Origin of the sequence: Maribacter antarcticus DSM 21422 (genome assembly GCF_000621125.1) — a bacterium.
GTDB classification, from domain to species: domain Bacteria; phylum Bacteroidota; class Bacteroidia; order Flavobacteriales; family Flavobacteriaceae; genus Maribacter; species Maribacter antarcticus.
On sequence record NZ_JHZC01000005.1, the window covers coordinates 288,358 to 346,028 of the forward strand.

Genomic DNA, 57,671 nt, shown 5'->3' on the forward strand with positions numbered 1-57,671 from the left:
TTCTAATTGTCTAAAATTCATAATGAGAAAAATGTGGTATTTAAATTTAGTACAAATTTAACTATTTAGAACAATTCTAAATAGTTAAATTTGTATAACTATGAAAACAAATTCAGATTACTATGGTATCGACTCCTATTTTACGGATGAGCAATTATCAGTACGTGCGTCTACTCGAAAATGGGTCAATAAATATATAAAACCAACTATTGAATATTATAACCAATCTGCCAGTGCTTCAAAAGACTGGTCAAAACAATTGGCAGATATTGGTGCATACGGCTTAATCATCCCCGTAGAATATGGTGGTTTGGGTATGGATTATTTATCATACGGTTTAATGATGCAAGAATTGGAAAAAGGAGACACAGCAGTACGCGTTATGAGTTCTATCCAAACATCTTTAGTCATGTATGCCATTTGGCAGTTTGGTTCTTTACCACAAAAACAAAAGTATTTGCCGCTACTTGCATCAGGCGAGATGTTGGGCTCCTTTGGTTTAACTGAACCTAGTTTTGGTTCTAATGCCTCTGGTATGCATTGTAATTTCAAGGTCGTAGAGGACAAGATAATTATCAATGGTAGTAAGTTGTGGATAGGAAATGCATCTCACGCAGATATTGCCATCGTTTGGGCTAAAAATGAGGATAATAAAGTACAAGGAATTATTGTTGAAACAGCTAACATTACTAATTTTTCTACGTCAAAAATTGACAATAAGTGGTCATTCCGATCGTCTAATACAGGGGAGTTAATTTTCGATAATTCTGAGTTAAATAAAGTGCAATTACTTGAGAAAACCACATCAATTAAAGATGCTTATTCCTGTTTAAACATTGGCAGATATGCAGTGGCTTGGGGAAGTTTAGGCATCGCATTAGATTGTTATGAAACCGCGCTAAAATATGCTAATGAGCGTGTTCAATTTGGAAAACCCATCGCTAGCTTTCAATTAGTTCAAAAAAAACTTGCTGAAATGATTACCGAAATCACTAAAGCGCAATTACTCTGCTATCAACTAGGTGTGTTGATGAATAAACAAGAGGCCACATTTGAACAAATATCAATGGCAAAGCGCAATAATGTTGTTATGGCACAAAAAGTAGCTCAAGAGGCAAGGCAAATTCTTGGCGGTATGGGAATTACGGGTGATTATCCAATTATGCGACATATTATGAACTTAGAAACGCTCGTTACCTATCAAGGTACGCACGAGATTCATCTTCTAATTACAGGAAGAGATATTACAGGAATTAATGCCATTTAAATAAACTTTAAACACTAAATATGATCAGACTACTACTACTTACAGCAATGATACTTATCACATCTTTGTCTTTAAATGCTCAAGACAAAAATGAATTTTTAGATCGTGAATTTTGGAAATCAGACCCTAGTGTTTCCCTAATAAAAAAAACGATTGAAGATGGTCATGACCCCACACAAAAAGGGCCATCTTCATTCGATGGCGTTTCATATGCTATTCTAGATGATGCATCCTTAGCAAGTATAAAATATATGCTCACATTAGAAGGTAATCCTGTGACGAAACCCACCCACGGAGGTCTTAAATATTTGCACTGGGCGGCTTACAAAGGAAATATAGCCGTAATGAAGCATTTATTAGCATTAGGAGCAGATCCACACGCACGTACAGCACAAGGAACAAATATGTTACTGATAGCTGCCACTGGTGGTGTTCAAAAGACAGCAGTTTATGATTTAATTTTAAAACAAGGAATCTCTGCAGATTATACGAATAGGTCTGGAGCAAATGCTTTATTGCTGCTCTCCGGAACAAGTAGTAAAGACACAGCTATTTTAAACTATTTTATCGATAAAAAAATAGCGTTAAATACAAAAGACAATGAGGGGAATAATCTTTTTTTCTATGCTGCTAGAGGCGGTAACATAAATACGATGAAGTTTTGGAAGCAAAACGGAGTAGCGCATAATTATATCAATAAAAATGGAGAGAATGCTATATTATTTGCAAGCCAGGGTATGAAAAGGAAGGCATTACGATTAGACGTCTTTACATACTTATCAGAAGAATTATCCTTAGAAGTGGATCAAGTGAGTTGGGAAGGAAAAACACCTTTGCATTTTTCTGCTAAACGAGCTACCCCAGAACTTTTTGACTTTTTTGTAAGCGCAGGGGTTTCTCCCAACCAAGTTGATGCAGATGGTAACACAGCACTCATAAATGCCGCATCAGGATCTAAAGAAAATTTAGAAAAAATGCTTGATTTATCAAATACAATTAATCATCAAAATAAGGAAGGGAAATCTTCAATAACAATGGCTATTGAAGGGGGTAGAAAAGATAATTTTGACTTTTTGCGAAATAAAGGAGCTGATCTACATGGTATGGATAGCCTTGGAAATGACTTAATGTACTACGCTTTTATATCTTATAATTCCAAAAAAGAAGACCTAACCAAATATATCGTTACCCAACTAGAAATAGCTGGACTCGACGGCAAAAGTATTTACCATAATAAAAATACATTAGCGCACATTGCAATTAAGAAGCAAAGTGTTTTTCTATTAAAAAAGGCTATCGAATTAGGAGTCGATTTAAATTATAAAAATGATATACATATCAGTCCGCTTCACTTAGCTGCTATGAAAGCGACTAATACAGAGCTTATCACGGTGCTATTAAAGCAAGGTGCAGATAAAAACACAGTTACAGAATTTAATGAAAGTCCTTATGACCTAGCCATACAAAATGAATTATTGATGAACGAAAAAGTTGATGTAGCATTTTTAAAAATGGATTGATAAAACAGAAATAGGTAGGATAAGGGTATGTATCGTATTGCTGGAACACTACTATACATACCCCATTCTACACACATTTTATCGTCACTCCGCTGTCTTTTAGCAAAAAATATAGATGCGACCAAAGAAGCATTTATTTTTTGGTGAGCAGCTGCGGTTGTCTTATGATGAGGCATGTAAATGCTTGGCGTGTATTCCCTTTTATATAATTGCTACCGATATAGTCCTAACGGGGTATAACTGCAAGGATGCAAAATGGCGCTATTCGCTTATTTGCTATAAATGTGCTGCGTTATGCGGCACAAAAACTAAAGATTCTCAATCTTTAGTTTTTTGAGCAAGTTGCAGCGCTGGCATTGGGTACGGCATAAAATATTAAGGGCTTGCAGCCCTTAATATTTTTGAGCGGGTCGGCGCGCTGGCGTATTTGGCACTGCACTTTCTTTAAATATTTCTTCTAAATAGTTTCTTCTACAAGGGTAATAGAACAGGTATTATAAGAGCCGACGATAGGAGGGAAGTGTAATGTGTGTGGAATGGTATTTTACTAATAGTTTGTAATGATTCTTAAAACCGAAAAGTTAGGATAAGATTTTGTTTTCCTGCAAAAAAGAATAGCCAGTGGCTTATTGCTTTTGGTGGTGGGCTGGGGCGTTGGCATTTTTTAGCTATTTCCCATTAAAAATTGAATAGCTAAAAAATGTATCTTGCATATATAACTGTTCATTATGCGACTACTACATCTATTTGCTGTCTTGCTTCTCGGAATAACCTTAAGCGCTCAATCAACTATTAAGGAAATTTTAGATGCGCCTTTTGCATCCGATTTACTCGTTGCTGAAGATGGCAAAACGATTGCTTGGGTAGATAATACAGCTGGCGAACGCAATATCTTTATCGCTAATGGAAAAGATTTTTCATCGGTAAATCAGTTTACGAACTATGTTGGTGATGAAGGAATAGCGATTGGTAATCTGGAGTTTACGCCCAATGGGAATAGTCTAATTTTCGTACGTGGCAATACAAAGAATCGAAAAGGTGAGCCCGCTAACCCGGCCTTGCTTCGGCAAAATACAGAACAAGCTATATTTATTCAACCCTTGGAGGGTGATAGCAGTAATAGAATAGCGCTAGGCACCAAGCCGAGGCTTTCTCATGATGGATCTACTCTTGCTTTTATTAAGGGTGGTCAAATATTTACAGCATCGCTTTCAGATAGTATACCGCAACCTAAACAGTTGTTTAAGACGCGCGGTGGGCAGTCTGATATCAAATGGAGCCCCGATGACAGCCATATTGCATTTATAAGTTCGCGAGGAGACCATTCCTATATCGGTGTCTACGACATCACTAAAGAAAAGTTAGCCTTTATGGACCCCTCGGTTGATCGAGATTTTTCTCCGGAATGGAGTCCTGATGGTGAGATGATTGCATTCATTAGGAGTCCGAATGCGAAAGAGGTAGCCCCTTTTACGCCTCGTAAGATAGCGCATCCATGGAGTATTAGGTTGTTAGAAATCTCAAGTGCCAAGGCGCGTGAGATATGGAAAGCAGATGAGGGCATGGGCTCTGCCTACTTTGGACAGTTTCCAAGCGCAGCCATAGAGTGGGCAACAAAAGATCAACTTATTTTCCCTTGGGAGAAAAAAGGATGGATGCATTTATATGCGCTACAAATACAATCTGGTCAGGTCACTGAGCTCACATCAGGTGAGGGTATTGTTGAAGACTATCGGCTGACCAGAGACAGGAGCGCGCTGCTTTTTACCACTAATGTTGGAGATAAGCATAGACGACATATCGGTAAGATAGATTTGGAATCAAAAAAACAAGTCATGCTTACCAGTGGTGAAGGCGTAGAATTCAGTCCGCAAGAGACCAATACGGGTATTACTTTCCTTAAGACGTCGGCACAGCATATGTCAAGACCAGCAGTGCTTAAAAATGGAAATGTACAACTGATTGGTAAGCGCAGCAAGGTTTTTGACAATCATAAAATACCAGAGTTAGTAGAAATAAAGGCGACCGACGGAAAACCATTTATGGCTACCATCTGTTATCCCGATAACTACGATGCAACTAAAAAATATCCATCTGCTGTGTTCTTACATGGCGGCAGTCGCAGACAAATGCTACAAGCGTATCACTATAGCGGGTACTATAGTAATGCCTTTGCCTTGCAACAGTATTTTGCCAGCCAGGGCTATATTGCGATGATGATCAATTATCGTAGTGGCATTGGCTATGGTGTAGAATTCAGGGAGGCCGATAATTATGGCATTACAGGAGCAAGTGAGGTCTATGATCTGATAGGTGCTGGAGAATATCTGGCAACAAGAAGCGATGTAGACCCAAAACGTATTGCATTATGGGGCGGGAGCTATGGCGGCTATCTGACAGCACACGGTCTAGCTCAGAGAAGTGATCTTTTTGCCGTAGGCGTAGATATACACGGGGTTCATAATTGGAATACAGAATTACCCACATTCGCTGGGTGGTATGATCAAAACCACTACCCAGAAATAGCAGCCTTGGCATTTCAATCTTCTCCAGAAGCTTACCTCGATGGCTGGAAAAGTCCGGTGTTATTAATTCATGGCGATGATGATCGCAATGTGCCTTTTGCAGAATCTGTTGTGCTCTCAGAACAGTTACGAGATCGGGACGTTTATTTTGAACAATTGATATTTCCTGACGAGGTGCATGGATTTTTATTGCATGAGAATTGGGTGAGATGCCAAGAAGCAACTTTTGAATTTATCAATAGGTATATCGGGCGACCAAAAAAGTGAAGGTCAGGAAGACTTTTATATTTTTTGGCGTTGACAGGCAATAGCAAATTATTCGCTGATTTTTATTGTTTTTAAAGGTGCTCATGAATGCTATAAATTTGTGTTTAAAAAACAACCGAGCGCTTGACATCGGCTATTTTATGCTTCGACTGCGCTCAGCACAGGCGCCACGACAAATAACGTTGTTGTAAGGAATATAGAATATAAACCGACTACCAAAGCCATTTGACATAATGACTAAGTATAGAATGGTTAATCTGGTCTATAATGTACCGCGTTATGTAACTTTGCTTTGGTAAAAGCGAAGTTGTTTTCTTCAATTTTCTTTTATTTTTTTCTTTCTAAAAACTTCCTGAAAAGGTAATGGAATATTCTTTACCCAAGCGACGATAGGAGTGAAGTGGTAATGTATATGGAATGAGCTTATATCTCGATATTGCTTTGTTTAACACTTAAATTTTATTTACTATACGTTGTAAAAATTCGTACTTAATTTGAAAGTGAAAAATAAAACAAAAATTAAAGCAATCGATTTCTTTTGTGGAGGTGGCGGAATGAGCTTTGGAATGCAAAAATCTGGCATTCAGGTTTTAGCAGGAATAGACTATGAAGAGAATTGTAGAGCTACTTATGAAGCCAATATTAAGAAAGCAAAATTTATTAAAGCGGATGTTTTTGAATTAAAAGAAGAAGAATTAGAAAACACTCTTAATTTAAAACGTAATGATGATGAGTTATTACTAATTGGCTGCAGTCCTTGTCAATTTTGGAGTATAATAAACACCGATAAAAATAAGTCACAAAAATCCAAAAATCTACTTGTTGAGTTTGGACGATTCGTCAAATACTTTAATCCTGGTTATGTTGTAGTTGAAAACGTACCTGGAGTACTTCGTAAGAAGGGAGAAAGCGGATTAGAAACATTTATAAATTGGTTAGAGTCAAATAAATATACTGTTCATTTTAAAGTTCATAATACATCTGATTACGGGGTTCCTCAAAACAGAAAGCGGTTTACACTTATTGCAAATAGAATTACTGATAAAGAGTTGGTGCCTATTAAGTCAAAAAGGAAATTAACCGTTAGAGATGTTATTGGTGAGAAAAATGGATTCTCCAAAATAATGGCTGGTCATAAGGATATTACCGACTTTAATCATTCAGTCCCTAACGTAAGTGAATTAACTTTAAAGCGTTTGGAAAGAGTAGAAAAGGATGGTGGTAACCGTCTTAGTTTTAAAAATAATCCTACACTTCAGTTAAATTGTTTTATTGATCGAGATACATCTTTTAAAGATACTTTTGGAAGGCTATGGTGGGACAAACCTTCGCCTACAATTACTACAAAGTTTTTTAGTGTATCAAATGGCCGTTTTGTACACCCCGTAGAAAATAGAGCTTTGTCAATTAGAGAAGGTGCAACTTTACAATCTTTTCCTAAGACTTATAAATTTATAGGAACTAGTATGGGAAGTTTAGCTAGATTAATCGGTAATGCCGTTCCTCCAGAATATGCAAAAAGAGTAGGACAAGCAATTATTAAAAATCATATGAATGCAGTTTAGAACCAAAGCAAGAGCAGTTGATTTACTTGGAAAAGGTCAGATTGCAGATTTACCTACAGCTATTACCGAATTATGGAAAAATGGCTATGATGCATATGCGGATAATTTGACTGCCGAAATCTATTTAGATACTTACAAAGACATAAATACTCCATTGTTTGTTATGACTGATGATGGAAAAGGAATGTCAAGAAATGATATTTTTGAAAAATGGTTAGTACTTGGTACTGATTCAAAAAGTAGAGCTACACTTGAAGAAAGAGAAAGTGAAGAGACACTTTGGAAAAAACCTAGAATTAAAGCTGGTGAAAAAGGAATAGGAAGATTATCTGTAGCTTTTCTTGGGAATCCAATGTTAATGCTTAGCAAGAAACAAGGGCATCCTTTACAGGCATTGTTTTTTGATTGGAGATTATTAGAAAATTATAATCTTTACTTAGATGATGTAGACATACCTGTTGAAGAAATAGAAGATATTACTGATTTTCCTTTAAAGTTTAAAAAATTAAAAGTGTCTTTTCTTAATAATTTTGAGAAACAAAATGATTTAGATGGTAATCTTATTTGGGAAGACAAACAGCTTGAATTGAAAACTGAAATTGAAAACTCTGTAAATAAATCAGAAATCCCTGATTTTTTAACGGATAAATTTCTTGAAGATTTTTTAGATATTGAAAATAGTCATGGAACAAAGTTTATCATTTTTGAACCAATTGATCAATTAATTGATATTACTAAAGAAGATGATGATGGACTTGATGATAAACAATTTATTGCATCTAGTCTTGCAGGTTTTACAAATGAATTTGTGAAAAACAATAAAATTGTTAACACAGCAATTCCAATTTTTAAAGATGTTAATTCAGAGTATGATTTCTTAACAGTATTTGGACAATTTTTTACAGCTGATGATTTTGATTATGCTGATGTTGTAATAGATGGTGTTTTTGATGGACAGGGAGCTTTTAAAGGTACTTTAAAATTATATGACGAAGTAATAGAATATTCTTACTTGAACCCTAGGAAAAAACAAAGCAGAAGTTTCTATGGGAGTTTTCCAATTAAAGTTGGGGTTTCACAAGGTAAGGAAAGTGAATCTAAACTTGAATCTAATGCTTGGAAAAGAATCAGTGATAAAGTTCGAGCAAATGGCGGGTTGTATATTTACAGAGATAATTTTAGAGTTTTACCCTATGGAAGAACTGACTTTGATTTTTTAGGTTTTGAAAAAAGAAGAGCATTAAGAGCTAGTTCATATTTTTCACATAGAAGAATGTTTGGTTACATCGAACTTTCAAGAAATAGAAATAATAAATTAAATGATAAATCTAGTCGAGAGGGATTAATAAATAATTCTGCATATAGAACATTTAAAAACGATCTTGAATCGTTTTTCATTGAATTAGCTCAAGAATATTTAGGAACGGATGCAAAAGAATCCATTTTCCTAGATAAAAAAGAATTAATCAAGCAGGAAAGTGAAGCAATAAAGGCAGATAATAAAAGAGCTACTAAAGAAAAACAAGAATTTACAAGGTCATTAAAAGGGTATCCTGATAAATTTGAAAAATATCAAAATGAATATAAATCTGTTTTGGAACAATTAGAAGAAAAAACAAACGCTTCTAATGTGTTATATTCTGAAATGGAGAATTTATTGGATAGACTCCATACACTTGATATAGAATTTAAAAATTTAATACCAAAAGTACCAAAACGGTATAAAGCAACAGATACTCAGTTAGACAGGTTAGATAAATATGAAAGTAAGTTATTAAAGTTCAATGAAACAATAAAAATCGATAGTGCACAATTAATGATTAAAGTTCAAGAAAAACTTGAAGTCAAAGAATTGAAAATGGAGTTCACAAAAAACTATCAAAAATATAATGGTACACTTGAAAAGATTATTGCTGAAAATCGAACACAATTAAAAACACAATACGATAACCTGCTCAAAGATTTTTCTTTTCGCTCTAGAAGAATTGTTGATGAGTTGAATTTTGAGAAAGATAAAATTGTTAATTCTATAGATTCTAAAGAAGGGGTATTAATTGAAACAGATAAACTTAAATCTAAATTTGAGTTTCTTAGAGAACAAATTAATAAGGAAATTTCACCTTTAGTAGAACACTTAAGTAAATTAAGCTTTGATATTGATGAAGAATTAGTACAAGGAGCTTATAAAGCTGAATATGAAACCATAAAATATAAATGGGAACAAACTAGAGAAACTGCGCAATTGGGTGTTGCGGTTGAGATTATTGACCACGAATTCAACCAATTATATGCCAAAATAAATAGTTCATTAGAAAAACTTAGTAGTGATAATCTTTTTACAGACGTAGATTAATTTCAATTTTTAACTCAAAACTTTAAACAATTAGAGGATAAATATGAACTTCTTTCTCCACTATATAGAGTTGCTGGTGCAATACCTAAAGAGATTAGTGGTAAAAAAATATACGATTATCTGTTAAAATTCTTCGACAGGAGAATAAAAGACTATGATATTAAATTAGAGGCTACTTCAAATTTCAATGAGCATGAATTAACTATTAAAGAACCAATACTTCACACAGTTTATATAAACATAATAAACAACGCAATTTATTGGATGAGAAATAAAGATGAAAGGAAAATTTTATTGGATTATAATAAAATTAGCAATGAAATCATTATTTGCAATTCTGGATTGAAAATAGAAAATCACAGATTAGAAAAAATATTTGACATGTTTTACTCTAATAGACCTAATGGCAGAGGGATTGGTCTATATCTTTCAAAACAAAGTCTAAACGAAAACAATTTAGACATATATGCAACAAACAAAAAGGAATACAATCAGTTAAATGGGGCTTGCTTCGTTATAAAATCTTTGAACTAATTATGAGTTATGAAGCTAGAGCACAATCAATTTTAAAAGATTCTATTAAATCTGCTATATATATTGATGATAAAGCAAGGTCTTTTTTTCAAAAAGCCACGGAGAAACCAGAATTTGAGGAAGAACTGACTGTTAACCTTTATAATAACTTTAAAGAGAATGGAATTTCACTAGAAATTTTTAAATATTCACAGGGCGATGAAACCAATAATGATACACTTAAATTCATTACCGAAAACAGAGATTTTGTTATTTTGGATTGGAAATTACTTGGTGAATCTGGCGAAGAAGAATCTTTAAAAATTTTGAATGAAGTTGTTTCAGCAAAGCACATACATTTTGCAACTATTTATACTTCGAAAGATGATTTAGATGAAGTCCTACTTAATATTTTATCCTACTTTTCTGAAAAGGACAGAGACTATTATACTGATATTAAAGAAAATCTTGAGTTGGAAAATTTTTCAACTCAAATAATAACTTTACTAAACCAAATAAACTTAAATAGAAGCGATAGTCAGATAGTTAAAAAACTTAGAGGAGAGATATTTGGGATAAACAGGGAAATTCCAAAACAAATAAGTGCCATAACAGGAATTGAGGACTTGACTTGTTCTATGATAAAAGCTTCAATTGCATTATCTGACAAAGTAAAATCTGATACGGAACTGCAATGCCCAACATACGTTGACAATATAAATAAAATCGTAGTTATTAATAATACGATAGTTACTATTCTAAAAAAGTCAGACAACCAAGCAAAAGAATTATTAGAAAATTTTAAAAATCATATAATAAATGATATTGATAGCTTCAATCAACTATTAGGTATTGAATTGTACAATCACTTATACAGATCAAGTGCTATTACAAATGATTTATCTATATCCTTTCCTAAAGATGCATTAATTCATCATCGTAAAAAGTTGAAAGAAGATGATATAGGTTATTTTTTTAATTCATTTATGAATGAGATTTTAATGGAAAAATTATCTATGTCAATACGGAATCGTGAGTCTCTGTTGCTTGATGATAGTTTATTAAATGAATTTGAAGCAGAACTTGATGCTAATTATTCAGACATCAGTTCTTTACACAAAATGAATGTTTTTTATAATTCGTTTTATTTTGAAAAAGAGAATCAAATATTAAACTTTGGAGATGTATTTACAGTTGAGCCCAATGAAAATCATAAAAATAGCCCTAAATATCTAATTTGTCTGACTGCGTTATGTGATTGCTTGAGACCTCAAGATAAAATTAAAAGTAATTTTTATTTTGCAGAAGGTAGTAATATTGATGTAAACAAAGCTTTAGAATTGGGTGATACTGCTTTTATTAGCTTTCTTCCCAACAATATCACAATTAAATGGACTGAGATTGCCTCAGACGACCTTAAAAAAGCATATGGACCTGTATATGTAAAGCCATTACAGTATAAAGTTTTTGAGAAAGAGAACAAAATTGATTCTCACAATCAAATCAAAGTTCATTATTTAGATAAAATAGGGCAAACTAAAAGTGAAACATTAAATTACATTGGAACTATCCGTCCTAATTATGCTCAACGAATTGCAAATCATGCTTTTTCATATCCGGTTAGGGTTGGAGTTGATTTTGTAAAAATATAAAAGATGGCAACTCGTAATCTATGGTCAAAAGAAGAATTAATTCTTGCATTTAATTTATACTTGAAACTTCCTTTTGGTAAAATGCATACTGGCACACCAGAGATTATTGAGTTAGCTAGTTTATTAGGGCGCTCAGTTAACGCAATAAGTATTCGATTGACAAATTTTGCCTCTTGTGATTCCTATCATAAAAAAAGAGGAGTAAAAGGTATGATAGGTGGCATAAAACAATGTCAGCCAATTTGGGATGAATTTTTTGATAATCAAGAAGAATTAGTTTTTCTAAGTGAAAAAATACTAGCTAAAAAAGAGAATACTTCCATAGAAAAAAAATACAAAGAATTGCTTTATGACTTAAATCATTTAAAGGGAGAAACAATACTTCGTGCAGTTAAAACTAGAGTAAATCAGTCAGTATTTAGACAAATGGTTTTGGCTAACTATGGAACAAAATGCGCTATTTCTGGAATTGATATTCCAGAATTACTATTAGCAAGTCATATTATACCTTGGTCAAAAAATAAAAGAGAAAGATTAAATCCTGAAAATGGTATTTGTTTTTCGCCACTTTATGATAAAGCATTTGATAGAGGATTAATTGGTATTAATCAGAACTATCAAGTAATATTATCAAGTAATTTAAAAAAGAAAAAAGAGACTACCTTTTATCAAAAGCATTTTTTTCCTATCGAAAATTTTGAAATTTCAAAATCCATAAATTACTTGCCTCGAAAAGATTTTTTAGAATATCACTTAGATACAATCTTTAATAAAAAAGATTAGAAAACATCTTATTATCTATGCTTACTGTTTATGGCAAAGCATTAAAAGTTAATGAAATCAGAGCTTAATAAAGCTCAAACATAAGTTTCTCAAAAGGTAAATGGGAGGAAAGGTGTAGATTTTTTAATTAGAGATAATGAATTGTATTTAGAATTATATGATTGAACTACTTAAAGTTTAGCTTTAAATTATTATGTAAAATAGAATAGCGCGTTTCTACCCAGATGGAGCGGTGGCAAAGCGACCTCAGAAAACTTTGGTGAAACAATAGGCGAAATGAGCGGCCATATTCTAGACTCCAGTTTATAATGTTGATTGAACACTATAATCTTTCAAGAAATTCAAAGTTGTCTTAAGAGTTACAATGCTTTCTAGAATATAGCGATTGAGCCGTACATTGTTTCTAAAATTATCTGTAAGCCTAGATTTTTTTGTTTCGCCGCCGCATTATCTCGCTCAAAGTATACTTTGCCGTATCAAGAAAAAAAGAAAAGACAACAATTACTGGTTAACAATGTTGAAGTCTATTTGACATAATGTTAGGAACACCTAGAGAAAAACTTCAAACAAAAGATAGTGGTAACAAGTGCTCGGAAATTTTATTTTCGAAATTTTGAGCTGTTGTGGCAAGCTGCCGAGAATGCTGTGAAAAATTTACAGATACGTTCTACCTGCATTTCCATCAGCATCAACTCGCTCAAAACTTAAAAGATGCTCAATCTTCTACGTTTATGCCGTGGCGCTGGCCAAGCGGCTGCAAATTGTGTTTAAAAATAAATGCCATTTCGCATTTACTTTTAAAAAAGCAATCGAGCGTTTGCTAGCGGCAATTTTACATACGCTAGAAAATAGATACGACCAAAGAAGCATTTTATGCTATTCGGGAATGCACTAGTATAATTGTTCTATAATGTACCGCGTTATGCGGCACAAAAACTAAAGATTGAGAATCTTTAGTTTTTTGAGCGGGTTGCAGCGCTGGCATTGGGTACGGCATAAAATATTAAGGGCTTGCAGCCCTTAATGTTTTTGTGCGGGTTGGCGCGCTGGCTAAGTTGTTACCATCTTCCCGGGTCTTTTTCTTTCTAAAAAGTTTCTTCTATAATGTTAATGGAACACTTTTTATGCGACGACGTAGGAGGGAAGCATACTTTGTGTGGAATGGCATAACAGGAAAAAAAAATAAAAATATTTGGGTAATTCCAAAATAATAGTACCTTTGTAGTCGACTGGTCTAATACAAGCGGCATGAAAACAGAAACAATTGATAACATTTTAGAAATAGGAACAGATTTAATTCTTAAAAACGGATATAACAGTGTTGGTTTAAATAAGATATTAGAAACTGCTAATATTCCAAAGGGATCATTCTATTACTATTTTAAAAGTAAGGAAGATTTTGGTATTCAAGTGATTCAATTTTATTCTGAAAATTCATTGACCTTCTTAAACGGTTATCTAACAGACGCTTCTAAAGAACCTAAAGAAAGAATTATTTCTTTTTTTGAAGACATGCAAAAAGTCTATATCGATAAGGAATTTAAAGAAGGTTGTTTATTAGGTAATAGTAGTCTGGAATTATCAGATATGTCTGAAGCATTTAGTAATTCAGTTGCAAACGAATTAAATAAATGGCAAGATTGTTTTGAAAAATGTATTGAGGAAGGGCAAGATGCCAATAGTATTAAGAAAGAAGAGTCAGCAAAAGAAATGAGCGATTTTATTCTTACAACCTGGGAAGGTTCGTTATTACGTATGAAGTCAGCTAAAAACACGGATTCTATTGCAACGTTTATTAAATTTTTAAATAAATACATATTATAAAAAAATTTAATCTGTTAATAGTAGACTGGTCTAATAATAATTAATTTAATATTTAAAACAAAAACATGAAAACATTAGAAAACAAAACGGTGGTCATTATTGGTGGAAGCCAAGGAATTGGTTTAGAAACCGCAAAAGAAGCCATCGAGAAAGGGGCGAATGTAACCATCGCAAGTCGTTCCTTAGAAAAGCTAGAGAACGCCAAAAATTATTTGAATGGTACTGTTGCTATTTACCAATTGGATGGGAGTAAGGAAGATGAAGTAAAAACATTCTTTGATAAATTCGAGAAGGTAAACCATCTCGTAGTTTCATCTTCTGGGGGCTACGGAGGCGCTATTAAAGAATTAGATATGGAAGCTGCTAAAGGGTTATTTGATTCAAAACTTTGGGTACAAATGAATGCCGTGAAACACGCTAGTCCCAAAATGGGCCAAGGCGATTCCATTACTTTATTCTCTGGAATCGTAAGTAAAAAAGCAATCGTGGGACAAATGCCGTATACAGGAATAGGAGGAGCAGTAGAATCTTTAGGTAAGATGTTAGCATTAGAGTTAGCTCCTACACGTGTAAATGTTATTGCACCAGGATTTATTCATACCACCGCTTGGGATGCATACATGCCAGAAGAAGAACAAAAAGAATTCTTTACTGGTTTTGCAGAAACAGTACCAGTAAAACAGGTTGGCGTAGCTAAAGATGTTACAAAAGGCGTGCTTTTCTTTATGGAAAGTGATTATGTTACAGGAGCAGTTCTTGATATAGATGGAGGACAAAAATTAGTTTAATTAAATAGGGCAGCAGCAATGCTTCTGCCCATTTAAAATTAAAAATAGGAGAACATAAAACACAAATCAAATAACGGCTGAAATTAATGCCACAAAGAGCCTTATTTGAAACATTAAAAGAAGAAATAAATAAAAGGATAATTATGAAAATATTTAGCAAATTCAACCTGGGCAGCATCGAACTTCAGAACCGAGTGGTAATGGCACCCTTGACAAGATCAAGAGCAGAAAACAATATTCCAAATCAATTAATGAGCGATTACTACGGCCAACGAGCTTCGGCAGGATTGATCATTACGGAAGGGACAGCTCCATCGGCCAACGGTCTCGGTTACGCGCGCATACCCGGTATTTATAATGAGGCGCAAATAAAAGGGTGGAAAAATGTAACCAACCGTATACATGAAGAAGGAGGCAAGGTTTTCCTTCAACTGATGCATACTGGAAGGGTCTCCCATGCTGATAACATGGAAGAAGACTCAGAGGTGCTTGCCCCATCTGCCATAGCTCTAAACGGTGAGATGTATACTGACCAAAATGGTTTACAGCCTTATCCAGTGCCAAGAGAAATGACTAGGGAGGATATAATTCAAGCTCAAAATGAATATGTACAGGCTGCTAAGAATGCTATAAAAGCAGGATTTGATGGAGTAGAAGTACATGCAGCCAATGGCTATCTCATTGATCAATTTATTAACACGGCCTCCAATAAAAGAAGTGATAATTATGGAGGTTCTATAGAGAATCGCTCCCGATTTGCTTTGGAAGTTACCCAAAAAGTGAGTGCTGCCATCGGCTCAGAAAGAACTGGAATCAGAGTTTCTCCAAATGGCGCATTTAATGATATGGAAGCTTTTGATGATTTGGAAGAAGCGTATAAATATTTAGCACATGAATTAAGTCACCTCAAGCTTGCTTATCTACACATAGTTGAGATGGCTGCCTTGGGTGGACCTGATGTACCTCTTTCATTAAAATTAATGATTCGAGAAGCATTCGGTGGTCCTGTTATTCGTAGCGGGGGACTTGATAAAGAAACAGCCGAAGCTGCGCTCAATAATAATGAAGCAGAATTGGTAGCTTTTGGTAGGTCTTTAATCGCTAACCCTGATTTGGTTTATCGAATGGAAAACGATCTGTCTTTACAAGATCCGGATTTCGATACTTTTTATACCCCAGGAGCGAAAGGGTATACTGATTATCCTTTTGCAGCTGTAAATGTCACTTAAGAAATAAGGTTAACAATAATATTAATAATTAAAACAATTTAAAATAATGATAGTATCAGAGAAATTAAAAATTGAAAATAAAACAATTGAAAATGCAGATCCAATTTCAAGCAAGCATCTGCAAAATGCTAAAGATTCCATGGGGATGATTCCTAATATGTATGCTGGAATGGCAAATAATCCAGCGCTATTAGATGCTTATATAAAATCTTATCAATCGTTTCGAGAAAACTCAGGATTCAGTTCGCAAGAACAAGAAGTTGTATTTTTATCGATTGCATACGAAAACAACTGCGATTATTGTATGGCGGCACATAGTTTTGTAGCAGATAAAATGAGTAAGGTACCCACAGAGGTTACAGATGCTATTAGGAATGATACAGAAGTGCCAGATTCAAAATTAAAAGCATTAAGCAATTTTAGCAAACTAATGGTTTCAAAAAGAGGCCTGCCATCGGTTGAAGATGTTGACACCTTCTTAAATGCTGGCTATACTCAGGATCATATCTTAGGTGTTATTACAGGAATCGGTGTTAAAACAATGAGTAATTATTTTAATCATGTCATTAATACAACTGTAGATAGTGCCTTTAGCAGTAGGGTTTGGGCGAAATAGAACATTAAATCTTGAAGAGAGCTTAGCCATTTCAAAAACAATGGATTAATTCTATCTGAAAATGATTAAAGAACCAGTAAATACTGGATATTGAAAATGAACAGAAACACGTATAATAAACTTGGGCAGATGCATTGCTTCTGCCCAATTATTAATGAAATCATTAGGATAATACATATAAAACAGTTTAAAAATATTTAACTAAACATAATTATGAAACGATTTTTAAAATATTTTTTGATTGCAACCCTGCTCGTAATTTCATGGACTGTAGTTAGCTTTTTTTCTACGAAGAATGGTTGGATGCATGAATCCATCACCCAGCAAAAAACCTCTAAAGGTTATATACAGGCTGTTAAAGAAAAGATTGACGAACAATTTGTCGGCAATTTCGCCTTGGCTATAATGAATAATGGAGTTATAGAAAGTGAAGTATTTGACTCTAAAGGTAAAGTTGTTGATAGAAACACTGTATTCCAAGTAGCATCACTGAGTAAATGGGTCTCGGCTTTTGGAGTAATGAAATTGGTAGAGCAAGGTAAATTAGATTTGGATGCACCGGTTGGAAAATATTTAACGCGTTGGCAATTACCGCCTAGCGAATTTAATAATGATGACGTAACTATCCGAAGGTTAATGAGCCATACCGCAGGGTTAACTGATGGGCTAGGCTATTCAGGGTTTAAACCTGGAGTACCGGCTCAATCTATAGAAGCGTCATTAACTAAAGCGTCAGATGCCGATGAAGGTATAAGTGGATCCGTTCATGTAGGTATAGAACCAGGGAGTGCGTTTAACTATTCAGGAGGGGGATATACCCTTCTCCAACTTTTGGTGGAAGAAGTAAGTGGTCAATCGTTTGCCTCTTATATGAAAGAAACAATATTTGAACCTTTAAATATGAAGCATTCATCGTATAGCTGGGCAGATTCTTCTAGTTTCAAATTGGCAGAATTTTACAACAGTGATGGCACAAAGGCCATTCATTATCGCTATACTTCTCTTGCTGCAACATCGTTATATACGTCTCTATCTGATTTGGAAGTATTCTTTCAAGTATTTCTAAAGGGGAGTACTAATGAACAAATTGGCAGAAATGTATTGAAGCCTGAAACCATTAAAATGATGAGAGCCCCTGCAGCAAAAACAATGGGCATGGATATTTGGGGATTAGGTACGATCCTGTATACAACAACTGAGAATGGCGATTATGTTATTGGGCATGATGGACGAAGCACACCTCCAATAAATACGGCTGTTCGATTGAATCCTGAAACTGGTAATGGCATAATTATTCTTGAAACAGGGAATCCCATGTTAGCCACTACGTTAGCAGCTGAATGGGTATTTTGGAAAACAGGGAAAGTAGATCTTACCTTATTTACGATGCATAAAGATGATATGGTCTCTATGATAGGAAAAGGTTGGCTTGCTATTATCGCGTTGACAATAATCGTTGGTATCGTTAGGCGCCGGAAAAAGAAAGAAAAACTATAGATTAAAATAATTATAATAAATATATAAGCTATAAACGTTGTACAACATTATATGAAAATATGTTAATCATTAAATAAACAAATAAAGAGATGAAAATTAAAAATTCAAGAGTATTAATTACCGGAGGAAGTTCGGGTATTGGTAAAGAAACAGCAAAGCAATTTATTGCAAAAGGAGCAAAGGTCGTAATTACAGGTAGAGATGAAACTAAGCTAAAACAGATAGCAACAGAAATCGGAGCGATTCCATTGGCTTTTGATATCAGTGATCTAAAATCAATTCCTCAGAAGGCTAAAGAAGCTGTTACACTTTTAGGCGGAAAGATAGATACCCTAGTTAACAATGCTGGTATTGGAGTATTCCCAATTCTAGGAGAAATCACCGAAGCTGATTTATTAAATGTCTATAACACCAATGTATTTGGTTTGGCATTATTAACTCAAGAACTATTGCCAATGTTCAAAGCACAACAATCAGGAAACATTATCAATATTGGATCTACTGCAAGTTTAAAAGGTTTTGCAAGAGGTTCTGTATATGCAGCATCAAAATTTGCTGTAAGAGGAATGACGCAATCTTGGCAAGCTGAATTACGACCAGATAACATTAGAGTCTCATTAATCAATCCAAGTGAGGTGACAACCGCGTTTGCTGCTACCTCTAGAAAAGAGCGTAATGAGGAATCTAATAAATTGGGATCCGAAGACATTGCACAAACCATTCTTTCCGTTGTTGAAATGCGTGATAAAGGCTTTGTTCCAGAAGTAACCGTTTGGGCAACAAATCCATTTTAATGAATCTATTAGAAAAGTTAAAGGAAATAGGGGTAAGCGGAAAGTGTATGAAGTGGAATTAACTCATAAATCAAGGAAGTAACTCATTAATATTTTGACGATACATTTTCCCTACAGGAATTTTATGTTCATTTATATGAATTAAATTGCCCTCAATCAAAACGATTTTATTCTTTGCAATAATAAAGAACTTATGCACTTTTATGAATTGTTTTTTTGGTAATAGCTCCTCAATTGAAGAAAGTGTTTGATGTGTTAGTATCATTTTATCATTCAAATGGATTTTTACATAATTTCCATAAGCTTCGGTATACAAAATGTCATTTAGCTTCACTTGATAATGTTTCTTGTTATCCTTTAAAAAAATACTAGAATCATCGGTATTTCCGGATTTCCTAAGTAGACCACTAACTTTATTTATTGCAGCAATAAATCGTTGAAAACTAAAAGGCTTTAATAAATAATCATCAATATTTAATTCATAACCTTCCAAAGCAAATTCCTTGTATGCGGTTGTTACAATAATTCTAGGAGGAGTACTTAATGTTTTCAAAAAGTCAAACCCAGAAAGTTTAGGCATATTAATGTCTAGGAATATTAGGTCAATAGTGTTGTTGTTCAAATATTCTATAGCTTCAAAAGCATTAAAACAACTCTCTTGATGTGATAAACTAGGGATGTTACTCGCATAATCTTTTATATTATTATGTGAAGCTGTTTCATCGTCTACGATAATATACTTTATCATCTTTTATATAATTCTAGTGTTGCTAAATAGGTATTTCCATCAGTTTTGGCAGTGAAATTATGAGCATTAGGATATAATAATTGTAGTCGCTCATTCAAGTTTTTTAAACCAATACCTGGAGTTGTTGAAAGTTCTTCCGAATCAAAATTATTTTGAATAGAGAAAACAATTCCAGTTTCATATTCCTTTAATTCAATATTGATAAAAGCGTTATCTATAAGACTTTCTACCCCATGTTTAAAGGCATTTTGCAATAGAATTATGAATAGAAGAGGAGGGACTTTAGTTGCTGGGTTCTCTATACTTTCCTGAAAATCGATCTCAATTTTCTTATGATAACGTGCCGTTTGCAGTTCAATAAAATTTCTTAAATAGCTAGCTTCTTCTTCTAAGGTAACCATTTCTTCTTTTCCCTTATAAATGGTAAAACGCATCATATCAGATAACTTGAGCACATACTCTTGTGCAGTATCTGGATCACTCTTTATTAAAGAATATAAATTATTTAAAGTATTAAAGAAAAAATGAGGATTGATCTGATTTTTTAACAATGCCAATTCAGCTTTTATCCTTTTACTTTTTATAATTTGGATAATTTTCCATTGTTCAAAAAACCAAGAAAAAACAAGATAAAAAACGAATGCCCATACTATAAATATAAGTACATCAGCAAACCATAAATTATTATTAATTACCCAAAAGCTTGCTTTACTCTCATCTACTCGATTCGCCAGATTAATACCAAAAACAAGAAGTATAATAACGATTGTATAGCTTATATTTCTATAAAATCGATTGGTATTATTTCGTTTTAATTTTCCAGTTTCTAGTAAATAAAAGAAACTCATATAAAAAATTACGCCACTCGTAAGTAAAAGTAAATAGAAGAAAAGGGGGTTGTGTTTTCAACTCTTTCTTTTACATATTTTAATAAAAAAAACATAAAACATTGATTATTTAGAATAATTCTAAATAAATTCGTGTAATTTTTCACATATTTTTTGGAGCAATCAATAAATAATACCATTAAAAAACAAAATAGATGCACAAAGATTTTTCAGAATTAATTAAAGACTTTCAAAATACACTAAAAAATGTTTTTAATGAAAGATATGATATCGATCAATTTAGTAAGGAAAGAGGTATACCAGGGGTAGCTTTAAGAGATATCATGGCAAAATCTCCTTTGTCTGTAGGTATTCCTGAAAATTATGGAGGAAGAGGAATGAAAGTGAGCGAGTGTCTTAGCATATTATCAACAGCTTCTTATGAATCTTTATCTTTATCGTTAATTTTCGGTATTAATATTGCACTATTTTTAGAACCTGTAGCTAAATATGCAAATGATAGTGTAAAAGGAGATATTTTTAAACGATTCCTAGAAAAACAAAATATGGGAGGTTTAATGATAACTGAACAAAATTTTGGTAGTGATGCCTTAGGAATGCAAACCTATAATGAAAAAGTTGGAGATCATTATAATGTTAAAGGAACCAAGCACTGGCAAGGATTAACAGGAATGGCAGATTATTGGTTGATTACTTCTCGTGAAAAAAATGCCAATGGAAATTTAAATAGGGATATTGATTTTTTTATCTGTGATGTGCAACAACCCAACCAACAAATAGTAGTAGAAGAATATTACAATAACTTAGGGCTTTATATGATTCCTTATGGAAAAAATAAAGTAGATATTCAAGTACCTGCTCAATACAAGTTAGAACCTCATAGTTCTGGTGTTAAAATGATGCTAGATATTTTACATAGAAGTAGAATGCAGTTTCCAGGAATGGCTATGGGCTTTATAAAAAGAATGTTAGATGAGTCTATTAAATACTGTAATGAACGAATTGTAGGGCAAAAAAAATTAATTGATTTAGATCAAGTTAAATATCAAATTTCTACAATTCAAAGTGCTTTCACAGTAACTTCTGCAATGTGCTTTAAAAGTAGTCTTATAAGCGGTATAGATAATGATTTAGCCAGTAGTGGACTAGAAGCGAATACAATGAAAGCATTTGTAACAGATCTTATGCAACAAGCAGCACAAACCTTAACTCAATTATCAGGTGGTAAAGGTTATAAAATGGAAAGTATTGGAGGTAGAGGTATTATGGACAGTAGAGCTTTTCAAATATTTGAAGGCTCTAATGAAATGCTTTATACGCAAATTACAGAAATGATTTTCAAGTTAATGAAACGTAAAAAAGAGTTTAATATTTATAGCTTTTTAAAAGATTTTCATCTCACAACAAGATCCCATTCATATTTTAAAGAATATGTTGATTTTACTGTCGTTAATGACTTAAAACAAAGAAAAATGATTGATTTAGGAAAGATGTTTTCTAGAATTATAAGCATCGATTTTGCTTTGGAAATGCAAGAAAAAGGCTTTAGAGATGACTTAATTACTAATTGTATGCAGCTTATAAAACTTGATGTGTCAAAATTGATGAATTCATTTCATTCAAAAAACACAATAATAGAAATTGAAGATTACAATGAAAATAGCCATTGGTATAACTTCGTATAATTTAGAAAAAAATTATACGAAGAACTGAATTGAAATTACACACTTTACAGAATTCTAAAAAGGTTAGCTTTTTTTTGGCATTCGGCTTGTGTTCACAATAAAATATGGAAGCGTTGAAATATTCTGTTTAAAAAAATTACTGCGAAGCATACTAATTTTTAAAAAGCAATCGAGCGTTTGCGGGCGGCAATTTTATACTTCGATAAACTCAGCACAGGCGCTATGACCAATTATAGCTACAAACTTGAAACTCAAAATATTTCTTATAATAACGTATTTGAAAATTAGTATTGAACAACACCAAATACGAGATTCTACGGAATTTTAATTAATACTTGTTGACGAATTGTAAAACACCCCTAAACGAATGTTTATTGATCTTTCAAAGCCTTGTGGGATATTTTATATTTCGACTACGCTCAATATAAACTCCATAGAGAATTATAGCTATCATTTGATTTTTCTATAAAAAGCTTTTAATTATGAATCATCCACAGGATAATCCCTAATTAAAAATGTACTATAATGTACTGCGTTATGTTACTTTGCTTTGGTAAAAAGCTTGGTACAATAACAATCTTCTTTTATTTTTTTTTCTCAAATCTTACTTTAAAAATTTAATGAAACCCTTTAGGGTTCACGAGCTCTTATTTCTCAAATATAAGAGAGCGAGTAAATACGCTTTTTACGAAACGACGATAGGAGCGTAGTGAAATGTGTGTGAAATGATTGGCATTCTATGGTTAGTTTCTAATTTCTGTTAATTTAGCAGTTAACTGATTCTTTATAGCACTATCAGAAGTACTTAAAGCTGGTTGATTTGGACCCAAAAGGTTTGTGGTTTCCAAAGAATCACTGTTTAAATTAAATAATGCATCATTACCATTTTCAAATAATATATATTTATGTGAGGTATTCCTAATTGCGAAATCTACGGAACCATTATCGTTTCCATCTTCAATATAAATATAGTCTCTCTGATTAGTATTGGTTGTAGAAGTTAATAAATCTTTAAAACTATTACTGTCATTGATAGTAGAAGTATTAACACCAGCTATATCAGAAATGGTAGCAAATAAATCTGTAGTATTAATCAAGGCATCTTCAGTTTGATTAACTCTGGTAACTCCTTTTCCTGAAATAATCATAGGAACATTAATTCCTCCTTGATAAATAGTTCCCTTACCTCTTGAAAATCCTTGTAATACTTGATTTGGAGTTCCATTGTCTCCAATAAATATGATAATGGTATTGTCCTTTTCTTCCTGACTCATAGCGCTTAACAAACGCCCGTATTCACTATCCAATGCTTCAAGCATTGCCATATAATAAGGCAACGGATTGGCATCAATACTAGCTTGATCTGTTGGCAAAGTACCTTGAGAATGTAAACTTATTGGTGGTAAGTGAAAAGGCGGGTGTGGCGCATTATAAGCTAACCATAAAAACCATGGTTTTGTTTGATTATCTATCCAGTCTATAGCTAGGTCTGTTACTTTTGTAGTTACATAATCCGAAGAAGATTCGGTTTGCCCGTTTACAACCAAATTCCAATTCGAGTAGGATGGAAGGCCACCACCTAATGAACCTGCATAGTAATCAATTCCCATGTCATTAGGATGACTTGCGCTAGTAGATAAATGCCATTTTCCAATAACTGCGCTGCTATAAGCAGAATTTGTATTAGTGTCAATATATTTATGCAAAGATGTTTCAGAAGTAGAAAGTGCATCTCCAACTGCTACAACACCATTTCGAATGCCATATTTTCCTGTTAATATAGAAGCTCTCGTTGGCGAGCAAGTGGGACTAGACCATACATTATTAAAACGTACACCTGTGGTAATTAAATCTTGCATATTAGTCATTTGTGGTTTTACCGTTCCAATATCATAACCGGGAGAGGCGTCTACTCCCATATCATCAGCAATCACGAATAAAATGTTAGGAAGATCATTATTCCCTAGAATTTCTGGATTTGGTTCAATTTGTTCTTCTTCTGCAAATAATTCCTCAATATCACTACTACAAGAAGTAATGAGATAGGAAAACATGAATAAGAAAATAAAACGATAAAAACTTAAATTCATAATGTGATATTTTTATGGTATCTGTTATGCAGTGTTTGACTCTTAAAATAGCCTTTAGTTTAATTAATAAAGAAAAAATATTTAATCATGATTGTCAAACCCTTTATCTGATAGGGTTTGTTTGATTTTTTTAAAATTAAAGCCCACACTGCTTAAACTAAATGCATTTTAAATAGTCTTAGAATATAAATGCACCCAAGCTTATGACAACAATTATTTCAAAATTTCCAATTTTAATTGCTCTTATATTTATTACAATTTGTTCTTGCTCAAATAGTAATGACCAGATTGAAGACATGGTTGATATTATTCAAGAGGGAGAAGAACGAGAAATTGCTTGTAATTCAGTTGAAATTTTTGCAAACGAAACTACAAATGCTGTTTGTTTCGAAACAGTTGGTAATGTTCGAAAAGTATATACCAACAATTACCCAGCACATACTATTGGTCCATGGGGAGGTCCAAATACTATTGAAGCTCAAGATTTTGAATATTCCATGTGTCAATATCCAGAATTAACAACTGTCGTTACCGAAATAAAGGGAGATCCAAATTCACAATCTTGTGGTGCCGGTATTATTTTTGGTGTTTCTGATCAAGGGATAAACTATTCTCCTTTTGCAAGATTGTATTTTGTAAATCCGAATACGCAGGAAGAAAATTTAAACTGGCATATTGAGGCAGATTTTACTTTGATTATGGATCCTAACGGTGGACATGTAAATAGTGTTAGTAGATATCATTATCATAACATACCAACAAATTACTTTGCAAACGACCTGAATATTGATGGAGAATCACATTCTCCAATATTAGGATATGCGGCCGATGGATTCCCTATTTATTATAAGTATCTATATAGCGATGCCACAGGGAGTAATACAAGTATAACAGATTTTTCAAGCGGATATTCATTAAAATCAGGAACCCGCCCTGGAGATGGTGTAACAGCTCCTAATGGTTCTTATGATGGTACATATATAGAAGATTATGAATACACAGGTTCTAATTTAGACGAATGTGGAGGACGTTTTGGAGTTACTCCAGACTATCCAAATGGCACCTATTATTATGTGTTAACAGATAGTTGGCCATATATCCCTAGATGTTTTAAAGGGAAATATGTTGATGATTCATTTCAAGTTAGTCCAGGTTGCCCAGATTCAACAGCGGCTCAAGATTGTAGCCCAATTGAGGTTATTGCCAATGCAAATGTTTTTGAAGAATTAAAAGATGTCCTAGATTTAAACCTATATAATAAATTTAACACGTTAGATTTTGGAAGTCAATACGCCAAATCTAATATTACTAAAATCAAAATATATAAAGCTGATGGTTCGCTAGCTTACAAATCAGATTCCCCTCAAATTTTACACAATATTTCTTCTTTAAATGGGGGAGTGTGTTATATTCAAATTGATTTTACAAACGGGCAAGTTATAAAAAAAGTAACCATTTAATTTTACGTATATGAAGCCTTTTGTATTTATTGTTAGTGTTCTTCTATCTATTTTATTCCATGCAGATGGTATATCAGAAAGTTATGTTTACATGGATAACAACCATGTGGCTTTAAAATTTGAAATGGACCAAAATGTATTACAGCATTATCGCATAAATATGGAGTGTCCTAATGATAAAATGTTTAATCTATGTGTTGCCGACTATATTCTTTCTAACATAGATTTAAAAATTGACGAAAACAAGGTTGTTTTTGAGTTTGAAAGTTCGACCATATATAATGGTCATACTATCCTAAATTTTACATCTAAAAATAAATTCCACGAGGTTAAAATGGTTCAAATTAAGAACAATTGTTTTTATGACATAAACCCCAAATTTAAAAATAGAGTTAGAATATATATTATGAATTTCGAAAAGTCCTTTTTATTAACAAAAGGGAAAGATTCAATTTATTTAAAATAAATTTATTTTACTTTTCAAAAGAGGCTTATTTACAAATGCTATTCAAAATTATGGAACAAATGACGGGTTAAAATAGATTAGCCCTAAGGCTGATTTGTTTTAGCAGCGAGATGATGTGTTGGCAAAGTCGCAGACACCACTTAAAAGAAGTTGATGACCCTGTTGTGAGTTTTAATCAAATTTATAAGCATGAGGGATATTTTACACTCGAGAATAAGGGATCGCCTAAAAAGGCAATTTCTTTTTTCGCGAGCTAATGCGGCTAAGGGAATTATAGCTACTTGGTTTAAACTTTGGCACAAGGTTCCCGCAAATTGGCTTTTACATAATTAGTACCGATATAGTCCTAAAGGCCGATAGCTATAATTATGTAAAATAGCCTGCAAATAGGCTATTCGCTAATATGCTATAAAATGTTCTATAATATATATTATGTAAAATAGAACATATAGAAACCCCTATTACTTACCAATTCCAACACTACCACTCGCGGACTTTAAAAATCATCAATAAGAAAATTTTTGTATACGGCGCTCGTATCTACAAGACGACCACAATTGTAAAGATTGAATACCTCTAAATATGTTGTGCGAGATGATACCCTGGCACCGCATATCTATCTATTGCTTAAAATATTACATCTCGCCCACGTTACTAATCATACACCGGAAAATTTCGAAAAGCTCTCATATATTACGTAGCGTATCTACACATTTTGAAATGTGAACAAAAAGTTCTGTTGCACCTGTTTGGAAGATAAAAGCCCCAAATGGTTTAAAAGTTTAAATGATATACAGAGAAATTAGTATATACCCCAAATATTTTTTATATTAATTTTTTAATAAAACGTTCCCCATGTTTTTGCAACAAACGTTGTTTCATACACCAGAGTCACTCTCTGTTATATCTTTCATTGCTGATGTTTGGCCTTTGATGCTAATATCATTGTCATTTTCCGCTTTCGTATTCTTTTGTTGGTATTTTGGTTTTGCGCTCCAGAAACACAAGAAAAAACAAAACTTGTGGATAACGAAAAATGAAGGAGCGATTGAACAATACAAGGATTTACAACTACATCTAAAAGATTTTGGTCAGCAAATTTCTTGCTGTAAAAATTGCAGTGGTCACGAAATGCAGCTTTGGGGTTGCCAGCAAAAGCTTTTAGTGGTTCGCTGTAGGTCTTGTAAAATGAATTACACCTTTTCAAAGGAGCACAACCAACTGATTTTACAAATTCAATTGGTTAAAGAACTGTTAAGCACACTTATTTTCTACCGCAATGATACCCTAGGTAAACTATTAGCGCATAAATTAGGCATCGATATTACTAGTATTAATTATGAAACTATACCCCTAGAAATCATACATTTTGCAACAGCTAATGCGTATACAATCACACCGAAATCTGTTATGGATATATTAATCTTTGAATATGAAGTTGTTTTTCCAGAACAATCTGAACTCCTAGCATGCTAATTATTTTTAAAACAAAAAAAGGCCCATCAGTACTGATGGGCCTTTTTTTTTAAAGTTTAATCGCCTTATGCTATAACTTTTACGTCAACTGCGTTTAATCCTTTTTTTCCTTGGGTTAGTTCGAATTCAACTTGATCGCCTTCGCGAATCTCATCTACTAATCCTGAAATGTGAACAAAATGTTCATCGTTTGAACCTTCCTCTGTAATAAATCCGAAGCCTTTAGCATCGTTGAAGAATTTTACTGTTCCTGTACTCATAATGTGATATAATTTAATATTAATAAACACGTACATCGGTTCAAATATGATGCCACAAATTTTAACAGCACAAGGTTTGGAACTACTGCTCTAAAAAGCATCGGTCTACATTTTTTCGATTTTCAACTTTGGCTAGATTTAAATAACATTGGTCCACTTCAAATACACCTAATCATCTCCGTTTTTAGTTGCTTGGTATTCGGATTACGGGAACCATTCAGCTCTACTAGCGGTATCTTTTCTAATCGTATCCCTGTTCTTAAAAAGTGTGTCACATTCAAGTTTACTGATTTCTCATTTTCAAGTACACGTAGCACGTTGAAACCCCAAACTATAATTCAGTGTATATCTGTACTCTTTAGTGATATTATACCTTACCCCAATACCCACCATATAAACCGCAATAAAACTACTTTGGAAAATTTTACAACTACTATTGGCGGTCTTTCTAGGCGATGCGGGAATTCAGCACTTTGTGAATCCCATTTTTTACAAACTTTTCGTTCTTGCTTTTTTACCAGCCAAGACCCTATTCGTTTATGCATGTGGTGCGGTAGAATTACTTTTGGGTATTGTATTGCTTTTCCCACCAATACACCAAAAAAGCGGCCACGGGCAGTAGCATTCTTTTGTTGCGCTTCCTGCCTATTCCTATTTGGGATGTTTTTCAAGAAACACCGCCATAGGAAGCAAACAGACTGCTTTGATTCGTGTGTCTGTTCAATTTCTTTTTATCGGCTGGGCGTATCTTGTCAAGCGGTTTTCCAACTAGATCATGTGGCATGTAGGTAGCTGGTTTTGAGGTGAAAGGCAACTACACGACCAATTCCCAAGCGGTTATACGATACTGATAAGGTCCAAACATCATCTTTAATAGCATCTAGGCCTGATAAAGTACCGTTGAAATACTATTTTAGATTTGCTCATTTAGTACCTTGCATGGCGCCGAACCTTAATCAAACAACATGACAAAAATAATCCAACTTTCCGAAATCAAATCCCTGCTCAAAGATATCGATGTCGTGACCGCTATGGCAGAGGGTTTTAAACAGTATAGTAATGGAAATACGGTAGTACCACCGGTTGGAGAACTCCTTTTCAATAACCCTCCTGGTGATGTGCACATCAAATACGGCTACATTAAAAACACTGATTTTTATGTCATTAAGATTGCTTCTGGATTCTATGGGAATTCCCAATGGGGAATTCCGTCGAGTCAAGGTATGATGTTACTCTTTAACCAAAAAACAGGGGAATCTGTAGCTGTTTTACTTGATGAGGGGCATCTGACAGATATTAGAACCGCTGCCGCAGGTGCTGTTGCCGCAAAATTCTTTGCGCCAAAATCGGTAACCGGTATCGGTATTCTTGGAACAGGCATCCAAGCGAAATTGCAACTACAGTATTTGAAGGAGGTTACTACCTGTAAAAACGTTTGGGTCTGGGGAAGAAACCCGAGCCATGTACAGGAGTTCAAAGCAGTTTTTGATGGGGAGTATGACGTACAGATTGCTAAAACGCCTGCGGCGCTGGCGCAACAGGTGAACCTAATCGTCACCACGACCCCTACCGAAAAACCCCTATTACAATCGGAAGACATTTTACCTGGCACCCATATTACGGCCGTAGGCTCCGATACCTCCGATAAGCAAGAGCTAGATAGCGCTATTCTAAGCAAAGCAGACCTTGTAATCGCAGATAGTATACCGCAAAGCAGAAGTCGCGGGGAAATCTATCGTGCGGTCCTTAGCGGTGCAATTGCGGAACACAAAGTTTCGGAACTGGGCACCGCAATTCAAAATGTACCCCTACAACGTTCCAACGAACAACAGATATCCGTAGTAGACCTTACCGGTGTGGCGGTACAGGATATCATGATTACCACTGCAGTTTATGAGAAATATATAACTAAAATCGAAGGATGATTCAGTATGTAAGTAATAAGGGTGGCGGTAGCCCCGTAGATTTCGAGACTGCCATTCTTGATGGTTTCGCATGTGATGGTGGCTTATATGTACCCACCCGTTTACCGACCATTACGCACACGCAATTGCGCCAGTGGAAAAACCTAGCCTATGTAGACCTCGCCTTTGAGATATTATCCCTTTTTATTGATAGGGCTTGTATGACCGAAGCAGAACTTAGAGAACTACTACAAACGGCCTATGCACCTTTTGAAAAAGAAGCTATTATTCCAATACATCAATTGAAATGCCGTAAAAACCTGTTTATCATGGAACTATTCCATGGTCCTACCCTATCTTTTAAGGACGTCGGTCTTGCTTTTTTAGTAAATTTAGTCGACTTTTTCTTAAAACGACGGAAGGAATACAGAACGCTAATTGTCGCAACAACTGGCGATACGGGTCCGGCAACCGCCTATTTTACGGCCGGAAAGTCAAATTTATCTGCTTGGGTACTCTATCCTAAAGGGATGGTAACAGAAGCGCAAGAAAGGCAGATGACCACCTTACCCCATTCGAATATTCATCCTGTTGGCGTTTCTAACTGTCCCGATGGGGGTGATGATTTAGACTTGGTTATTGCACAACTGTATGCAAACAAATCGTTTAAGGATAAAGTGCAGCTCTCTAGCGTAAATTCTATCAACTGGGGCCGCATACTAATGCAAACGGTTCATTATTTCTACGGCTATTTAAAAACGGTAGATACCATTGGTGAGCACGTAGATATGGCTGTTCCGTCTGGTGGGTTTGGTAACCTGTGTGCGGGTGGTTTCGCTCGTAAAATGGGACTGCCTGTACACACCTTCGTTATTGCGAATAATACGAATGCCAGTTTACACCGTATTTTTTCGGAGGGTGTTTTTTCTAAAAATGCTATTTTTGAGACACCCTCCTCTGCCATAGATATATTAATTCCGTATAATTTCTGGCGCTATTTATACTTCTGTGTTGCTGGGGATGCGCACAAAATAAAAGAATGGTCAGCTGCCTTTTTGTCCAAAGGGTCGGTTCGTTTTGATGCAACAACCTATCAAGAATACACTAAAGGGTTTCTATCGGCCAGTATATCTGATGCCGCTACCCTACAGCTCATACAAGAAATCTACGCTAGCGATGGCTATTTGTTAGACCCTCATGGCGCTGTTGCCTTGGCTGCTGCAGACGCCGTAAAAGAAGCGCTCGGGGACCGGAAAATGATTTGCTTAGTGACCGCGCATCCTGCAAAATTCCCAGATGTTATTACACGTGCATTGCACACAGATAGCTTGCCAGAAGAAGGAAGGCATCACTCCATTGAAAAGGCAAAGAACAAGTGTGAAAAGGTGTATTTATGCTCTCATGACCATCTTGAAGAAGCCTTACTCGATATTATGAACGCAGATTGGGATATTGCCCATACAATCAAGGATTAATATGCCAAACTACGCTGATTTAAACCCCAGTGATATTAAGGAAATAATGCAGGTCTACGGAATATATCCTGTAGACTCCTACTCCATTTTAAGCGGTGGTTCCGAAAACACCAACTACTTAATTACGGCTAGTGCGCAAAAATATGTACTCACACTATGCGAGCAAAAAACGACACAGCAGGCTCGTGAACAGGTGGCTTTACTAGATTATTTGGCTGCCCATAATTTTGAAACTTCCCAAGTACTCCACACCAGTACCGATGAACCGATTTCACATTGGCAGCGGAAACCCGTAATCGTAAAGCGGTTTCTAGACGGGAACATCATGCCCCAACTGCCGGATACCATGCTAACGGAAGTAGGAAGACAAATGGGAAAATTGCATAGGCTAGACGCGCCAAACTACCTGCCCACTTCGATATCCTACGGGCGGGAATCATTCCAACAAGTACAGGAGTATATGCCAGATTCTGCGTTTGGAAAATGGCTGGATGGCATACATACGTACATAGGAGGCTATTGCTCGGAAGATTTGCCAAAATCCCTGATTCATTCCGATATTTTTTACAGTAATGTCATCGTAAGCACTGATCTAAAAACGGCCCGTATCATGGATTTTGAGGAAGCTGCGCAGTATTACCGCGTCTTTGACTTGGGCATGGCCATTGTTGGCCTTTGTGAAAATGAAAAAAAGATAGCTTTACAAAAGGCGCATGTGCTGTTAAGGGGCTATCAAAAACACACACAACTATCCGATATAGAGAAAGACGCATTACAAGCGTTTACCATCTATGCCGCAGCCTCTATGGCCTTTTGGCGCCATAAGAACTTCAATTATGTAAACCCAGATGCCAGCATGTACAATCATTATAGGCATCTTCAGGTCTTGGCAACGCATGTACAAAGCATCCCCAAGGATGCCTTTTTAAAAATTTTAGAGGTATAATATCCTGTACCGGTACTAAAGTGCACTGATAGACATCTTTACCATGCGTACCCGCGTATCGGTTTTAGTGACATCGGTCCATGCGAAATACAACATATCATCCACTTTTTCTAGTTGCGGGAATCCAGATTGGCGAGAGCCGTTCAGGGCCACTACCGTTGCCGTATTAGAGACCACCCCTGTTCTTGAAATCTTCGCCACGTTCAAGCTGGCTACTTTTTCTTTTATATCCATCCAACTCACAACAGCCGTTTCTTCATCTACCCATACCACATCTACCCTACCGATTGTCGTTCCTTCTGCAATCACGATAGGATTTTCAAAGTTTTCCCCTCCATCTTTAGAAAAGGCTACCTGTACCCTAGCAGTGTTTTGTGCAGCCGTAAACCAAGCAGCGACCAAATTATTTCCCATAGCAGCTGCCTTGGGGCCGTTTACAGGACATCCTTTTATTTTCCATCCATCGGCATAAATAGTTTTTGGGGCTGTCCACCTTCCATCGACCTGCCGTACAATGCTAATATCCCGAATTTCGTCTTCCAAGCGGTCGCGGTAGAGCACAACAGGACCATTATCAGTAATAGCTGCCGTGGTCTGGCAACAGTCGCAGGTACTTACATCCAATTCGTTTTCATGGCTTACCTCCCCATTTGCAGCTACCTCCGCTGCTCGAAGTGTCATAGCACCTCGTTCCCCTGCTTCGTTTTCCTCGGTATTCCTGCCGTCTAGCCAGGTCACAAAAAATGCCTCTTTATAGGGCAGCACCGTTACAAAACCATGTTCGGTTGGGGTACCGTCTGTGTGCAGCGCCTTATTTGTCTCCCAGTTGGTGCTTTCCTTTGCCTTTATGGTCATTTTCACGTCATAGGAATAGGTGCCTTTGGCGGACTTCTTCAATACATGTGACCAATAATTTCCGTTGTTTTCAGCAATCATAGGATAATCAGCCCAATTAACGAACCAATCACCACCCGCTACAACAGCTTGGGGTTCTTGCCATATGCCGTTCTCCAGCTCAGAAAAGAAAAGCGTAGTCAAAGAATCCCCTTTGGTTTCTACCCATGATACTAGGGTTCCGTCGGAATTGGTTGCTAAATGAGGTAAAGAACTCGAGGCTCCGGCCGGAGATGGCACCTCTTCTACTAGGCTAACTAAAACTTCCGGTTCAGGGCTTTTAGTCGCTTGTTTACAATTTGTTATACAAAAATAAAATAGTAAAATTAAATAAGGTTGATACCGCATTAGTCTAGGATTTTTAGTTGTTCAATTAGTTCTGGAGTGTTCCAATCCATGGCACCATCAAAGCGAAACACCTGCTCCCCTATTTCATTATAAATGAAGGTGACGGGTAGGGCATTTATTTGTTGTGCGCCGTAGGTTCCGTTATAGGTGATAAATTTAAAATCAAACCCACGAGCAGCTTTAAAGGTCTTTATTTTCTCAACCGACTCATCCGAGGCCAGTAAAAAAACATAGTTTTCCTGCTCCAAAATAGCTTGTAATTTGAGTAAATCGGGCATTTCCTCGATGCATGGGCGGCACCAGGTCGCCCAATAGTTCAAAAGCACCCGCTTTCCTTTATACTCAGCAAGCTCTATTGGATTGCCTTCCAAATCGGAATAGGAAGAGGGTACTGCGGGGTGTTCCGCTTCTATAACCAGATTCTCAGCGTCGCTTTTCTTTTCTTTCGGTAGCTCTTTACAACTAAAAAGTACTAGTCCGAAAAATATAAGCAGAGGTGTCTTGAACTTCATAGGCTATCGAATATGGCTTCCAGCGTTCATATCTATGGTAGTACCAGTGGCATGGTCCATTCCTCCGCTGCATAGTAATGCAATGAGTGGGGATAAATCTTCTGGTCTGGTAAGTTCGGTCAATGCGATCTCCTTAAGGATTTTTTCTTCTCCATGGCTTTCAATAAAGGTTTCGGCCATGCGAGTTCGTGTAAATCCTGGGGCGACTATAAATGCTTTTATATTTTGTTTACCAAAGGACCGCGCCACACTGCGGGCCAAGGAAGTGATTCCTCCTTTTGAAGCAGCATACCCGAGGAATTCCTGCGTTTCTCCCCGAAAAACCGCCCTGCTTCCGATATAAATAAAACGCCCGCCACCCTGCGCTATAAAATGATCCAGTCCCAACTTGGTGAGTAGGCCTACCGAATCTAAATTAATAGCCATCGTTCGTTTCCATACCTTTAGCCACGCTGCTGTATCCAAGCTCATTGGCTGTTCCAAGAACACCCCAGCGTTTAAAACGATGACATCCACTTGTCCAAAATAGGCCACCACAGTTTCAAAGAGTCGGATTACCTCATGCTCCTCTGATAAATCGGCTTGAAAAGCCTTGGAGCCATTTTGATGTTTTGCCACCAAAGCTTCTGCGGCGCTTTTATTGCTGTTGTAATGAACAGCTACCTTCGCTCCCATTTCCATCATATAATCTGCCACTGCCTTACCAATACCATCGGAAGCGCCCGTTAAGAGTATCGTTTTTCCTTCTACATCAATCTTGGTCATACCTTTATTTATTTTGAATCCATCCTAAAATACTTCACTGCTTGTTTACAATCCAGCTTTGGTCAGCCTACACATTTCCTTACTTATACACACAGGCGGCCCTATCTGCTTTAACATAATAGGATTTGTAGTTGGTAGCGGTTTCATCCATACAGCCGCAAAGGTCTAAAAGTTCAATGGACTTAAAATCTATGGGGTGTGTCTCCGCTTGTATGGCAATATACCCCTCGTTTAATTCTTTTCCCTGTTGATAAGCGCTTTCTAGATATCCTTCTATATTACCGCCACCAATGGTTGGGTTCTTGAATTCTAGCACCACCTGCCCTTCCATGATATGTTGCACAAGAGAATCGCCAAGTACCAAGGCCTCCACATCTACCCAACGGTCTCCAGGGTAGGTATCTGAATTTGAATTGATGCAATGCGGGGTAAACAAGCTGTCTCCCATAACGACATTAGTGCCAGGCGTACAGAGATTAGCCGTATTACGGGCCTTTGTACCCTCACCTCCCAAGAGCTGTAGTTCTAAGGAAATGGGGAAATCCTGTTGTAGCCCCACTGTTTTTGGATCTTGGCAGTGAAGCATTAGTCCGTTATTCCGAAATGCCCATCCCGGACCGTTTTTCATTTGCTCCCCAACAAATCTATACTTCGCCTTTAACTTGTAATGCGAGAACTTCTTTTTATAGTAGAGATGTCCAAAATTTCCGTTAAATGAATCTGTTTCTGCATACCGAACACTTAAGAGGCTATCAGCATAGACAAACCTATTCTTATGATTCTCACCAAGTTCATAACCTGCGAATTTTGGTGTCCAGTCTGCGTAGTTGGCCCCATCGAAAAGGGCTATCCAATCCTCCTTGTCCGGATCGGCATGGGTTTCTGCGCAGGAGGAACATAGGAGCAAGATTATACTAAGTGTTATAAAATGGAAATAGGTATAGGTACTAGCACTTTTTGATACACTCATATTACACTTGCTTTTGCAACCATTTATAAAAAAATAGGAATAGGGATACGGTCTTCTTTTTATGTGAACTACTATTCCTGTCTAAAAATACAAAATTGTCTAGAAGCCTTGGGACTCTAATCGGTATCATTTCTTGCCAATACTATGTTCCATAAACCCAAAGCGATTATAGGTCGTTTATTTTGTTCCGTTACGCCCCATAAAGTTTGCGCATAAAAAAACCGCCTAATTACAGGCGGTTTTTATTATATGAAGCTGTTAGAAGAACTACTTGATTTCCATCAATTCTAGCTCAAACGTAAGGTCTTGCCCTGCCAATGGATGATTAGCATCTACTACGATGTCGTTTTCATTCACTTCAGCAATACGCAGTTGTTTCTCAGAGCCATCTTCATTTGAAGCTACAAGTGCCATATCTACTTCTGGAGTCATGTCTTTTGGTAAGTGTTCTTTCGGTACCGTCTGGAAAAGCTCTTTCTGCTTTTCGCCATACGCATCCTTCTTGTCAATAAGAATCGTCTTTTTATCGGTAGGAGCCATATCTATAAGCCCTTTCTCAAAACCGGGAATCAAACTTCCTTGCCCTAATGTTACTTCAAGAGGTTCTCTTTGCAAGGAGCTATCAAACACCTGACCATCACTTAATTTACCCGTATAATGTACTAAAACTACATCACCTTCTTTTACTTTACCCATGTTGTTGTTTTCTATATTTCACTTTATCGAACTACAAAGGTATTGATCTTCATACAGAAAACCCAAAATCAAGCAGAAACCTTCTATTTTTAAGCCTTTTTTAACGAAAAACAGCATAAATACTCAATAATTTCGAACTTTAGGCACTATAGCTTCGCCACGATTAGGATATGCGTGGGAGATAACACGAAGTAGCTTATTCTTTTTTATCACTTTCAATAGCTGCAACAGTGCCTGCATATCGAATAGTATTGCGTTGATTACTATTGACCGAAACATTGGCGGACATATTGGGAAACAATTTTATGTTTACCTGATGCCGTTCCATTTTATCGGAAATTTCAAAGGCAATGTCATATCGGTTTTTGGCTTCGTTATACGTTTGACTATATGCTTTCGGTATGCCCTTAAATTCAATCCCTGCATTAGCCGTGCGTCTACCTCCAAATTGGCGTTCGCCGTAAAATGGTAGATTACCGGAGACGCTATCTCCGTACACTTTTATGAAATTGGAAATTCCAATCAGTTGAATAGCCCCTGAAGTACTGCCTGGAGGTAAAATTCCCGAATTGGCAACTGAATTAAAAGCTTGAGTTGTCATAGGGTACGCGGTATCTGCCCTAAATTGAAATGTTTTTTGTTCAACAAAGCTGATAAATGCAGCAACGGTTTCTGCGTTCTGGGACACCTTAGTCGCACTGCTACACCCTAAAAATAATCCAAAGGCAAGTACTATTACAATTCCTTTCATCAGCAGTAGTTTATACTTTAATTCAATTCTCAAAGTCATACTTTATTAGGCTTAATTTTCTTGTTGGAACCCGTCATCCGGTCCGTTGGGTTAAGATTTGATACCCCTTGTGCTGTATTAACGCATACAGCACTACCACTAAATATGTTAGGTGAAACTCTATTCATCAATTTCAACCACAAAAACCGTATCCGTTATGCCTATTTTTTCAAAAGTACCCGCATATATGTCTTTGTATAAGTTTCGCAACAAACGCTGTTTTTTCTTATCTGAAACCTGCATCGTGTCTATATATTGGCGCTCCATTTTAAAAAGGGTACGCTTTTTATTGACGGTACTTTTAAAGTTGGGTTCAAATCTTAGTATTAAGGGGGTATCTTCCTCCGGCAGCATGTTATATATAGCATCTATTTGCTGCACTTGCGCAACAGAAGTAGCCAGAAATCCAAAGATACAATAGACACAAAACAGAAGCTTTTTCATTTTGTTATAATACTGTTATATTGCAAAGTACTATTATTTATCTAACAACGTGGTTTACCTACTTCTTTACAACTAAAAAACTAAAAAATTTTACGAATACGAACTACGTTCCGACGTATAGGTGTGTATGGCTTCATCCAGCGCTTTGGTAGTGGAAAGTTGATAACGTATCTTGGAAATTCCTTGTTTTACATTCCATATTTTATGCTTTACGCTCGCTAATACCTCTAAATGTTCAGCTATCACTACGGTTAATTGCTGCAGCAGTATAGCCTTTGTCTCGTATTGGCCGTAGGTGTTGGGTTCATAGGTATAGGAATTTAGTTTTAGCCTAAGCTGCAACAAATCACTATAGCTTCTATTCATACGATACGTAAAGCGCGTAAAATCTGTTGGCACCTGTATTTGCTTTTGCGCTTTCATCTTCCGTTTGTTTATAGGACTCTTAAATCAGCAGATAAAGTAACACCTATTATTTCTATTCAAATATGATAAATATCACGTTATCAGCAATTAATGGTGTTTTTTTTAAATTAATCCTAAAATTTACGTTAAAATAGGTATCTCATTTCAGTAGAATTTCATACCTTTTACTAAACATAACAAGGTATGAATATCAATTTTGAATATGATAATGTGAAGGCCAGTAACCGTTTAGAAATTATGGCCGCCGAAAAACTAGAGAAGTTATTGGATAAGTTCGATTTTGTTGTCCGAGCCGATGTATTTTTTAAAACTGAGAATACGTCTTCTTCAGATACAGGAATGATTTGCAACATGCGGCTAAGTGCTCCTGGGCCAAGACTTTTCGCAGAGTCCAGCACCGCAAGCTTTGAAGCGTCCATAGCAGCAACAATTAAAGAACTAGACCGTCAATTACAACGTCGAAAGGCTAAAATGAAATCGCATTAGAACTCTAATACATTGCTAACATAGCAATTGAAATTAGCTAATTTTGGCTTACTGTTACTAGCGTAGCAGTAAGCCAAAATTATATGGTGTCGTTTTTCCCATTTTTACTAACCTTCTTTAAAAATGAAATATTTATTTTTCTGCTGCCTCTTCATCACTATTTCTTGTGGACTTCATGCCCAAGGTACACGAATACAAGAAGGTACCGTAGCGTTTTCCTTCGTTGAAAAAGACGTTTCGGGTACCCTTTCGGACTTTAGTTCTTCTTCCGTTATCGATTGGGATACTTTAGAAAATTCAGTCATCATAGGCCAAGTAGCATCGGAAACGATACGAACGGGTAATTTTATTCGTGATTTTTCTCTACGGAGAGCTACATATTTTGATGTGGATAACTACCCATTTATTACTTTTAAGAGCACCAAAATAGAGACTGTTGCGGAACAAATTACCGTATACGGGACACTCACCCTCAAAGGCATCTCCAAACCGATAATCATACTATTCCAAAAAGATGGTGACACCCTCACCGGGTCCACTACCCTATTTACTAGTGATTTTAATATCACCATCCTTAAAAAAGGTAGGGAATCTAATAAAGTCACCGTTTCGTTCGTGCTGAAGTTAGCATAAGGTTTTAGGCTGTTTGAGCATGCTTTCCCTATATGTACACATCGTAATATCCTTTTTATCTTCGGATTGCTTTTACTTCCGACTTATCCATTCAAATAGTCCACAGAAATTGTTTTTTTTAAGTTCATAATCTTTGTTTTTGTAGTATCCGATTTTAAAAATGATGTTTAACTTTGCATTTTTAAAATAAGTTATTATGTGGGTTTGGATTATTTTTATAGCGTGTGTTATTGTGTTTTTAGCAGTAGACCTTGGTGTTTTTAACAAGAAGGACCATGTAATAAAGTCTAAGGAAGCAGGTATATGGACAGCTATATGGGTGACAATTGCACTAGCTTTTAGTGGTGTAATTTATTGGTTATTTTCATCAGGACTAACCGAAAATCCAACCGGACTCACCCCTAATGATGCGGTCCTAAAATACATTACAGGTTATCTCATCGAACTTTCTCTAAGTATTGACAATGTTTTTGTAATCGCTGTCATTTTTACCTCCTTTAAAATTCCAGCTATCTACCAGCATAGAGTACTGTTTTGGGGTATTTTGGGAGCTATCGTATTTAGAGCCCTAATGATTCTTTTCGGAGTTGCCTTAATTACCAAGTTTGAATGGATTATCTATGTATTCGGTGTTTTCCTACTATTTACAGCCTATAAAATGTTAAAAGGCGATGAGAATGCCTTCAACCCTCAAAACTCTTTTGTATTTAAACAACTCAAAAAAATATACCCGATAACCACGACTATTCAAGGACACGATTTTTTTATCCGAAAAAAGGGCGTATTGGCCGCTACGCCGCTATTTGTTGCCTTGGTCGTCATTGAACTTACGGATATTCTTTTTGCACTGGACAGTATCCCGGCTATTTTAGCGATTACCGCTGACCCTTTCATCGTTTTCAGTTCTAATATTTTGGCGATTCTCGGTTTACGATCTATGTACTTCCTAATTTCTAGAATGTTACAGAAGTTTAGGTATATTAATTACAGCCTTGTGGTTATTCTCGCTTTTGTGGGTGTAAAAATGTTATTGGCACATCACATTAAGTTTCCAGAGTGGGTATCCCTATCTGTGATATCTATAGCACTGTTGACCGGTGTATTAGCATCTCTCTTTATTACCGATAAAACGGCAGACGAAACAAAAGAGAAATAATGAACTCCTTTTTTAGCTAATGCTTTGGTTTAATTGCGGTGAAAACCTTTACTAAGACCAAGGGTGCCAAGCGTAATTATAGCCCTCGCCCAATTTAGGATTTAAAAAAGAAAGCAAACAGCTTCCCTACCATCCAATTTCCTAGTGGAAAATATAAGGCAAAAAAGAGTGCCATACCCAACGCAAAAGTTCGTTCTCCAAAAAAGGCATCTAACAAATTATTAGGATAGGCAAAAGAAGTTCCTAAGGCGTACCCTCCAAACTCTAAAAATCCCATAGCTATTAATCCGTAAGCGTATTGTGTATGAAAGGGCAAACCGCGTAACAATAGGGAAATAGGAATCATATATAAGAGGTAGCAGGTAATCACTTGCCACCAAAAGGTAAATCGCGCTATTTCTACCTGAGCACCAAACCAATCCATTCCAAAACCCCAAATGAAGTAGACTGCGCAATACAAGGCTATCAAGCGTTTATCTGCTCGTAAACGAGGTAGTGCCCAAGCTATAAAATTACGCATGTATCCGTTTATTTTGCAGCAAGTTTTGTAGCGATGATGTCCAAGGCATTTTTCACCGTTAGCATTTCATCCATATCCTCGTTCTCCAAACGGATGTCAAATGCATCCTCTACATCCAATACTATATCTACCAAACTAGCCGAATTAATATTTAATTCTGTAATAAAGTTACTGTTCTCATGAACAGCTGTTATATTCACATCCTCAGGAAGATATATTTTAATAATATCTTTTAATTTTTCGTAGCGTTCTTCTTTTGTCATGATAACACCTATACTTTTAATTTATAATTTTTATTTACTTTTTTTTAACGGGAATAGACTTTTTTGACTTTTGCGAAAGAATTTAATCCAACGGTCTTAAAGGCAACAGCAACTATCAGTTTAAAAACTACACGTGAATCTATATGGGTTTCGTCCAAATCCTTACTTGATTACTCAATAGCGCTTTTTCAACAGCCACTGATTACCGTATTCTTTTACTCTCGCAGTAACACAAAAAAAAATAGCCTAATCTATATACTGCTTAAAAATAACACATGCATTCACATCACCAAAACCAAAACTTGCTTTTGCAATAACTTTAGGACGATAGGAAATCGTTGTCCGCGGGATTCTGGTTTCGGATATAATAGCAGTTATTTCTGGATGTGCATCCTCACAATTGACATTTCCAAAAACCACACCCTCTTTAAACTGCAAAACCGAAGCTACACATTCAATACTTCCTGCCGCTGCCAAACAATGACCAATCATGCCTTTAAATGAATTGATATAAGGAAAGTCTACTCCTTTTCGATTTAATGCTGCACTCCAATTTGCCACTTCAAGACTGTCTTTTGCAGTAGCTGTCAAATGTCCATTTATTACATCGATGTCGGTAGCTTCGATTCCTGCATTTTGTACTGCATTACGAATACAACGCTGAACCGCTATGCTGTTGGGTGCCGTCATAGAACCTTCACCCAATTGTCCGCCGCTATTAATCTCTCCGCCTAAAACCTCAGCATATATTTTTGCTCCGCGTTTCTCTGCACTTTCTAGCGATTCTAATACTAGGGCTCCTGCCCCACTCCCCACAACAAAACCGCTTGCCGATGCGCTCATGGGTCTGCTTGCTTCCGTAGGGTTGTCATTATATCCTCTAGGTAAAATTCGCATAGCGTCAAAACCGCCCCAAACATAGGGACCACTATCGCTGCAGCTCCCCACAAGCATAACTTCTGCCTTTCCGCTAGAAATACGCTCATGCCCCATTAAAACACCTTCTGTTCCTGTGGTGCAAGCAGCTGAGTTGGTTGATACCTGATTACCACAGCCCAAATTCCCTCCCAAATAAGCACTAATACCACTTGCCATGGTCTGCAGAACACTTGTACTACCCAGTCGCCTTACGTTTTGGCCATCGATCATCAAAATAGCTTCCCGGAACTTATCCACCCCCAAAATACCAGTGCCAAACAAGATGCCGTAATCCCATGAAGGTTCTGTACTGGTATTCGGTTCAAGACCTGCATCGGCCCAGGCATCCATACCTGAAATAACCCCATAAACGATACCGGAAGCGTTCAATCCTCGCAACTGCAAAGGGGTGAAGTAATTATTTAGAATATTATCTTTAACTAATGGATTAGCAGCTATTTGACATCCAAATTTAAGTCGCTCCAATTCTGATTGAAATCGAATTCCGCTTCTGCCCTGCGTAAGGGCATTGGTGAAGTCGTTGAGTCCCACACCATTGGGTGCACATACACCCAGACCGGTAATTACCACACGTCTATTCATCAGCATTAGTTGTTAACATTCCTGCCAGTATGCCTTTACAGACCATTTCGCCTTTGGCATCGTACATACGTACGTCACACTTTAGTTTTTGAAATCTAAAATAGATTTTCTTAGAAACTACACGTACTGTTTCATTTGGCAAAACCGGTTTTAGAAACTCCATTTGAGAACTGCTCATCCCTATTTTCATCTTATTCAGGTTTTTTTCACCTTTTAAAAGATAAATACCTAAGCAGACCAAACCTATCTGCGCACAACATTCTGTAAGCAACACCCCCGGCGTAACAGGATATTCCTTAAAATGCCCGGTATAGCAATCCATGGTGGCGTAAAAAGTAAAACGTCCCTCCGCCCCTTTATCATCAACGCCTAATAGCTCATCTACAAAGAGAAAAGGTTTGGCATAGGGAAGAAATTCTAGTATTTGCTCCTTGTTCATTGTTTCATGTTCTCACCGGAGACTAGACTTTAGTCACCCTCTAATTTTATAATAGTTGTTGTGCGCTATTTTAAGTATCCTCTTGGAAATAAATAAAGTACCTCAGCCGCATCATTGCTGGGGCTTTGTTTCAATACCTCTTTTACTGCTCAGTAAGACTACCTAATGGTGCTTACCACTCCAGCAGCACCCGTTGTGCAGAAAACCCCGGACCAAAACTCAATACCAAGCCCTGTTCCCCTGCCGAAATATCTTTCTCCATGAATCGCTCTAGCACATATAGCACCGTCGCACTGCTCATGTTCCCGTAAAGCTTCAGCACCGCTCTGGTATCATCAATATTCTTTCCTAAACTACCGAATAAGGCTTCTACCGTTTGCACTATTTTTTTTCCTCCTGGATGAAATATAAGATGATCCACTTTTGAGATATCACTTCCGTAGCGCTCTAAAAAAGGATGTACGATATTTTGAAAATGGCCTGCAATTGTTTCCGGTACCGCTGGGTCTAAAATCATTTTTAGACCATGATTTGTAAGATCAAACCCCATTAAATGGGCGGTATCCTTAAAGTGATACATCTCCTCTCCAAGTATTTTAGGTCCTTCTGCTGTTTCTTCTGAGGATAGTAATACACATGCCGCTCCATCACCAAAAATCGCAGCACTGACCATGTTTGCCATGGAAAAATCATTCAGTTGAAATGTTGCGGTGGGACTCTCTACCGCAACAATGGCTATTCTTTTGTCTGGATTAGACTTCAGAAAATTATGCGCGTAAATTAGTCCCGAAACACCGGCTGCACAACCCATTTCTGTTACTGGAAGCCTGACTACATCTTGCCGTAGGCCTAATTCATTAATTAAATAAGCATCCAATGACGGAATCATAATTCCCGTGCAACTTACCGTAATAATGTAATCCAATGATTCTGGAGTCCAGTTCGCTTTCGTAAGGGCATCTTGGAGCACGGTTGTCCCTAGTTTTTTACATTCTCGCGCATAAATAGTGTTTTTAGCTTCAAAAGATGTGGCCAAAAACACTTCTTCTGGGTCCATAATGCTATACCGTTTATCTACTGCGGCACCTTCAAAAATCTTAATGACCTTGCGCTTAAAACGCTCATCCTGATCTTGCAGCCATAACTCCACAAAAGGAAGTATTTCCTTAGTTTCTCTGCAATACTTTGGCAGTGTTTTGGTAACGGCTACTATTCTTGTTGTATTCATATATTGTTTTATCGCTTTTTACGCATCACCCATACATATCTAAAGGCCCATTTCCATGAAATACTATGGCCTAGATTGGGTAGGGATTTCGCGAATGTCTGTAATTCTGATTTGGAAAAACCCTTAGTAATTGATATTAATCCGTCTATTCTTGCGGTTTTGGTATGAATAAAAAGAAGACTAAACCCCTTAAAGAGTGTATAGGCCACCCTGCTTCGTTGTAGGTCATTAATAACGATACCCATAGTAGACAAGCGCTCAAACTGGCGAATAAACTTCAATATTCCTTCATTTTTAAAATGATGCATCGTTAGGGTGGTGGTCACAATATCACATTCGAAATCCGAAAAATCTGTTGTTAAAATATCTTTTTCATAATAGCTAATTTCAGGAAAATCAATCGAAGCCTTGCGTGCTAGGACCAGCGCATCTGCACTTAGGTCTACGCCTATTAATTGCACCTTTATTTTTTGCTTTCTAGCCTCCAAAGCCATGTTTCGGAGCATATTTCCATCGGCACAGCCCATATCTAAAATCGTATACGATTTTTTAGAAACCTCTTGTATCAATTTAAATACAGCGTCTACCGTAATTTTGTTTCCGCCTAAAATACGATTTACCCTAGTAATATCATTCAGAATAATTTCTAGCTCACTAATAGGTCCTTCATAGTTATCCATGAGCTCCATCTGCTCACTTCTTCGCGTCCAATCAATCATTATAAGATAGGTTTACCATGGGTTTTCGAAATTACGTAATTTAAGATTCCTTTGGAGCGGCCAGCTAGTTTTAAACCAGCATTCATCCATTTATCATCCAAAAGTAGCCGCTGTAATTTTCTCCCGAACCATAACCGATTCCTAAAGAAGGTATTCCATCTTTTGGTGTATTCGTGTTCCAACTTGTTGCGGTCTTTCTTCGGGTCGTTTAAAAATACATGCATCGCTTCTGAAGCTAATTTGGCACTATGTATCGCCATAGCCATCCCATTGCCGCAAAGCGGATGTATGAGTCCGGCGGTATCTCCACACATGATAATATGATTTACTACGGGCGCTTTTTTATCAAAAGAAATTTGGGCAATGGCCAAAGGTTTGTCGAATATAGGTTCGGATTCCTCAAAGAAATCTCTTAGATACGGATTTTTAGAGACCACGACACGATTAAAAGCATCGATATCCGTATACTTTTTAAACGTATCATAATGTGCAAGATAGCAGAAATTTACAGCTCCATTTTCTGTTTTGGATAGTCCGCCATATCCACCTTCAAAATTATGCAGGGCTACTAGGTTTTCTGCAAAATTGGGATGTTTATAATGTGCTTTCACGGCTAGCCAATCCTGCTTTTTAAAACTAAAGGCTCGTTTCAAGGTTTTATCTAAGCTTGATCGTTTTCCATATGCACCTATTACGGCGGTAGCATGGTAAGTATTGCCCTCGCTAGCTACGGTAAAGGTGTTAGCAGCGAACTGGATGTTGCCAACTTTGGCAAATATGAACTCCACCCCTTGGGATTTCGCTTTGTTATAAAGAAGCTCGTCAAAAAGAAACCTACTTATTCCTGTCCCCCCTAGCGAAAGCGTCGTTGTTATTTTATTTCCATTTGGAGTGCTGATCTCAAAATCTGTAATAGAAACCCCCCCTGCAGCAATAAGATCTACTCCTAAGTGCTCTAGGTATGGTCGTACCTCGTTTGACACATACTCTCCGCATACTTTATGATGTGGATATGCATTGGTTTCAAACAGCAATATACGATGTCCAAATCCTGATAAAGCTATAGCCGCTGTAAGCCCTGCAAGCCCACCCCCTACGATAATTACATCCTTTTTTTCCAACAAGGGTAAGATACGTCTTTCCAAAAAAAAATCCCTGTTTATACAGGGATTTTAATTTAGGAAATACAAAGAGTTATTAGTTCCCCGTTTCCTTCATTGCTTCTTGTTTTAACTCTGGGCTTGCAACTATGGCAAGCTCTACTCTTCTATTTTGAGTCTTACCTGCTGGAGTTGTGTTATCTCCAATAGGTTGCGCTTCACCATACCACTTCGTAGTAAACCTATTGGAACCTATGCCTTTCGTATTAAGGAATGCCACAACAGATTCTGCTCGTTGTTTAGACAAACTCATGTTATAGTCTTCTGCACCACTACTGTCCGTATGGCCTTCTACCAAAATATTGGAATTTGGATACTCCATAAATATACGGGCCAATTTATTTAAGGTTGCAGCCGAAGCCCCTTTAACGTCAGCTTTATTGCTATCGAAAAATACGCCGGCGTCTTGAGTAAAGGTTACATTGATACCCTCACCTACCCTTTTTACTTCTGCACCAGGAATTTCATTCTCTATACGCTCTGCTTGTCTGTCCATTCGGTTACCTATATAACCGCCAGCGGCCCCTCCAAGTGCGGCTCCAAGGATTGCGCCAAGTACCGTATTGTTGCCGTTGCCGACATTATTTCCGATGACACCACCTATAATGGCGCCACCCGCGGCACCAATACCGGCACCTTTTTGAGTTTTATTTGCATTTTTTATCGTACTACAGCTCATAATCATTGCAAAAGCCATAATGTATGCCGAACTTCTTACTAGTCTTGTTTTCATTTGTATATATGTATAAGTAGGTAAATTATTTTTTACTGAATTCGTAAACCACCGATACCGATGCACCGTCTACCATGACGTTGGAAGAAAGGCGCATGGCTTGTTCCGTTAAGTCTTCTATGGTTAAACGATAACCAACACCACCAGAAATATCCTTTAGCTTTTCATCAATAAACTTAAACTGAAGTTGACTGCTATTATTGTCTTCGCGCTCCACTACAGACCATCGGATAAAGCGGTCCCCACCATTACAAAGTGTGGAAGGAGAAATCGTATACCTTCCGGTACTATTGTTATCGCGAAAGAACCAATCACTGCCTTCTAAACAAATGTCTTCGACGTCATTGAAAAGTACTGCCTTAAAATTTCCTGTGTTGTTGGCAAAGGATACATCATTTAATATCCATGAGCCACTTAATATGTTGCGTTTTGCTCTTGCCTCCTTGGATACGGAGCAAGAAGAAAAAGTAATTGCACAAGTACTTAATAGCAAAATCATTTTTTTCATAAACTAAGTAGATTTGTTGTTAGCCTTATATACGGATTACATGCCCTGTTGGATGTGCCGTAGTAATAATTAAATATTGTTTGTCATGTAACCTAGGGCAAAAGCAAAAGTTGGGCTTGGCTCAAATAAAAATAAGGTTAACGCGATACCTTTAATACGCAATTAAAGCCAGTAGTTCTTTTTCAAATCTAGATTTCGCTAAGTAGTTTCGCTCCAACTCTGCGTTAAAAGGGATAGGTGTTTCTAGACTGCCTACACGCTTAACAGGCGCATCAAGATTTTCGAAACAGTTTTCCATTACACTTGCAGCGATATCACTTGCAATACCTCCAAATAGACTATCCTCTTGCAGTATGATAAGTTTACCTGTTTTTTTAACCGAAGTGTAAATACTTTCAATATCCAAAGGCTGCAAGGTCCTTAAATCTAAAAGGTCTGCTTGAATATTTGAATGCAGTGATAAAACTTCCAAAGCCCAATGAACGCCAGCCCCGTAACTCACTATACTTACTTGAGCACCCTGTTTTAATAGATTAGCCTTACCAAACGGGATGGTGTAGTTATTCGTTGGAACATCTTCATAAACACTTCGGTATAAGGCCTTATGTTCAAAAAAGAGGACCGGGTTAGGGTCGTCTATTGCGGTAGCTAAAAGTCCCTTGGCATCTGATGGAAAAGCGGGATACACTACTTTTAATCCTGGTGTTTTAGTAAACCATGCTTCGTTGGTCTGGGAGTGAAAAGGTCCGGCAGCAACACCGCCTCCACAGGGCATACGAATGACCACATCGGCATTTTCGCCCCATCGGTAATAACTCTTAGCCAAATAGTTCACTATAGGGTTAAACCCACTAGAGGCAAAATCGGCAAACTGCATTTCCATTACCGCCTTCATCCCGTTAATAGATAAGCCCATAGCGGCAGATACAATGGCAGATTCACAGATGGGTGTATTGCGAACCCGTTCCTTTCCAAAAGCTGCTACAAAACCATCGGTTATTTTAAATACTCCGCCATATTCCGCAACATCTTGACCCATAATCACTAGGTTGTCGTAGTGTTCCATCGCACCGCGTAATCCATCTGAAATAGCATCTACTAAACGAATATTTTTTTTATGTATAGAAGGTTTAACTTCTTTAAAATCAAATTTTTGATATACGGAACCTAATTCTTTACTTTCATTAAATATTATTGCTTCTTCATCAAAGGCTATTTTAAGACTCCCCTCTATCTCGGCACGTATCTCTTGTTTTAGCGTTACCCGTTCTGATTCTGATAGCACCCCAATCGAAAGTAAGTGCGCTTCAAAATTATCTAATGGATCTTTGGCCGCCCAAGTATCCATGATATCCTGAGGTACATACTTTGTGCCACTAGCTTCTTCATGACCCCGCATCCGAAAGGTTTTAAACTCCAAAAGCATTGGTCTTGGATTATTTCTAATATCCTTGCATAAGGTATCGATCTTGGTATATACTTCTAAAATATTATTCCCATCTATAATATGAGATTCCATGCCGTAACCGATGCCTTTATCCGCTATATCGGTACAACTAAACTGCTCGTTAGTTGGAGTAGAGAGTCCGTACCCGTTGTTTTCAACACAAAAGAGTACAGGTAAATTCCAAACGGAGGCTACGTTCAGTGCTTCATGAAAATCACCTTCACTGGTAGCTCCTTCTCCAGTGAATACAGCAGTTACGCACTTCTCCTTCTTAAGCTTGTGCGCTAAAGCAATACCATCGGCCACGCCCAACTGCGGTCCTAGATGAGAAATCATACCAATAATCTTGTAAGCCTGTGTACCAAAGTGAAAACTTCGATCCCTACCATTAGTAAAGCCGCTTGCCTTGCCCTGCCATTGTGCGAACAATCTGTGTAAAGGAATATCTCGAGTGGTAAAAACACCTAGGTTCCTGTGCATAGGGAGAATGTACTCCTCTTGCTGCATCGCACTAGTGACCCCAACCGAGATTGCTTCTTGCCCAATACCGCTAAACCATTTAGAGATTCTGCCTTGACGCAATAGAATGAGCATTTTTTCCTCTATCATTCTTGGCCTTAACAATGCCTTATATAGCGTTAACTGCATACTTTCTGCTACCTGAAACTGCTTGTAATCCATGCGTACGGCGGTGGTTTTATATATAAAGGTATAAATGTAACAAAAAACAGGATATCCCTGAATATTATAACACCATTGTAACTAAGCAATAAGTTGTAAATTTACCTAAACACAAAAAATAGATTATGAGTTTGGTACCCAGTGTAGATTTGTCGGATTTTATTTCAGGAGATCCCAAACGGAAGGAGAAATTTATTCAAGAGCTAGGAAAAGCCTTCGAAGACATAGGCTTTGTAGCCCTCAGTGGTCATTTTTTATCGGAAGCTTTGGTAGCAAATCTTTATGACGAAATAAAAAAGTTCTTTCAAATGCCTGAACAGGTAAAGGATACGTATGAAATAGCTGGTATTGGAGGACAGCGTGGCTACACGTCATTCGGAAAAGAACATGCAAAAGGGAGAAAAGAAGGCGATTTAAAAGAATTTTGGCATTTTGGCCAGTATGTGACCGATGACGCCAGACTCGCCAAAGAATATCCGGATAATGTGATGGTTTCTGAGCTGCCTAGGTTTAATGAAGTAGGCCAAGAAACCTATGAAATGTTGGAGAAGACCGCACGATACGTGCTGCGAGCCCTAGCACTTCATTTAGAATTGGAGGAAACTTATTTTGATGACTATATCGCTAATGGGAATTCAATCTTACGTCCCATTCATTATCCACCAATAATGTCGGAACCAAAAGATGCATTGCGAGCAGCTGCCCACGGGGATATTAACTTAATCACCTTGTTGATGGGTGCTCACGGAAAGGGTTTACAGGTTAAAAACAATCGTGGAGAATGGATAGATGCCATAGCACAGCCAGACCAACTGATGATTAATGTTGGGGATATGCTGTCTAGATTATCTAACAATAAACTAAAATCTACCATTCATCAAGTGGTTAATCCTCCCAAGGAATTATGGGGAAGTTCTAGGTATTCAGTGCCATTTTTCATGCATCCTATTAGTGAAATGCCCTTAAACTGTTTACATAACTGTATAGACGAGTCGCATCCAAAGGGGTTTGAGGATATTACAGCTGGGGAATTTTTACACGAGCGCTTAATTGAATTAGGACTGATCAAAGAATAGCCATGGACCTACAAGACCAGCTAAGAAATCTCTTCCCTGAGCATACACCGGAAGACACCCCGAAAGAACATATTGAAAAAAGTATTTGGATGCAAGATGACCCTATTATTTGTAAATACGAGAAGCGAAAGGGCAAACCTATTACCATTTTAGAGGGCTATACAGGTGCCGACGCAGATTTTAAAAAATTAGCAAAGGAGCTAAAGACAAAACTGAGTGTTGGCGGTAGTTTTAAAGATAGTAAAATCATTATCCAGGGCGATTACAGGGATAGAATAATGACTATTTTACAGGAAAAGGGATTTAAAGTGAAGCGCGTAGGTGGCTGATTGCTATTTCTTTACTTTCTTATGACGCCCGCTGTGGTTCTTTTTTTGTTAATTTTTTTTATTTATTTCACATAAAGCTTACATTTAACCCCCAAGATCCTAAACCAATCGGAAATGAGTTCCTTACTACACATCACTAACGGCGACAGTTTTACCAAACGGCTTGATAAATTAAATATTAAAGGAGACGTTATTACTTGGCGCGAAATGCTGTGCGAAGGAAAAACATTGAACACCGTGGGAAGCGAGTCTTTTTGGAAGACACGCTATGAGTTTCTTCACAAAAACTACAAGGTATCTAAGTCTTGGTTTATAGAAAAAACCTTGAAAGAATACCGCTCGCTTTGTAATCATAAGCAACAGGATGAAATAGTGCTTTGGTTCGAGTACGATCTTTTTTGTCAAGTAAATATGTTGGCGGTAATTAGCTGGTTGTTGGCTAACAGAAAGTATGCTCAAATTTCATTGGTATGTAGTGGAAAGGAAGATGATTCAGATAAAATGTATACCCTCAACGAGCTTTCTGATGCGCAATTAATGGACCTTTACAAGAATAAAAAAGTGTTATCGCAAGATGACATTGAGTATGCCGACTATGTGTGGCAGTTATATTGCAGTAATAATCCCATGCGTTTAGAGAACCTAACCGACTTTAAGGATTATCAGTTTGCATATTTGGGCGATGCAGTAAAAAGTCATTTGCAACGTTTCCCAAGTATTATAAATGGACTAAACGATATGGAAAATAATATTCTGAGTTTAGCGATAGATAAAAAGCCAAGTTCCAGAAAAGACCTCTTAAATACGATACTACAAAATCAGGGGAACTTAGGTTTTGGTGATACCCAATACGATAGGGCTATAACCCGACTCAAACCACTTTTTACGGCTTTCAATCCTGTTAGGCTTACGAAGAAAGGGAAAGGGATTTTAGATGGAAAAACCAGTTATTATTCTTGCATCCAGGACAATGATGTCTATTTAGGAGGTGCTCTAAAGTATAACTTCCTTTACAACACCAATACGAGCAGAATCCTAAAGCTCTAATTTTCTATGCAATTAAGCCCCTCCGAGCTTATCTTGAATGCAGATGGAAGTATGTACCATCTCAATCTTTTACCGCAAGAGATTGCCACTACCATTATTACAGTTGGTGATCCCGATCGTGTCTCCGATGTATCACAATATTTTGATGCTATAGAACTTCAAAAAGGAAAACGAGAGTTTTTAACACATACCGGTGTGTTGAACGGGAAAAGAATAAGTGTTATTTCCACAGGTATTGGAACGGATAACATCGATATTGTTTTAAATGAGCTCGATGCTTTGGTAAATATCGATTTTAAGACCAGAACGGTAAATAAAAATCATATACGATTAAAATTAGTGCGCATTGGTACCTCAGGAGCTATTCAGCCAGAAATCCCAATAGATTCTTTTCTCATGAGCAAATATGCTATTGGATTCGACGGACTTCTACATTTTTATAAGCACAATTTGGGTACCCACAAAAATATAGAAGATGCATTTATGGCGCACACACAATGGGCACTAGAAAAAGCACGCCCTTACATCGTAGATTTTGACGAAAATTTAGGAAAAGAACTACTAGATAATCGTATACGATTAGGTTTTACAGCAACGAATACAGGGTTTTATGGGCCTCAGGGTAGAGAATTGCGCATCGCGGCTAGTCAAGCTAGAGTCATGTCAAGAATGGCTAGTTTTTCGTTTGATGGGCTGCAAATAACAAATCTTGAAATGGAAACTTCGGGGATATACGCCTTGGCAAAACTATTAGGGCATCAGGCAGTTTCCTTAAATTGTATCTTAGCGAATAGGACTACTGGGGAATTTTCAAAAAATCCAGAAAAAGCCATCCAAGAGCTTATCCAACATACCCTAACTAAATTAACTTCCACGTGAAAACCGTAAAAATTACAGGAGTCCCTGAACATTTTAACCTTCCTTGGCACTTGGCAATCGAAGAAGGAGCCTTTGCAGCACGTGGAATAGACCTGCAATGGGAAGACATTCCAGAAGGAACAGGTAAAATGTGTCAACTTTTGGAGAACAAAGAAACCGATTTGGCCATAATCCTTACAGAGGGTATCATTAAAAGTATATCCGAAGGCAACCCGTCTAAAATCATTCAACAATATATTGCTTCTCCCCTTTTATGGGGAATTCATGTGGGTGCTAAAAGCCAATTTAAGAGCATCTCGGATTTAGCGCATGCCAAGACCGCAATAAGTCGTTTTGGAAGCGGTAGTCACTTAATGGCTTATATAAACGCCGAGAACAATGGTTGGAAGCGCAACGACCTTTCCTTTGAGGTTATTAATAATTTGGGAGGTGCTGTTAATGCACTTACGAAAGGAGAAGCAGATTATTTTATGTGGGAACATTTTACTACCAAACCCTTGGTAGACCGAGGAGTTTTTAGACGTTTGGGCGATTGCCCTACCCCATGGCCTTGTTTTATGTTGGTCGGCACCGATAGTTTTATTGAGGCAAATTCTAGTATCCTAAAACACATCTTAGCGGTCTTGGAAACATACACTTCTGAATTCAAATCGATTCCGAGTATAGACAGAACCTTAGCGAACCGCTATGAACAGCAGCTATCAGACATTCAGAAATGGATGTCCTTGACCGAATGGAGTGCCACACAGCTGTCCAAAACAAGTTTGGGAAAAATCCAGGAAACCTTGATGAAATTGGGTTTAATTGAAGAAAAACTACCGGCTAAACACTTTTTATACAATACTTTAGATTAGACATCTACGGAAAGCATCACATGTTTGTTAATTATTTTTTTGAAGGTACTATCTGATAATGGTTTATGTGCGAAGTCTACGATATGGGGGTTGTTGATTGCACGGTCTTTATCAACTTGATTGTCGCTAATAGTTACCAAAACAATCATCAGTTGTTTTTTGAGTTCCTTTGAAACCTGTTCCTCATACATTCTTAGAAATTCCCACCCATCTACAATCGGCATTCTGAGATCCAACATGACCATGCAAGGCAAAGCCAAACTGTCCTGACCCTTACTCAAAATAAAGTCCAATGCTTCTTGCCCGTTAATAGCAGCATTGACCTCAATCTCCATCTCTAACTTATTTATAAAAATAGAGTGGAGAAAATTACTTGCTTCGTCATCGTCTACCAGTAAAATGGATTTCAAAGAGCTAAACTTCTTCATGTAGTCTTTTTAATTTTTTATCGTAAGAAAATACATTATCAAAATTAATCAAAATATATAGAACAGTAACTTACCAATCAATAGTTTTATTGCCTAACCCTAATAAAATATGGTTTGTTTTTGAAAAATGCCGATTTCCAAACCAATACCCTCTGTTTGCGCTTAAAGGAGAAGGATGACCTGAAGTAAGAATATGGTGTTTGGTGTTGTCTATTAGTTTTACCTTCTTCTTGGCATAACCGCCCCATAGTAAAAACACCAATCCTTCTTTCTCATCCGATAGGGTTTTGATGATGGCATCCGTAAACGTTTCCCACCCCTTTTTTTGGTGGCTACCTGCCTCGTCCGCTCTTACAGTCAGTATAGCATTCAGTAATAAAACGCCTTGTTTGGCCCAGTGTTCCAGATTACTACTTTCCGGGTAGTGCTTGTCCACATCTGATTGTAATTCTTTAAAAATATTGATGAGCGATGGCGGATGTTTTATTCCGTCTTGCACCGAAAAACAGAGTCCGTTTGCTTGGTTTGGCCCATGATATGGGTCTTGGCCTAAAATAACGACTTTCGTATTCTCATAACTGCAAAAGTCAAAAGCGGCATAAATAGCCTCCTTTTTGGGGTAACACGTATTTTGGATGTATTCCTTGTTTACAAAAGCCGTTAGCTCCTGAAAATATGGTTTTTCAAATTCACCTTTTAGCTTAGAGTTCCAACTGTAATGCATATGTGGTCGTATTTTTTACAACGGCAATCAAAATTAGTTAAAAACTAATGAATATTTTACTGGGAAGTATTCTTGATATAAAAACCAGAAAAAATTAACTTCGTAACCGATGCAGACCTGGTTTTAGAATAATTATTAGTTTTATCAAGTAAAGTACAGATGGATTATGATTATGTAATCATAGGTAGTGGTTTTGGAGGTTCTGTTAGTGCTTTGCGACTATCAGAAAAAGGATACAAGGTTTTAGTGGTTGAAAAAGGAAAATGGTTCAAGGCCAAAGATTTCCCTAAGAGCAACTGGAACTTCAAAAAATGGTTATGGGTGCCATACCTGCGCTTTTTTGGTATTATGAAACTTTCCGTTTTTAAGCACATTGCTATTATTTCTGGTACTGGGGTTGGTGGCGGTTCTTTAGTGTATGCCAATACCTTACCAACACCCAAATCTGCTTTTTTCAAATCAGGGAGTTGGAATGAATTAAACGATTGGGAAAAAGAATTAAAGCCCTACTATACGCTGGCGTTAAGAATGCTAGGTGCAGCTAAAAACCCAAAATTATTTGATGGCGATTTGGGACTTAAGAAAATGGCAGAAAATTTAAATATCCAAGGAAAATTTTCTCCAACACGCGTCGCTATTTTCTTTGGAAAACCGAATCAAAAACAAAAAGACCCTTATTTCGGTGGCAAAGGTCCAAATCGCTCTGGTTGTACGTTTTGTGGCGCGTGTATGACGGGTTGCCGGCATAATGCCAAGAATACACTCGATAAAAACTACCTTTACCTAGCGCAAGCCAATGGTGCAGAAATAATGGCCGAAAATGAAGTATATGATGTTCGTCCTATTAGAAATAGTAACGGTTCTCAAGGGTATGAGGTTTTATTAAAAAGTAGTACAAAAATTTTCAGTAGACACCAAAAAATCAAAACAAAGGGGGTGATTTTCTCTGGAGGTGTTTTAGGAACGGTTAAATTACTGCTAAAGCTGAAAAACAAGTCCTTACCAAATTTATCTGAAAAACTCGGCGAGGACATCCGCAGTAACAACGAAACTTTGGTTAGTGTTACCGGGCTAGAAAAGGAGAAAAACTATTCAAAAGGTATAGCCATAGGGAGTATCCTTGATACCGATGAAAACAGTCATCTTGAAATTTGCCGATATGGAGAGGGTTCTGATGCATGGAAGCTAGCTCACCTGCCCTATGTAACAGGTTCCAATGTAATATCACGACTTTTTAAAATACTGCTGAAATTCCTGAAACATCCAGGGGAGTATTTCAAAATTTACTTTGTAAATGGTTGGGCAAAAAATACCGTTGTTTTACTGTTTATGCAAACCCTTGATAGCACCTTAAAGTTTAAAAGAAACGCTTTGGGACAGATGACTTCAAGCATAAGTACAGGTAAAGCTCCAACCCCATTTATTCCAGAATCTATCCAATTAGTAAAAGCATACCGTAAAGCGATAAACGGGGTTAGCACCTCATTTGCTTTAGAAACATTGGCAGGAATCCCGTCTACAGCTCATATCTTAGGCGGTGCCGTTATGGGAAAGGATGCTACCACTGGCGTCATTGATAAAAACAATAAAGTTTTTGGTTATGAACAACTATATGTTATTGATGGTGCTATGATTTCTGCGAACCCAGGGGTGAATCCATCACTCACAATAACTGCTATTGCAGAGCACGCAATGGATCAAATAGTGATGAAAAATGAACTGAGCTAAGTCTATAAAATAATAATAGTCAAGCTTAAACTCTTCATAGCATACAACCAAGCCTTTTAAAATGATTTAATCCTTTACCCGAAGCTATGAGCTGTTCGTTAGTGGTAAATCTATCTATGAACACCCTTTGCTTTGGGTCGTAAGTTCTCCATCCGTTCTCAATTAAGGTGTTTAGGGTAATTTCTTGGGCGGAAACTTTGATTCTATGACGCATCATATCCAATTTGTCCATTTTGGTTTTTTTGAAAGAGAACTGAGTTTCTGTATCATAGGAGGCCAACGAGACAATAGCATCCATTCCAGTTTCTTAGCATAGTGCAGCAATCTTCTTCCAGGTTTCCTCGCTTGACTGAGTACCAAAAAGAGTCGCTTCTTCTGTACTAGGATGTAAAATTTTAACCAGTTCAATTCGATTATCTTGAGCTAATTCATTAAAAAGCCCTGTTAAAGCAGCTTCCGTTCCTTTTTCAGCAAGCCAGTGTTCTTCCATGACTATTAATTGTTCCAATCGGTTAGAATACCCATTCGCAGCTGAAGAGGTACTACTGTTTACTATTCCTATTTTTTTGATTTGATTTGAGAAATCGACAGGTAATCGTGCTGTAAAACTAACAGTTAACTGTTTCGTTGTCGTGTAACTAAAACATAACATACATGAGGTTAACATAACGGAAACTTTAAAAGGTATTTCATAATTTAAGAACAGTATCGTTAAC

The 57,671-nt window shown here is 36.8% G+C and carries 56 protein-coding genes and 1 pseudogene (1 of these 57 running past the window's edge); 30 read left to right on the top strand and 27 right to left on the bottom strand.

Annotated features, from left to right (window positions below; genetic code table 11):
- Window positions 1-21: the 5' portion of a LysR family transcriptional regulator gene (locus Q360_RS0104740; protein ID WP_027076071.1), read on the bottom strand. The gene continues 885 nt to the left of window position 1, outside the view; 21 of the gene's 906 nt are visible here — the first part of the coding sequence; the start codon lies at window positions 19-21; its stop codon lies beyond the left edge, outside the window.
- A 79-nt stretch (window positions 22-100) separates the two neighbouring features.
- On the opposite strand from Q360_RS0104740, the gene Q360_RS0104745 reads away from it, so the two are divergent.
- The 14 genes from Q360_RS0104745 to Q360_RS0104810 all read left to right on the top strand — a co-directional run bounded on the left by Q360_RS0104745 (window position 101) and on the right by Q360_RS0104810 (window position 19,193).
- Complete coding sequence (locus Q360_RS0104745; RefSeq protein ID WP_027076072.1) at window positions 101-1,267, top strand: acyl-CoA dehydrogenase family protein; 1,167 nt, start codon at window positions 101-103, stop codon at window positions 1,265-1,267.
- A 20-nt stretch (window positions 1,268-1,287) separates the two neighbouring features.
- Window positions 1,288-2,787, top strand: a complete 1,500-nt coding sequence (locus tag Q360_RS0104750) for an ankyrin repeat domain-containing protein (RefSeq protein ID WP_027076073.1) — start codon at window positions 1,288-1,290, stop codon at window positions 2,785-2,787.
- Between the two features lie 728 nt (window positions 2,788-3,515).
- On the top strand, window positions 3,516-5,579 hold the full coding sequence (locus Q360_RS0104755; protein WP_036195049.1) for a S9 family peptidase: 2,064 nt from the start codon (window positions 3,516-3,518) through the stop codon (window positions 5,577-5,579).
- A 500-nt stretch (window positions 5,580-6,079) separates the two neighbouring features.
- Window positions 6,080-7,144 carry a DNA cytosine methyltransferase gene (locus tag Q360_RS0104760; protein WP_027076075.1) on the top strand — a complete coding sequence of 355 codons (1,065 nt, stop codon included), beginning with the start codon at window positions 6,080-6,082 and terminating at the stop codon, window positions 7,142-7,144.
- The gene (locus tag Q360_RS0104765) at window positions 7,134-9,497 is read left to right on the top strand and encodes an ATP-binding protein (protein ID WP_027076076.1); all 2,364 of its coding nucleotides are present in this window, start codon (window positions 7,134-7,136) and stop codon (window positions 9,495-9,497) included. The genes Q360_RS0104760 and Q360_RS0104765 overlap by 11 nt, the downstream gene beginning before the upstream one ends.
- A gap of 216 nt (window positions 9,498-9,713) precedes the next feature.
- Complete coding sequence (locus tag Q360_RS26490; protein WP_262493203.1) at window positions 9,714-10,031, top strand: ATP-binding protein; 318 nt, start codon at window positions 9,714-9,716, stop codon at window positions 10,029-10,031.
- A gap of 2 nt (window positions 10,032-10,033) precedes the next feature.
- On the top strand, window positions 10,034-11,662 hold the full coding sequence (locus Q360_RS0104775; protein WP_027076078.1) for a response regulator receiver domain: 1,629 nt from the start codon (window positions 10,034-10,036) through the stop codon (window positions 11,660-11,662).
- A gap of 3 nt (window positions 11,663-11,665) precedes the next feature.
- Window positions 11,666-12,445, top strand: a complete 780-nt coding sequence (locus tag Q360_RS0104780; RefSeq protein ID WP_027076079.1) for an HNH endonuclease — start codon at window positions 11,666-11,668, stop codon at window positions 12,443-12,445.
- A 1,248-nt stretch (window positions 12,446-13,693) separates the two neighbouring features.
- Complete coding sequence (locus Q360_RS0104785) at window positions 13,694-14,269, top strand: TetR/AcrR family transcriptional regulator (RefSeq protein ID WP_027076080.1); 576 nt, start codon at window positions 13,694-13,696, stop codon at window positions 14,267-14,269.
- A 65-nt stretch (window positions 14,270-14,334) separates the two neighbouring features.
- Window positions 14,335-15,057, top strand: coding sequence for an SDR family oxidoreductase (locus tag Q360_RS0104790; protein ID WP_027076081.1), 723 nt, complete (start codon window positions 14,335-14,337; stop codon window positions 15,055-15,057).
- A 143-nt stretch (window positions 15,058-15,200) separates the two neighbouring features.
- Window positions 15,201-16,286, top strand: coding sequence for an alkene reductase (locus Q360_RS0104795; protein ID WP_027076082.1), 1,086 nt, complete (start codon window positions 15,201-15,203; stop codon window positions 16,284-16,286).
- A 46-nt stretch (window positions 16,287-16,332) separates the two neighbouring features.
- The gene (locus Q360_RS0104800; RefSeq protein WP_027076083.1) at window positions 16,333-16,902 is read left to right on the top strand and encodes a carboxymuconolactone decarboxylase family protein; all 570 of its coding nucleotides are present in this window, start codon (window positions 16,333-16,335) and stop codon (window positions 16,900-16,902) included.
- A gap of 213 nt (window positions 16,903-17,115) precedes the next feature.
- A complete protein-coding gene (locus Q360_RS0104805) occupies window positions 17,116-18,399 on the top strand; it encodes a serine hydrolase domain-containing protein (RefSeq protein ID WP_027076084.1) in 1,284 nt (427 codons plus the stop codon).
- Between the two features lie 89 nt (window positions 18,400-18,488).
- Window positions 18,489-19,193, top strand: a complete 705-nt coding sequence (locus Q360_RS0104810; RefSeq protein WP_027076085.1) for an SDR family oxidoreductase — start codon at window positions 18,489-18,491, stop codon at window positions 19,191-19,193.
- Window positions 19,194-19,263: 70 nt separating this feature from the next.
- Here Q360_RS0104810 and Q360_RS0104815 read toward each other — a convergent pair whose 3' ends face one another.
- Window positions 19,264-19,941, bottom strand: a complete 678-nt coding sequence (locus tag Q360_RS0104815; RefSeq protein WP_027076086.1) for a LytR/AlgR family response regulator transcription factor — start codon at window positions 19,939-19,941, stop codon at window positions 19,264-19,266.
- A complete protein-coding gene (locus Q360_RS22305) occupies window positions 19,938-20,789 on the bottom strand; it encodes a sensor histidine kinase (RefSeq protein WP_051554569.1) in 852 nt (283 codons plus the stop codon). Before Q360_RS22305 ends, Q360_RS0104815 begins: the two co-directional genes overlap by 4 nt.
- 194 nt (window positions 20,790-20,983) lie before the next feature.
- Here Q360_RS22305 and Q360_RS0104825 point away from each other — a divergent pair, with 194 nt between their 5' ends.
- Window positions 20,984-22,474 (top strand): acyl-CoA dehydrogenase family protein, encoded by a 1,491-nt coding sequence (locus Q360_RS0104825; protein ID WP_027076087.1) that lies wholly within the window; start codon window positions 20,984-20,986, stop codon window positions 22,472-22,474.
- A gap of 743 nt (window positions 22,475-23,217) precedes the next feature.
- On the opposite strand, the gene Q360_RS22310 is transcribed toward Q360_RS0104825, so the two are convergent.
- Window positions 23,218-24,564: a sulfatase-like hydrolase/transferase gene (locus Q360_RS22310; protein ID WP_036195055.1), complete on the bottom strand. Its 1,347-nt coding sequence runs from the start codon at window positions 24,562-24,564 to the stop codon at window positions 23,218-23,220.
- Window positions 24,565-24,767: 203 nt separating this feature from the next.
- On the opposite strand from Q360_RS22310, the gene Q360_RS24450 reads away from it, so the two are divergent.
- The 3 genes from Q360_RS24450 (at window position 24,768) to Q360_RS0104845 (ending at window position 27,966) form a co-directional block, all read left to right on the top strand.
- A complete protein-coding gene (locus tag Q360_RS24450) occupies window positions 24,768-26,024 on the top strand; it encodes a YHYH protein (RefSeq protein WP_051554570.1) in 1,257 nt (418 codons plus the stop codon).
- Between the two features lie 10 nt (window positions 26,025-26,034).
- Window positions 26,035-26,490: a DUF6702 family protein gene (locus Q360_RS0104840; RefSeq protein ID WP_027076088.1), complete on the top strand. Its 456-nt coding sequence runs from the start codon at window positions 26,035-26,037 to the stop codon at window positions 26,488-26,490.
- Between the two features lie 855 nt (window positions 26,491-27,345).
- The gene (locus Q360_RS0104845) at window positions 27,346-27,966 is read left to right on the top strand and encodes a hypothetical protein (protein ID WP_027076089.1); all 621 of its coding nucleotides are present in this window, start codon (window positions 27,346-27,348) and stop codon (window positions 27,964-27,966) included.
- Window positions 27,967-28,031: 65 nt separating this feature from the next.
- Here the strand turns inward: Q360_RS0104845 and Q360_RS0104850 are convergent, their stop codons facing one another.
- Together Q360_RS0104850 and Q360_RS0104855 are read right to left on the bottom strand one after the other, a co-directional pair.
- Window positions 28,032-28,226 carry a cold-shock protein gene (locus Q360_RS0104850; protein ID WP_027076090.1) on the bottom strand — a complete coding sequence of 65 codons (195 nt, stop codon included), beginning with the start codon at window positions 28,224-28,226 and terminating at the stop codon, window positions 28,032-28,034.
- Between the two features lie 374 nt (window positions 28,227-28,600).
- Window positions 28,601-28,897 carry a hypothetical protein gene (locus tag Q360_RS0104855; RefSeq protein WP_027076091.1) on the bottom strand — a complete coding sequence of 99 codons (297 nt, stop codon included), beginning with the start codon at window positions 28,895-28,897 and terminating at the stop codon, window positions 28,601-28,603.
- A gap of 294 nt (window positions 28,898-29,191) precedes the next feature.
- Here Q360_RS0104855 and Q360_RS22320 point away from each other — a divergent pair, with 294 nt between their 5' ends.
- From Q360_RS22320 to Q360_RS0104875, 3 genes are read left to right on the top strand one after another with little or no spacing between them, the layout of a single operon-like run.
- The gene (locus Q360_RS22320; protein WP_036195058.1) at window positions 29,192-30,151 is read left to right on the top strand and encodes a Rossmann-fold NAD(P)-binding domain-containing protein; all 960 of its coding nucleotides are present in this window, start codon (window positions 29,192-29,194) and stop codon (window positions 30,149-30,151) included.
- Window positions 30,148-31,605 carry a threonine synthase gene (gene thrC, locus Q360_RS0104870; RefSeq protein WP_027076092.1) on the top strand — a complete coding sequence of 486 codons (1,458 nt, stop codon included), beginning with the start codon at window positions 30,148-30,150 and terminating at the stop codon, window positions 31,603-31,605. Before Q360_RS22320 ends, thrC begins: the two co-directional genes overlap by 4 nt.
- A 1-nt stretch (window position 31,606) precedes the next feature.
- The gene (locus tag Q360_RS0104875; RefSeq protein ID WP_027076093.1) at window positions 31,607-32,551 is read left to right on the top strand and encodes a phosphotransferase; all 945 of its coding nucleotides are present in this window, start codon (window positions 31,607-31,609) and stop codon (window positions 32,549-32,551) included.
- A 15-nt stretch (window positions 32,552-32,566) separates the two neighbouring features.
- Here the strand turns inward: Q360_RS0104875 and Q360_RS22325 are convergent, their stop codons facing one another.
- From Q360_RS22325 to Q360_RS0104915, 8 genes are all read right to left on the bottom strand, one after another.
- Window positions 32,567-33,793 (bottom strand): hypothetical protein, encoded by a 1,227-nt coding sequence (locus Q360_RS22325; protein ID WP_036195061.1) that lies wholly within the window; start codon window positions 33,791-33,793, stop codon window positions 32,567-32,569.
- Window positions 33,793-34,305: a TlpA family protein disulfide reductase gene (locus Q360_RS0104885; RefSeq protein WP_027076094.1), complete on the bottom strand. Its 513-nt coding sequence runs from the start codon at window positions 34,303-34,305 to the stop codon at window positions 33,793-33,795. The genes Q360_RS22325 and Q360_RS0104885 overlap by 1 nt, the downstream gene beginning before the upstream one ends.
- A gap of 3 nt (window positions 34,306-34,308) precedes the next feature.
- Window positions 34,309-35,070, bottom strand: coding sequence for an SDR family oxidoreductase (locus tag Q360_RS0104890; RefSeq protein ID WP_036195063.1), 762 nt, complete (start codon window positions 35,068-35,070; stop codon window positions 34,309-34,311).
- Window positions 35,071-35,149: 79 nt separating this feature from the next.
- Window positions 35,150-36,040, bottom strand: a complete 891-nt coding sequence (locus tag Q360_RS0104895) for a 3-keto-disaccharide hydrolase (RefSeq protein ID WP_051554571.1) — start codon at window positions 36,038-36,040, stop codon at window positions 35,150-35,152.
- 267 nt (window positions 36,041-36,307) lie between these two features.
- Window positions 36,308-36,736 (bottom strand): FKBP-type peptidyl-prolyl cis-trans isomerase, encoded by a 429-nt coding sequence (locus tag Q360_RS0104900; RefSeq protein ID WP_027076097.1) that lies wholly within the window; start codon window positions 36,734-36,736, stop codon window positions 36,308-36,310.
- 196 nt (window positions 36,737-36,932) lie between these two features.
- Complete coding sequence (locus tag Q360_RS0104905; protein ID WP_027076098.1) at window positions 36,933-37,487, bottom strand: DUF4251 domain-containing protein; 555 nt, start codon at window positions 37,485-37,487, stop codon at window positions 36,933-36,935.
- 159 nt (window positions 37,488-37,646) lie between these two features.
- On the bottom strand, window positions 37,647-37,970 hold the full coding sequence (locus tag Q360_RS0104910; RefSeq protein ID WP_027076099.1) for a hypothetical protein: 324 nt from the start codon (window positions 37,968-37,970) through the stop codon (window positions 37,647-37,649).
- Between the two features lie 90 nt (window positions 37,971-38,060).
- The gene (locus Q360_RS0104915; protein WP_027076100.1) at window positions 38,061-38,393 is read right to left on the bottom strand and encodes a hypothetical protein; all 333 of its coding nucleotides are present in this window, start codon (window positions 38,391-38,393) and stop codon (window positions 38,061-38,063) included.
- Between the two features lie 186 nt (window positions 38,394-38,579).
- On the opposite strand from Q360_RS0104915, the gene Q360_RS0104920 reads away from it, so the two are divergent.
- The 3 genes from Q360_RS0104920 to Q360_RS0104930 all read left to right on the top strand — a co-directional run bounded on the left by Q360_RS0104920 (window position 38,580) and on the right by Q360_RS0104930 (window position 40,671).
- A complete protein-coding gene (locus tag Q360_RS0104920) occupies window positions 38,580-38,882 on the top strand; it encodes an HPF/RaiA family ribosome-associated protein (protein ID WP_027076101.1) in 303 nt (100 codons plus the stop codon).
- Between the two features lie 123 nt (window positions 38,883-39,005).
- Complete coding sequence (locus tag Q360_RS24455) at window positions 39,006-39,515, top strand: YceI family protein (protein ID WP_027076102.1); 510 nt, start codon at window positions 39,006-39,008, stop codon at window positions 39,513-39,515.
- Window positions 39,516-39,711: 196 nt separating this feature from the next.
- Entirely contained in the window at window positions 39,712-40,671 is a 960-nt protein-coding gene (locus Q360_RS0104930; protein WP_036195068.1) for a TerC family protein, read from the top strand.
- A 94-nt stretch (window positions 40,672-40,765) separates the two neighbouring features.
- Here the strand turns inward: Q360_RS0104930 and Q360_RS0104935 are convergent, their stop codons facing one another.
- From Q360_RS0104935 to Q360_RS0104980, 10 genes are all read right to left on the bottom strand, one after another.
- Window positions 40,766-41,191 (bottom strand): hypothetical protein, encoded by a 426-nt coding sequence (locus tag Q360_RS0104935; RefSeq protein ID WP_027076104.1) that lies wholly within the window; start codon window positions 41,189-41,191, stop codon window positions 40,766-40,768.
- Window positions 41,192-41,199: 8 nt separating this feature from the next.
- Window positions 41,200-41,454, bottom strand: coding sequence for an acyl carrier protein (locus Q360_RS0104940; protein WP_027076105.1), 255 nt, complete (start codon window positions 41,452-41,454; stop codon window positions 41,200-41,202).
- A 246-nt stretch (window positions 41,455-41,700) separates the two neighbouring features.
- A complete protein-coding gene (locus tag Q360_RS0104945; protein ID WP_027076106.1) occupies window positions 41,701-42,975 on the bottom strand; it encodes a beta-ketoacyl-[acyl-carrier-protein] synthase family protein in 1,275 nt (424 codons plus the stop codon).
- The gene (locus Q360_RS0104950) at window positions 42,968-43,414 is read right to left on the bottom strand and encodes a 3-hydroxyacyl-ACP dehydratase FabZ family protein (protein WP_027076107.1); all 447 of its coding nucleotides are present in this window, start codon (window positions 43,412-43,414) and stop codon (window positions 42,968-42,970) included. Before Q360_RS0104950 ends, Q360_RS0104945 begins: the two co-directional genes overlap by 8 nt.
- A gap of 172 nt (window positions 43,415-43,586) precedes the next feature.
- Window positions 43,587-44,642 carry a type III polyketide synthase gene (locus tag Q360_RS0104955; RefSeq protein WP_027076108.1) on the bottom strand — a complete coding sequence of 352 codons (1,056 nt, stop codon included), beginning with the start codon at window positions 44,640-44,642 and terminating at the stop codon, window positions 43,587-43,589.
- 8 nt (window positions 44,643-44,650) lie between these two features.
- Window positions 44,651-45,361, bottom strand: coding sequence for a methyltransferase domain-containing protein (locus Q360_RS0104960; protein WP_036195071.1), 711 nt, complete (start codon window positions 45,359-45,361; stop codon window positions 44,651-44,653).
- Window positions 45,361-46,506, bottom strand: a complete 1,146-nt coding sequence (locus tag Q360_RS0104965; protein WP_245603189.1) for an NAD(P)/FAD-dependent oxidoreductase — start codon at window positions 46,504-46,506, stop codon at window positions 45,361-45,363. Before Q360_RS0104965 ends, Q360_RS0104960 begins: the two co-directional genes overlap by 1 nt.
- 52 nt (window positions 46,507-46,558) lie before the next feature.
- Entirely contained in the window at window positions 46,559-47,254 is a 696-nt protein-coding gene (locus Q360_RS0104970) for an OmpA family protein (RefSeq protein ID WP_027076111.1), read from the bottom strand.
- 25 nt (window positions 47,255-47,279) lie between these two features.
- Entirely contained in the window at window positions 47,280-47,762 is a 483-nt protein-coding gene (locus Q360_RS0104975; protein WP_027076112.1) for a lipocalin family protein, read from the bottom strand.
- A gap of 151 nt (window positions 47,763-47,913) precedes the next feature.
- The gene (locus Q360_RS0104980) at window positions 47,914-49,890 is read right to left on the bottom strand and encodes an alpha-ketoacid dehydrogenase subunit alpha/beta (RefSeq protein WP_027076113.1); all 1,977 of its coding nucleotides are present in this window, start codon (window positions 49,888-49,890) and stop codon (window positions 47,914-47,916) included.
- A gap of 125 nt (window positions 49,891-50,015) precedes the next feature.
- Between Q360_RS0104980 and Q360_RS0104985 the strand changes: the two genes are divergently transcribed.
- The 5 genes from Q360_RS0104985 (at window position 50,016) to Q360_RS0105005 (ending at window position 54,075) form a co-directional block, all read left to right on the top strand.
- Window positions 50,016-50,966 carry an isopenicillin N synthase family dioxygenase gene (locus Q360_RS0104985; RefSeq protein WP_027076114.1) on the top strand — a complete coding sequence of 317 codons (951 nt, stop codon included), beginning with the start codon at window positions 50,016-50,018 and terminating at the stop codon, window positions 50,964-50,966.
- 2 nt (window positions 50,967-50,968) lie between these two features.
- Window positions 50,969-51,295 carry a translation initiation factor gene (locus Q360_RS0104990; RefSeq protein ID WP_027076115.1) on the top strand — a complete coding sequence of 109 codons (327 nt, stop codon included), beginning with the start codon at window positions 50,969-50,971 and terminating at the stop codon, window positions 51,293-51,295.
- 114 nt (window positions 51,296-51,409) lie between these two features.
- Window positions 51,410-52,342 (top strand): DUF1835 domain-containing protein, encoded by a 933-nt coding sequence (locus Q360_RS0104995; protein WP_027076116.1) that lies wholly within the window; start codon window positions 51,410-51,412, stop codon window positions 52,340-52,342.
- Between the two features lie 6 nt (window positions 52,343-52,348).
- Window positions 52,349-53,221 carry a nucleoside phosphorylase gene (locus Q360_RS0105000; RefSeq protein ID WP_027076117.1) on the top strand — a complete coding sequence of 291 codons (873 nt, stop codon included), beginning with the start codon at window positions 52,349-52,351 and terminating at the stop codon, window positions 53,219-53,221.
- Window positions 53,218-54,075, top strand: a complete 858-nt coding sequence (locus Q360_RS0105005; protein ID WP_027076118.1) for a substrate-binding domain-containing protein — start codon at window positions 53,218-53,220, stop codon at window positions 54,073-54,075. Before Q360_RS0105000 ends, Q360_RS0105005 begins: the two co-directional genes overlap by 4 nt.
- Here the strand turns inward: Q360_RS0105005 and Q360_RS0105010 are convergent.
- Together Q360_RS0105010 and Q360_RS0105015 are read right to left on the bottom strand one after the other, a co-directional pair.
- Complete coding sequence (locus Q360_RS0105010; protein WP_027076119.1) at window positions 54,072-54,503, bottom strand: response regulator; 432 nt, start codon at window positions 54,501-54,503, stop codon at window positions 54,072-54,074. The two genes, Q360_RS0105005 and Q360_RS0105010, sit on opposite strands and share 4 nt — an antisense overlap.
- 70 nt (window positions 54,504-54,573) lie before the next feature.
- Window positions 54,574-55,227: a uracil-DNA glycosylase gene (locus tag Q360_RS0105015; RefSeq protein ID WP_036195075.1), complete on the bottom strand. Its 654-nt coding sequence runs from the start codon at window positions 55,225-55,227 to the stop codon at window positions 54,574-54,576.
- A 159-nt stretch (window positions 55,228-55,386) separates the two neighbouring features.
- Here Q360_RS0105015 and Q360_RS0105020 point away from each other — a divergent pair, with 159 nt between their 5' ends.
- The gene (locus Q360_RS0105020; RefSeq protein ID WP_027076121.1) at window positions 55,387-56,955 is read left to right on the top strand and encodes a GMC oxidoreductase; all 1,569 of its coding nucleotides are present in this window, start codon (window positions 55,387-55,389) and stop codon (window positions 56,953-56,955) included.
- A 34-nt stretch (window positions 56,956-56,989) separates the two neighbouring features.
- Here the strand turns inward: Q360_RS0105020 and Q360_RS26495 are convergent.
- A pseudogene (locus Q360_RS26495) lies at window positions 56,990-57,622 on the bottom strand (DUF6340 family protein).
- Between the last annotated feature and the right edge of the window lie 49 nt (window positions 57,623-57,671).

Bases quoted from the DNA above. Each gene is read 5' to 3' on its own strand.
- Q360_RS0104745 (WP_027076072.1), top strand. From the start codon at position 101: ATGAAAACAAATTCAGATTACTATGGTATCGACTCCTATTTTACGGAT.
- Q360_RS0104750 (WP_027076073.1), top strand. From the start codon at position 1,288: ATGATCAGACTACTACTACTTACAGCAATGATACTTATCACATCTTTG.
- Q360_RS0104755 (WP_036195049.1), top strand. From the start codon at position 3,516: ATGCGACTACTACATCTATTTGCTGTCTTGCTTCTCGGAATAACCTTA.
- Q360_RS0104765 (WP_027076076.1), top strand. From the start codon at position 7,134: ATGCAGTTTAGAACCAAAGCAAGAGCAGTTGATTTACTTGGAAAAGGT.
- Q360_RS0104775 (WP_027076078.1), top strand. From the start codon at position 10,034: ATGAGTTATGAAGCTAGAGCACAATCAATTTTAAAAGATTCTATTAAA.
- Q360_RS0104780 (WP_027076079.1), top strand. From the start codon at position 11,666: ATGGCAACTCGTAATCTATGGTCAAAAGAAGAATTAATTCTTGCATTT.
- Q360_RS0104785 (WP_027076080.1), top strand. From the start codon at position 13,694: ATGAAAACAGAAACAATTGATAACATTTTAGAAATAGGAACAGATTTA.
- Q360_RS0104790 (WP_027076081.1), top strand. From the start codon at position 14,335: ATGAAAACATTAGAAAACAAAACGGTGGTCATTATTGGTGGAAGCCAA.
- Q360_RS0104795 (WP_027076082.1), top strand. From the start codon at position 15,201: ATGAAAATATTTAGCAAATTCAACCTGGGCAGCATCGAACTTCAGAAC.
- Q360_RS0104800 (WP_027076083.1), top strand. From the start codon at position 16,333: ATGATAGTATCAGAGAAATTAAAAATTGAAAATAAAACAATTGAAAAT.
- Q360_RS0104805 (WP_027076084.1), top strand. From the start codon at position 17,116: ATGAAACGATTTTTAAAATATTTTTTGATTGCAACCCTGCTCGTAATT.
- Q360_RS0104810 (WP_027076085.1), top strand. From the start codon at position 18,489: ATGAAAATTAAAAATTCAAGAGTATTAATTACCGGAGGAAGTTCGGGT.
- Q360_RS0104815 (WP_027076086.1), bottom strand. From the start codon at position 19,941: ATGATAAAGTATATTATCGTAGACGATGAAACAGCTTCACATAATAAT.
- Q360_RS22305 (WP_051554569.1), bottom strand. From the start codon at position 20,789: ATGAGTTTCTTTTATTTACTAGAAACTGGAAAATTAAAACGAAATAAT.
- Q360_RS0104825 (WP_027076087.1), top strand. From the start codon at position 20,984: ATGCACAAAGATTTTTCAGAATTAATTAAAGACTTTCAAAATACACTA.
- Q360_RS22310 (WP_036195055.1), bottom strand. From the start codon at position 24,564: ATGAATTTAAGTTTTTATCGTTTTATTTTCTTATTCATGTTTTCCTAT.
- Q360_RS24450 (WP_051554570.1), top strand. From the start codon at position 24,768: ATGACAACAATTATTTCAAAATTTCCAATTTTAATTGCTCTTATATTT.
- Q360_RS0104840 (WP_027076088.1), top strand. From the start codon at position 26,035: ATGAAGCCTTTTGTATTTATTGTTAGTGTTCTTCTATCTATTTTATTC.
- Q360_RS0104845 (WP_027076089.1), top strand. From the start codon at position 27,346: ATGTTTTTGCAACAAACGTTGTTTCATACACCAGAGTCACTCTCTGTT.
- Q360_RS0104850 (WP_027076090.1), bottom strand. From the start codon at position 28,226: ATGAGTACAGGAACAGTAAAATTCTTCAACGATGCTAAAGGCTTCGGA.
- Q360_RS22320 (WP_036195058.1), top strand. From the start codon at position 29,192: ATGACAAAAATAATCCAACTTTCCGAAATCAAATCCCTGCTCAAAGAT.
- thrC (WP_027076092.1), top strand. From the start codon at position 30,148: ATGATTCAGTATGTAAGTAATAAGGGTGGCGGTAGCCCCGTAGATTTC.
- Q360_RS0104875 (WP_027076093.1), top strand. From the start codon at position 31,607: ATGCCAAACTACGCTGATTTAAACCCCAGTGATATTAAGGAAATAATG.
- Q360_RS22325 (WP_036195061.1), bottom strand. From the start codon at position 33,793: ATGCGGTATCAACCTTATTTAATTTTACTATTTTATTTTTGTATAACA.
- Q360_RS0104885 (WP_027076094.1), bottom strand. From the start codon at position 34,305: ATGAAGTTCAAGACACCTCTGCTTATATTTTTCGGACTAGTACTTTTT.
- Q360_RS0104890 (WP_036195063.1), bottom strand. From the start codon at position 35,070: ATGACCAAGATTGATGTAGAAGGAAAAACGATACTCTTAACGGGCGCT.
- Q360_RS0104895 (WP_051554571.1), bottom strand. From the start codon at position 36,040: ATGAGTGTATCAAAAAGTGCTAGTACCTATACCTATTTCCATTTTATA.
- Q360_RS0104900 (WP_027076097.1), bottom strand. From the start codon at position 36,736: ATGGGTAAAGTAAAAGAAGGTGATGTAGTTTTAGTACATTATACGGGT.
- Q360_RS0104905 (WP_027076098.1), bottom strand. From the start codon at position 37,487: ATGAAAGGAATTGTAATAGTACTTGCCTTTGGATTATTTTTAGGGTGT.
- Q360_RS0104910 (WP_027076099.1), bottom strand. From the start codon at position 37,970: ATGAAAAAGCTTCTGTTTTGTGTCTATTGTATCTTTGGATTTCTGGCT.
- Q360_RS0104915 (WP_027076100.1), bottom strand. From the start codon at position 38,393: ATGAAAGCGCAAAAGCAAATACAGGTGCCAACAGATTTTACGCGCTTT.
- Q360_RS0104920 (WP_027076101.1), top strand. From the start codon at position 38,580: ATGAATATCAATTTTGAATATGATAATGTGAAGGCCAGTAACCGTTTA.
- Q360_RS24455 (WP_027076102.1), top strand. From the start codon at position 39,006: ATGAAATATTTATTTTTCTGCTGCCTCTTCATCACTATTTCTTGTGGA.
- Q360_RS0104930 (WP_036195068.1), top strand. From the start codon at position 39,712: ATGTGGGTTTGGATTATTTTTATAGCGTGTGTTATTGTGTTTTTAGCA.
- Q360_RS0104935 (WP_027076104.1), bottom strand. From the start codon at position 41,191: ATGCGTAATTTTATAGCTTGGGCACTACCTCGTTTACGAGCAGATAAA.
- Q360_RS0104940 (WP_027076105.1), bottom strand. From the start codon at position 41,454: ATGACAAAAGAAGAACGCTACGAAAAATTAAAAGATATTATTAAAATA.
- Q360_RS0104945 (WP_027076106.1), bottom strand. From the start codon at position 42,975: ATGAATAGACGTGTGGTAATTACCGGTCTGGGTGTATGTGCACCCAAT.
- Q360_RS0104950 (WP_027076107.1), bottom strand. From the start codon at position 43,414: ATGAACAAGGAGCAAATACTAGAATTTCTTCCCTATGCCAAACCTTTT.
- Q360_RS0104955 (WP_027076108.1), bottom strand. From the start codon at position 44,642: ATGAATACAACAAGAATAGTAGCCGTTACCAAAACACTGCCAAAGTAT.
- Q360_RS0104960 (WP_036195071.1), bottom strand. From the start codon at position 45,361: ATGATTGATTGGACGCGAAGAAGTGAGCAGATGGAGCTCATGGATAAC.
- Q360_RS0104970 (WP_027076111.1), bottom strand. From the start codon at position 47,254: ATGAAAACAAGACTAGTAAGAAGTTCGGCATACATTATGGCTTTTGCA.
- Q360_RS0104975 (WP_027076112.1), bottom strand. From the start codon at position 47,762: ATGAAAAAAATGATTTTGCTATTAAGTACTTGTGCAATTACTTTTTCT.
- Q360_RS0104980 (WP_027076113.1), bottom strand. From the start codon at position 49,890: ATGGATTACAAGCAGTTTCAGGTAGCAGAAAGTATGCAGTTAACGCTA.
- Q360_RS0104985 (WP_027076114.1), top strand. From the start codon at position 50,016: ATGAGTTTGGTACCCAGTGTAGATTTGTCGGATTTTATTTCAGGAGAT.
- Q360_RS0104990 (WP_027076115.1), top strand. From the start codon at position 50,969: ATGGACCTACAAGACCAGCTAAGAAATCTCTTCCCTGAGCATACACCG.
- Q360_RS0104995 (WP_027076116.1), top strand. From the start codon at position 51,410: ATGAGTTCCTTACTACACATCACTAACGGCGACAGTTTTACCAAACGG.
- Q360_RS0105000 (WP_027076117.1), top strand. From the start codon at position 52,349: ATGCAATTAAGCCCCTCCGAGCTTATCTTGAATGCAGATGGAAGTATG.
- Q360_RS0105010 (WP_027076119.1), bottom strand. From the start codon at position 54,503: ATGAAGAAGTTTAGCTCTTTGAAATCCATTTTACTGGTAGACGATGAC.
- Q360_RS0105015 (WP_036195075.1), bottom strand. From the start codon at position 55,227: ATGCATTACAGTTGGAACTCTAAGCTAAAAGGTGAATTTGAAAAACCA.
- Q360_RS0105020 (WP_027076121.1), top strand. From the start codon at position 55,387: ATGGATTATGATTATGTAATCATAGGTAGTGGTTTTGGAGGTTCTGTT.